Below are 56,501 nucleotides of genomic sequence, written 5' to 3' on the forward strand. Positions count from 1 at the left end.
TCCCGAAGCCGCCCACGATGGTTCCGGTGTCGGCGTTGTAGTCGTTGAAGAAGTTGCCGAGCGCGTTCGGCGAGGTGTGCAGGATGTTTTCCAGATCCATGTGGTGATCGACCAGGTTCTGCGTCACGTCGGCCAGCCGGGCGATCTGCTCGCTGGTCTGGTTGCGCGTCCCGGCGATGAAGCGCTGCACCTCGCCGACCGCCGTCGACAGATCGGTCAGCGCCGCGTCCAGGTCGGATCGGCTGTCGTCGACCACGCTGGTGAGGGTGGCCAGGCGGTCGTTGAACTGGACGATCTGCACGTTGCTGTCGCGCAACGCGCCGACGAAGGTCTGCAGGTTCTTGATGATGTCGACGATGTTGCCGCTGCCGTTGGCGAGGATGCGGCCCACGCCGGACAGTTGGCCGAGGGTTTGCCGCAGCTTGTCGCCGTTGCCGTCGAGCGCGTTGGCGGCGCTGTCGATGAACCGGCCCACCGACGTGCCTGATACACCGCTTTTTGGTCCCAAATCCGTTGCCAGACGCATCAATTGGGTTTTGACCTCGTCCCATTCGACCGGCACCGCGGTTCGTTCCACCGGGATGATCGCGCCATCGCGCATCACCGGTCCGCTGTCGCGATACGCCGGCGAGAGCTGAACGTAGCGGGCGGACACCAGGTTCGAGGCGACGATGACCGCCTTCGCATCCGCCGGAATCGGCACATCGCGGTCGACCTCGAGCGTCATCTTGGCCTGTGTGCCCTGCGGCTGAATGGATTTGATGCTGCCGACCTTGACACCTGAGACCCGCACCTCGTCATGAGGGTAGATCGCGGTGGCGGTGGTGAAGTAGGCGGTGATGGTCTTCGGGCCGAACACCGTATTGCGGACGAGCACGGCAGCGCCTGCAGCGATCAGCCCGACCAGGACAACCGCCGCCACGGCCATCAACCTGTTTCGGGGAATCCGCGAGGTCATTGTGATCCTCCGACCCTGCCGCCCAACGTGCAGCCTGGGCACACCGGAATACCGTTGTACGGCCAGGGAGTCAGCGACCGCGGCAACGGTGACGGGTGGCCGGGGCCCTTCGAAGTATCGAAGGTGCGGAATCCCCAGAGGTAGTCGAAGATCGGTTGGAAGAGTTGTGGGACAAGGAAGTTCGGGACGAAAGCCGAGTAGGCGTACATGCTTGAGATGCCCTCACCGACGGTGACCTCGAATTTCTTGAGCCCTTGCAGCGCTTTTCCGATATTGTCGCGGTTCTTCTCCAGCATCGCGGTCACCGAGTTCAGCTTCTCGAGCGTCGGGGCCAATTTGGCTTCGTTGTCGTGCACCAACCCCGTCAGCTGCTTAGACACCGCCGAGGTGTTCGCCAGCAGGTCGACGATCTCCTGCCGGCGTGCCACCAGCACCTGGAGCAGAGTGTCGGAGTTGAGGATGAGCTTGTTGACCTGCTGGCTACGCTCGGAGAGAATCCCGGTGACGTCGCCGGCGCTCTTGAACAGCTCGCCCAGGTTCTTGTTGCGGCTGTTGAGCGTGCGCGATAACCGGGTGAGTGCATCGAAGGCCGGGCCCATTTGGGGGGCGATCTGGTCGAGCGTCGCCGAAAGCGTGTCCAACGACTGGTTCAGCGCCGCGGTATTGGTTCCGGCAGTATCGGTCGTCAGGTCGCTGACCGCTTCCGTGAGCGAGTACGGCGACGACGTGCGCGAGACGGGAATGAGTGCCATCGGGTGCATCGTGCCGCTGCCGGCGGACTCCAACGCCAGCATCCGCTCGCCGAGCAGCGTGCCGGTACGGATGTGCGCGGACGTCTCCGACCCCAACAGGACGTTGCCCTTCATCGCGAATGTGACCAGCGCATCGCCGTGGCGCAGCCTCACATCCGACACCGTGCCGACCTTCACGCCCGAGACGATCACGGGGTTGCCGGTCGCAAGGCCGCCGGCTTCCGTGAACAGCGCCTGGTACCTGACCATCGTCGCCCACGAGATGAACCGGTCGGGCGACAGGCCCACCAGGATCACCATCACCGCCAAAACGACGCCGATAAGGCCGGCCTTGACGAGCCCAGCTCCGCGATACTTGAGCATCAGGGTTCCGTGCACCTTCCCGCTTCTGACCTGAAAATCGGGGCCTTCACCGTCCTGCCCTGAAGATCCGTACCGCGCAGTTCCAACATGCAGAGGTAGTACGGGATGGTGGCGCCGTTCACGCCGAGTCGGACCAGCTTGCGGTAGTTCTTCGGCGCCTTCTCAATCGCCGCGTCGAGGCGGTCCTTGTCGCCATCGAGAATCGGCGCCAGCCGGCTCAGCTGATCAATGGTGCCCGCGAGCGGGGGGCGCGCGCTGGTCAGCAGATCCGCCAGCGAGGCGGTTCCCCGGTCCAGGGCGTCGATCGCCGAGCCGATGGTGTTGCGGTCGTCCGACAACCCGCTGACGAGCCGCTCGAGACGATCGATCGCACCCGAGAACTTGGTGCCGTCCTTGGAGATCGTGCCGATCACGATGTTGAGGTTGTCGATCAGTTGCTGCACGGTTTGGTCGTTGTCGGCCAACGCGTTTGAGAACGACGTCGTCTTGGAGAAGAGTGATTCGAGCGTTCCGCCCTGCCCCTGGAAGACCTGCAGCAAGCCTGCAGTCAAGGCGTTGACGTCTTGCGCATTCAGCCCCTGGGTCACGGGTTTCAGCCCGCCGAGCAGCAGATCGAGGTCGAGTGCCGGTGCTGTGCGGTCAACCGGAATCTGACCGCCGACGGGCAGCCGCTTGGGTGAGCCCGGACCGTCGACGAGTTCGAGGTAGCGATCCCCCACCAGGTTGAGGTAGCGGACCGCCGCCCTGGTGCCCTCGGTGAGGACGACGTTGCGGTCGGCGTCGAAGTGCACCACGACTTTCTTGTCCGGCTGCAGCGAAACACCGTTGACGGTGCCTACCCGGATGCCGGCGACCCGCACCGACTGCCCGGGCTTAAGACGCGACACGTCGGAGAACACGGCCGAATACCCGTTCGTGGCACCGGTGCGGTACTGGCCGAAGATGAAGAACAGGAAGGCGGTCAGCATCGCCATCACGACCGCGAAGATCGTGAACTTGATCAGAGTGGCGCGGGTTCTCATCCGGGCATTCCCACCATGGCGGAGTTGCGTGGCGGGCCTGCGATCGGCCCGTACAACAGCTGTTTGAGCAGATCGGAGTTGATCAGCAGCTGCGGGTTCCCGTACCCCACAGGGTTGGCGCCGATATCGGTGATGAATTGCGGCGGAGCCGAGTTGAACGGAATTGCCGGCAGTCCCAGGCACTGCGGTCCACCCGTCGCGGCAACCTTGGGCAGGTTTGTCGGATACCGGTAACGCTCGCCGCCCCACGTGAGGCTCGCCGAGATGTTGATGCTCGGTTCCGACAACGGGGGACTGTGGGCTATCGTTACCAACCCGCCGAGACTGCAGGTGAGCGCCTCATGATACTCGTTGGTCAGGTCGGTGGTCGGCACCAGCAGGTGCATCACGTTCGTCAGCGGTTGGCGGTTCGTCGACAAGACGTCGTTGCCGATGTCGGCCAAGCCGATCGCGCTGATCAGCAACGCATCCAGGTTGCGCTGCTCCTCGACGAGCGTCTTGCTGATTCGCGTCGCGTTGGCCGCGGTTTTCACCAGATTCGGTGCCGCGTCGGCGTAGGCGTTGGACACCACCGGCAAGACCGAGAGGTCGTGCCGGAATGCCGGAAGGCTCGGCTCCAGCCTGGCCAAGAACGAATCCAGATCGCTCAGCGACTGGCCAAGCTGTGGACCCCGCCCACTGAACGCCTGGGCGAGCGCACCCAGCGACTCGTTGAGCTTTGGTGGGTCGATGTGCTCGAGGACCGAAACCAACTGCTGGAACACCGTATTGACTTCGACCATGACGTGCTGGCCCTGCAGCGTCTGGCCCGCGTGTAGCCGCTGAGCCGACGGTTGCGCCGGTTCCACCAACAGGACCGACTTCGCGCCGAATACCGTCGATGACGCGATGTCGACAAGCACGTTGCCGGGAATGAAGCGCAATTGCGAGGGGTCCATCGCCAAGTGGATGGCCGCCTTGCCGTCGGGCAGCGAGTCGATCGAGGCGACCTTGCCAACCTGCACGCCGCGCAGCTTGACCTTGGCGTCCGGGTTCATGACCAGACCGGCGCGTTGCGAGATCACGGTCACCGGCACGGATTCGGTGAAGGAGCCCTGAAACAGGCCCACTGCCACGGCGAAAATCACGCCAATGATGACGACAGTCGCCAACCCCAGCAGGGGCGCCAGATAGCTGCGCCCGGCGGGCCGGGCATGGCCGGCGCGCGGAGGTCGCCCGGCGGCCGCGCGACCGGCTGGCACACTCTGCGTCACTGCCGTTCCACCTCCTTCGCTAACCGGACAGGTTGAAGTTGCCGTTCGTACCGTAGATAGACAGCGAGACCAACAGCGTTACGGACACCACGACGATGAGCGAGGTGCGCACCGCGTTACCGGTCGCGTTGCCGACACCGGCAGGCCCCCCCGAAGCGAAATAGCCGTAGTAGGTGTGGATCAGCAGGATCGTGAGCGCCATCAGGATGGCCTGCAGGAACGACCACAACAGGTCGATCGGGTTCAGGAAGGTGTTGAAGTAGTGCTGGTACAAGCCCTGCGACTGTCCGAGCAGGAAAGTCGTGGTGAACTGGCTGGCCACGAACGACAGGATGACGGCGATCGCGTACAAGGGTGTGATGGCCATCATTCCGGCCAGGATCCTGGTGCTCACCAAGTAGGCAACCGGCCGAATCGCCATGCTCTCCAACGCATCGACTTCTTCGTTGATCCGCATGGCACCCAGCTGGGCGGTCACCCCGGCGCCGAAGGTGGCCGCCAGACCGATCCCGGCGACCACCGGTGCCGCGATGCGCACGTTGATGAACGCGGACAAGAAGCCCGTCAGCGCCTCGATGCCGATGTTGCCCAGCGAGGTGTAGCCCTGAATGGCCAGGGTGCCGCCCGCCGCCAGCGTCAGGAAGCCGACGATCACAACGGTTCCGCCGATCATCGCCAAAGTGCCTGCGCCCATGCTTATCTCGGCGACCAGCCGAACGACTTCGCGCGTGTAGCGGGTAGCGGCGAACGGCACTCCGGCGAGCGCCTTGCCGTAGAACAGGGTGTGGTCGCCGATCCGCCCCAACGAGGCGACCGGCCTCTCGAATTGGCGGATTAATCGCGGATATGTGGCCCTCAGCGCCATTGGCAGCCCCTACTTCGCCGTCATCTTGATGCCGATCGCGGTCACGACCACGTTGACGACGAACAGGGACATGAAGGCGTAGACCACGGTCTCGTTCACCGCGTTGCCAACGGCCTTGGCGCCCCCGCCGGTGATCGAGAGGCCCCGATAGCAGGCCACCAAGCCGGCGATGAGGCCGAAAAGGGCTGCCTTGACACACGAAATGATGACCTCTGGCACGCCCGTGAGCAGCGTGATACCCGCGGCGAACGCGCCGGGATTGACGTCTTGCACAAAGACCGAAAAGACGTAACCGCCAAGGACGCCGATGATCACCACGAGGCTGTTGAGCAAGAAGGCGACCAGTCCGGAAGCCAGCATCCGCGGGGTGACCAAACGTTGCACCGGGTTGATGCCCAGCACCTCCATCGCGTCGATCTCTTCACGAATTGTTCGTGCTCCCAAGTCCGCACACATTGCCGTGGCACCCGCGCCCGCCACGATCAAAACCGTGACCAGCGGTCCGAGCTGGGTGACCGCACCGAACGCGGCGCCCGCACCGGATAGGTCCGCCGCGCCCAGTTCGCGCAAGAGGATGTTGAGCGTGAAGCTGACGAGGACGGTAAACGGGATGGCTACCAGCAGGGTGGGAGCCAGCGATACCCGCGCGACGAACCAGGACTGCTCCAAGAACTCACGCCACTGGAAGGGCCGGCGGAACACGAATTTGACCGCATCGGCCGACATTGCGAACAACGCTCCGACGGCCTGCATGGGCCCCGACATGTCCCATTTCAGTTTCAGCTGGGGCAATCCCGCTGACCAGTGGTCGGCTCCCTTAGTTGCCATCGGCCTCAGACTCTTTCCTGAGTTACGAGACCGACAGTCTTGTTGTCGCGTACTGACTGCTGTAGATTTGGCCGAAGCGAGGGCCACCGGGGCGTGCAGGCGACGGCGAAACGCCCTGTGGGCGGCCGGAATCCGGCAGATGCCTCGGGCATGACAGCGCTGTCCATCCTCACGCCAGGACCTCCGTTCTGTTGCGTGAGTAGACGCTTCAAAACGTGGGGCCCCGTGTCTTGAAGCGTCCGGCGATTATGACTCATGCCGAGTCCAGGCGGAACGGAAAATGCATAACCGTTATCCGACAATCCATCAGCACACCGCTTAGCCAGGGCGACTGACGCACAACGGACGCGACGGTCGGCACAAACATCAAGGGCTCCTCCGGCTCTAGGTGACGGCGCCGGCCGTCTTGAGTTCGATGATGCGGTCCCAGTCGAGCCCGAGTTCCACCAAGATGTCGTCGGTCTGCTCGGCGAAGCCGGGCGCCGGGCCGGTCTGTGGGGCCGCGACGTCGAACTGGACCGGATTCGCGACCAACTCGAGTTCGCCTGCCTGCACGATGTACTCGTTGGACCGGATCTGTGCGTCTTTGGCGGCTTGCAGGGTGTCCTGCACGGGCGCCCAGGGACCGGCCAGCGTGGCGAAGCGTTCGCTCCACTCTTCCAGCGTGCGGGTGGCGACGACCTTGGTCAGGATCTCCACCGCCTCCGCTGTGTTGGCGGCGATCTTCTCCACCGTTTCGAAGCGCGGGTCCTCGGCCAGCTCCGGCAGGTCGACGTGCCGGCAGACGTCGGCCCAAAACTTGGTGGGCTGCATCATCACGAAGGAGATATAGCGACCGTCGGACGTGGTGTAGAGCCCGACCAAAGGATTGTTGGGGGCGCCGTGCACGCCGGGCGGCGGCGCTTCAAGCCGCTGGCCCAGATAATTTGTCAGCGCGACCGTGTGTCCCATCGACCAAAGCCCACTGCCGAGGAGCGACACGTCGACGACGGACGGCTCGCCGGTGCGCTCCCGTTTGAGCAGCGCCGCTGCGATGCCACCGGCGAGGTTGGTGCCGGAGATGGTGTCGCCGTACGCCGGGCCGGGCGGCCCGATCATTCCCGGCATGCCGGCGGGCGTGATGGTCGCTGCGGTTCCGGCCCGGCACCAGAACGCGGTCATGTCATAGCCGCCCTTGACCGACTCTTCGCCCCGCGGGCCGAGCGCGCTTCCCCGCGCGTAGATGATCTTCGGGTTCACCGCCCTGATGTCGTCGATGTCGATCCCGAACTTCTGGCGGGCGCCGGGCAGGAAGCTGGTGAGGAACACATCCGATCGGCGGGCCAGCTCGTAGAGCACCTCCTTGCCCCCGGGCACCGACATGTCCAGCCCGATGCTGCGCTTGCCGCGGTTCGCGTGTTCGATGTTCGGGTTAGGGTCACCCTCGACGCGCAGCATGCCGGTCTGTCGCAGCCCTCGCTGCGGATCGCCGGTGACCGCGTGCTCGACTTTGACCACGTCGGCGCCCCACTCGGCGAGCACCGCGCCCGCCGACGGGACGAACCCGTACATGGCGACTTCCAGGACGCGGATGCCCTCGAGCGGCCTCACGCCGTGGCCCCGTTCGCCGCCGGAACCGCATACGTTTTGCGTTCCAAGAATTCCTCCAGCCCGGCCACACCCATCTCGCGGCCCACCCCCGACTGCTTGAAGCCACCGAACGGGCTGTCCGCGCCGAAGTAGTTGCCGCCGTTGATCGAGAAGGAACCGGTCCGGATCCGGCGCGCCACCGCAAGCGCCCGGTCCTGGTCGCCGCTGAAGACCGCGCCGGCCAGGCCGTAGATCGAGTTGTTGGCGATGCGCACCGCGTCGTCGTCATCGTCGAACGCGATGACGACGAGCACCGGTCCGAAGACCTCCTCCTGAGCGATCTCGCTGCCGGGATCGACGTTGGTCAGCAGCGTCGGCGCATAGAAGTAGCCCGGCTCCAACCGCTGGCCACCGGTGACCAGGGTCGCGCCCGCGGCGACGGCCCGCTGCACCATGCCGTCGACCTTGTCCCGCTGGCGCTCGTTGATCAGTGGGCCCATGTAGGTTTTCGGATCGGCCGGGTCGCCGTGGCGCACCTTGGCGAAGTTCTCTGCGACCAACGCGACGATCTCGTCGTGATGCGACCTGGGTACCAGCAGCCGAGACGTCAGCGCACATCCCTGCCCCGCGTGGGTCACCATGCTGAATGCCGCGAACATGGCCGCGCCGGCGAAGTCGGCATCGTCGAGCACGATGGCGGCCGATTTGCCACCCAGTTCCAGGAAGACGCGCTTGACCGTTTCACTCGCGGCGGCCATGATCTTGCGCCCCACCGCTGTTGATCCGGTGAAGGTGACGACGTCGACGTCGGGGCTGGTGGTCAGCACCTCGCCCGCCTCGGGGCCCGAGGAGCTGAGCACATTGACCACGCCGTCGGGTATGTCGGTGTGGTTGGCGATCAGCTCACCGAGCGCCAGGGTGATCAACGGTGTGTCCGGCGCGCCTTTGAGGACCACGGTGCACCCGGCGGCCAGCGCGGGGGCCAGCTTCGCCAGCGCCAGCTGGTTTGGGTAGTTGTAGGCGATGATCGCGGCGACCACCCCGGCGGCTTCCTTTTCCACCCAGCGGTGGTGGAGCATGCCGCGCGATTCTTTCTCGCCGAGATCTTCGGAGAACTCGTACCTGCGAAGCAGATCCGCGTAGAAGCGCACGATGGCGATCGGCTCGTCGAGCTGGGCGCCCTGGGTCAGCGCCCGGGTGGCGCCCACTTCGGCGATCGTCAGGTCACGCAACTCGTCGGCGTGTTCGATCAGCGCCCGATGCAGTTGGTCGAGGCAGCGGATCCGCAACTCGACGTCGGTGGGCCAACTGGTGGTGTCGAAGGCACGCCGGGCCGCGGCGATCGCCGCTTCGGCCTCCTCGACACCGGCGTCGGGGGCGTGCCCGACGACAGCGCCGGTGGCGGGATTGATCGACGCGAACGATTTGTCGGTGGTGACCAGCCGGCCGCCGATCAACAGTCGGCGGTCGGAGGCTGATCCAGGCGCGGCATCCGCGATGGTGGCTGCAGTCGCAGTGGCGGGCTCTGCCGTGTCCTGGGCAGGCATTCCGTACTCCCTAATGTGGTGACGGTCACGATAATTTGATTCTCTTCCCCGGCGAATCTTACATTCGAGTCTCGATAATTCAAGAAACCCTCAGGAATGAGGGCGGGCCACTGACCAGCAACGCAGAGGCCAACGGATCGCCACGCCGAGTAGTTTGACGCAGGCCGAACAGGGTTTCCGGAGTGTGTTGCGACAGACTCCCGCGTGAGAGTAGGGTTCTCATAATTGTAAGCGAGATTCTTTGTGACTGAGACGGTCACGTTTGGAGCAGAGGCCTGCACGTGAAGACTGCGGTGGTCACCGGTGGCGGATCCGGCATCGGCCTTGCCGTCGCGCACCGGTTGCGCGCCGACGGTCTCGACGTCGCCACGATCGACCTCCGACCGTCGGACGGCGATCAGTGCTTTACCGCGGACGTCACCGACCGATCGCAGGTGGACGCGGCCTTCGCGGCGATCCGCGCGAAGCTCGGGCCGGTCACCGTCCTCGTCAACGCGGCGGGCCTGGACGGATTCAAGCGCTTCAACAACATCACCTTCGAGGACTGGCAGCGGGTGATCGACGTCAACCTCAACGGCGTCTTCCACACCATTCAGGTGGTCTTGCCCGACATGCTCGAGGCGAAGTGGGGACGGATCGTCAATATCTCTTCGTCGAGCACGCATTCCGGCGCGCCCTATATGAGCCATTACGTGGCGGCCAAGTCCGCGGTGAACGGGCTCACCAAATCCCTGGCGCTCGAGTACGGGCCCAGCGGCATCACCGTCAACGCGGTGCCGCCGGGCTTCATCGACACCCCGATGCTGCGCGCCGCGGCGAAGAACGGATTCCTGGGGGACATCGACGAGACCATCGCGCGAACCCCGGTGCGCCGGATGGGGAAGCCGGAAGACATCGCGGCGGCATGCGCTTTCCTGGTGTCCGACGAAGCCGCCTACATCACCGGTCAGCTCTTGGGCGTCAACGGCGGTCGCAACACCTGAGTACCGATTCGTTCAGCGGTGCCCGGCAACCAGATCAGGTGGGAGGAGACAACCCGTGAAGGTTTGGGTGGATTCAGAACGATGCCAGGGTCACACCCTCTGCGCGATGATCGCGCCGGAGTCGTTTCAGCTCAGCGACATCGACGGCAGTTCTTCCGCGATCGACGAAGTGGTCCCCGTAGACCGGCAGGACCAGGTGCGTGAAGCCGCCCAGTCCTGCCCGGAGCAGGCGATCATCATCACCGACGACTGAGTCCTCATCCGGACACTGACCGACGAAATACCTAGGGAGACAGAGCTTTGAGTGTCGACGACGTCGTCAGCGACAGCGACCGCAAAAGGAACCGGTACCACTTCGATCGGCATTCCCCGGAGTACCGGTCGAAGTTCAAGTCAATCACCAAGGAGATGCACACCAAGTGCCCGATGGCGTGGAGTGAGACCTACGGCGGGCATTGGGTCGCGGCGGGCAGCCATGAGGTCTTCGAGCTGGCCCGCTGCCCGGCCGTCTCCAACGATCACGACATCAACGGCGAACGTCGTGGCTACAAAGGCATTTCGATCCCCACCGCGAGCCGGGTCAGCGTGGTGCGCGGCGGCATCCTGGAGATGGACGACCCCGAGCACCGCATTTACCGCACCGTGCTCAATCCCTACCTGTCGCCGGCGGCGGTCAAGCGCTGGGAGCCGTTCATCGACGACGTGACGCGCGCCTGCCTCGACGAAAAGATCGAGGGCGGAAGCATCGACTTCGTCGACGATCTGGCCAACATCGTTCCGGCCGTCCTGACTTTGGCGATGATGGGCATCCCGCTGAAGAAATGGAACATGTACAGCGAGCCGGTGCACGCCGCGGTGTACACGCCCGAGCACTCTCCCGACATCGAGCGCGTCACCGAAATGCACAAGCAGATGGGCCTCGACATGGTGAACAACATGCTCGAGATCCGCGAGAATCCGCGGCCGGGAATCGTGAATGCCCTGCTGCAGATGCGCATTGACGGGGAACCGGCGCCCGACCTGGAAATCCTCGGGAACCTCGGCTTGGTCATCGGCGGCGGCTTCGACACCACCACCGCCCTGACCGCCCACTCGTTGGAGTGGCTTTCCGAGCATCCCGAGCAGCGGGAACTGCTCAGCAACGAGCGCAAAACGCTGCTCGACCCCGCCACCGAGGAATTCCTGCGCTACTTCACTCCCGCGCCTGGCGACGGCCGGACATTCTCCGATGATGTCGAGCTCGACGGCACGCAGTTCAAGGAGGGCGAGCGGCTGTGGATCTCGTGGGCGATGGCCAACCGCGATCCATCGGTATTCCACGACCCGGACGACATCGTGCTCGACCGTAAAGGCAACCGCCACTTCAGCTTCGGGCTGGGAGTCCATCGGTGTGCCGGGTCGAACGTGGCGCGTACGGTGTTCAAATCGATGCTCACCGCCGTGCTCGATCGGATGCCCGATTATCGATGCGACCCGGAAGGCACCGTCCACTACGAGACCATTGGCGTCATCCAGGGCATGCGCAAGTTGCCGGCCACCTTCAGCCCCGGCCGAAGGCTCGGCGCCGGCCTGGACGAGACGCTGGAGAAGCTGCAGCGCATTTGTGACGAGCAAGAACTCGCCAGACCGATCACCGAACGCAAGGAAGCCGCCGTCATCGACTGAGCCGCTCGCGGTCCAGCGTCGCCATGCAGGAGAAAGCCGCCATTGACCGCTCCAGTTTTTCCGAGTACGCCTGTTCAGCGGGCCCGCGCTCTATATTCAGGCCAGGCGCGTGCGCAGAGATGGGAGACGCATCGGTGAAGACTTTCGCAGCGAGCCTCGCGCTCGCGACGGCCGCGCTGACTCTTACGCCCACCGCTCACGCGGACATGCAGATCGGCAACTACCGGCTGGACACCCCGCGGGATCCCGGCCACAGCTGGATCTTTGCGATTCGGCCGTGCAGATACGATCAGGGACCGGAATGCCTGACGGTACAAGCGATTGCGCAACCCAACGGGCAAGCGGCCTTCTGGAAGTCAGATGCTCACCTTTCCAACGGCCGCTACACCATGGCGGTTGATGTGCCCGACGGGGTGCGCTGCGTGGTCCAGTTCTTTCCCTCGCACGACGTTTACTCGTGGGATGCGGTGACGCTGGCGGGTCAGGTCGATTCGACGTACGACACCGGTTGCGGTGGCGGACCGGGGGGCACCAACAGTTGGCCGTTCTCGCTCGTGCGATGGTAGCCGCGTGAGAGTCAGTAAGCACGATGGCTGAGGCGAAGGAACCGCCCCAAGATTCGGCAAAATCGAAGGCCGACGCAATGGCGTTGCTAGAGGAAGCCGAGGCCGAAGCGGCCGAGGCTGAAGCGCTGGCCGCCGCGGCGCGCGCCCGTGCTCGTGCCGCCCGACTCCGCCGCGAAGCGCAGGCACAAGCTGAGAAAGAGGCCGAGTCAAAGGCCGCCGAGGAAGCCTCGGACGCCCACGAGGACACCACCGACACCGCCGAGGCGGAGACCAAAGACGACACCACCGACACCGTCGCAGCGGAGACCGAGGAGGAAGTCCCCGCCGAGCCCGCCGATACGGCGGAGCCGGAATCCGAGTCGGCCCGCTCCCGGCGTCGCGTGCGACTGCCACCGTGGTCCGTGGCGTGGAAGGCGGCCGTCATCATCCTCATCTGCGCCTTCGTCGCCGCCAGCGGATACATGATGTGGGAACGCCACGAAACCACCGAGCGCAACCAGCGCACCGCCAACTTCATCGCGGGGGCCAGGCAAGGCGTCGTCAACATGTTTTCGATGGACTTCAACAGGGCCAAGGAGGACGTCCAGCGGGTGATCGACAGCTCCACGGGCCAGTTCCGGGACGACTTCCAGCAGCGCGCAAAGGATTTCACGACCGTGGTCGAGCAGTCCAAAGTCGTCACGCAGGGGACCGTGAATGCGGCGGCCGTACAGTCCATCGACGGGAATTCCGCGTTGGTACTCGTAGCGGCGTCATCGCGCATCAGCAATGCCGCGGGCGCCAAAGACGAGCCACGAAATTGGCGGCTCAAGGTGACCGTCACCGACGACGGCGGGCAATACAAGATGTCCAAACTGGAGTTCGTCCCGTGAGCGAAGACAACCGCGGCATCGACACCGCCGACGACCGTTCCGAACGGGCCGGGGGCAGCGGGCGTCCATGGCGCAAGGTGAAAGTCGTTCCCGCCGTTCTGATTTTGCTTCTGCTGATCTCCGGCGCCACGGCGACGTGGCTGTACTTCAAGGAGTACCGGCCGGACAAGCAGACCGACCCCAGCGTCGCGAACGCGGTCGTCAGCTCGGCGTCCGACGGAACGGTCGCGTTGCTGTCCTACTCGCCCGACTCGCTCGACAAAGACTTCGCCGCGGCAAAGTCGCACCTGTCCGGGGATTTCCTGTCGTACTACAACCAGTTCACCGAGCAGATCGTCGCTCCGGCGGCCAAACAGAAGTCGCTGAAAACTAACGCTCGGGTAATCGGGGCCGCGGTCTCGGAGTTACATCCGAATTCGGCCGTCGTGCTGGTGTTGGTCGACCAGAGCACCACGAGCAAGGACAATCCCGAACCCGCGATGGCTTCCAGCAGCGTGCTGGTGAGTTTGACCCGCGTCAACGGCAATTGGCTGATCACCAAGTTCGACCCGGTCTAGCCGGGCCGCCTCGCCGAATGTGAAGCTAGCCGCACACTGGGGTTCGAGTGTGAAGACAGCTTCACACTCGTGGAGGCAAGTCATCCCCGCGGCAGGCCGAGCACCCGCTGGGCGATGATGTTGCGCTGGATTTCCGAGGTGCCCCCGGCGATCGTCCCGGAAAAGCTGCGGGCGTAGCGCTCGAACCAGCTGGCGAAATAGTGGTCGAGGTTCATGTGCGCGTACGGCCCGGTCAGGCCCGGGTGAACGAGCCCTTCGGAGCCCGCCGACGTCAGCGCAAGCTCCATGCCACGCAACTCGGCCTCGGACCCGAGCAGCTTGAGCACCGAGATCGCCGCCACGTCGTCTTCGCCGCGCGACGCGCGGGCCAGGGCCACCGAACCCAGCAGGCGCAACGCCTGCTTGTCCATGATCGTGCTGGCGTACTGATCGCGTTCGACCTCGGTGCTGGGATGGAAGTCGTCGATCATGTTGTCGAGTCGATCGGCGAAGCCCAGCCACATCATCGTGCGTTCGTGCCCCAGCGATCCGTTGGCGACCCGCCAGCCCTGGTCGAGCTCACCGACCAAGTTCTCGGCAGGCACGCGGACATCGGTGAAAAACACCTCGTTGAAATCCAGATCATCGGCACCGCAGATCGACGGGAACGGCCGGCGCACGAGGCCCGGGGTGTCGGTGGGGATGATCAGCGCGCTGATTCCCTTGTGCTTCGGGGCATCTGGATTGGTGCGCACAAATGTCAGCAAGACGTCGGCGTCGTGGGCGCCCGAGGTCCACACCTTCTGGCCGTTGACCACGAAGTGATCGCCGTCCAGCACCGCGCGGGTCCGCAACGACGCCAGGTCGGAACCCGCGCTGGGCTCGCTCATCCCGAGTGACGCGGTGATCTCGGCCCGCAGGATCGGCACCGCCCAGCGCCGCTTCTGTTCGTCGCTGCCGAACGACAACAGCGAAGCGCCAACGATGTTCACGCCCTGCGGGTTGAAGCTGTGGTAGATCCGCCGGCGGCTGAGCTCTTCAAGATAGACGAACTGCTGAATGACCGTCGCGTTGCGGCCACCGAATTCCGGTGGCTGGCTCGGCAGTAGCCAGCCGTTGTCGAACAGCAGCCGCTGCCAGTCGCGTGCCCACTGCGGCATGTGGGAGACCGACCGGGGTCGCTCGAGCGTTTCGCTTGCGGGAGGCAGGTTCTCGTCGAGGAAGGCCGCGAACTCCGCCCGGAACTCCTCGACGTCGGAATCAAAAGTCAGCTGCACGGTATTCCTCCGCGATCCGCGCCCGGTGCTCGGCGGCGCCGCCGAGCATCAGCTCACCGGCCTTGGCTCGCTTCAGCGCGAACTGCAGATCGTTCTCCCACGTGAATCCCATTGCGCCGTGGAGCTGTAACCCGTGCCGGAACACCAGCGACTGGCACTCCCCCGCCGACGCCTTGGCCATCGCCGCCGCGAGCCGGCGGCGGGGATCGTCGGCCGCGATGGTCAGCGCCGCGAAGTACGCGAGGGCACGGGCGCGTTCCACGGCGACGTGCATGTCCGCGGCCTTGTGCTGGACGGCCTGGAACGAGCCGATCGGCACACCGAATTGCTGACGGCTGCGGACGTGTTCGAGCACCAGGTCGAGAATGCGTTGGCAGGCACCGACCATGGTGATCGCCATGCCGGTCAGCGCCATGTGGTGCGCGCGTTCGGAATCGACCGTGAGCCGGGCGCTGTCGGGCACCCGAACTTCGCAGAACGACAGGTCGGCGACGTGCAAGACGGGGTCGAAGACGGCGGCGCGACGCACCGACACCTGGTTCGCCGCGGTGAGGAATACCCCGGCGTCGGTCACCACCGCCAGGCGGTCGACGCGATCGCCGTCGAGGACATGGCGGGCCGTACCGTCCAGCAGCCAACCCTCGGCGTCCCGATGTGCGGCGACCCCGGTGTATACGGCGGTGCCCGATTCGTGGGGATCGAAGTGCTCGGCCGCCAACGGGGCGAACTGGGTCATTGTCGCCAGGAACGGGGTGGGGTCGGTCGCGCGCCCCAACTCCTCGAGGACGATGGCCAGTTCGACGGCGCTAATCGGATCGTTCAGCTCGGTCCAGCCCTGATCGACGTACGACTTCCACAACGGGCTGGGATCGACGCCGTCCTCGGCCACGCCGCGCACCAGCGAGGGCGGGCACTGCTTGGCCACGGCGTCGCGAACGGTCTTCTGCCACAGCCGCTGATCGGCATCGAACTCCAACAGCATGAAGGCCGCCTCCTGTCATCACCGACGCCGCGAGAATATCATTCTCGCACGCGGAAGTAATAATCTCGGAAACCGGTTACGGGGTCCCGCGGGGAACGAGGGGTTGCCGGCCAAGCTGGTCAGGCACGCGCCCAGGCCCTGGGCCGGCTCGGCCAGCAGAAAGTTCTGCATGGCGGGAAAGATCGATCCGCCGAGCAGAAAGTTCGGATGCGGTCGGATAGTGCTGCTGGGCGAACAGGACGGAGGGGAACTCGCGTAGACCGCGCGGCGGAGTCGCGATGCGAGACTGCGCTTAGGGCGATTGCAATCGCCAACGCCGCCACCACCACCAAGGAGAAGACCATTGGATCGCGAGACCTATCAGCGGGGCCTACACATCCGCTCCGACGTTCTCGGCGAGGAGTACGTCAACCGGGCCCTCGCCGACGCGGACGACTTCACCCAGCCCCTGCAGGATCTCGTCACCGAATACTGCTGGGGCGCGATCTGGGGTCGCGACGAGCTGCCCCGGAAGACGCGCAGCATGCTCAACCTAGCGATGATCTCGGTACTGAACCGGCCCAACGAATTACGCACGCACGTCAAGGCGGCGCTGACCAACGGCGTCAGCCGCGAGGAGATCCGCGAGGTCTTTCTGCAGGTGGCCATTTACGCGGGCGTGCCGGCCGCGGTCGACAGCTTCCGCATCGCGCGCGAGGCCTTCGCCGAACTGGATGAGGACTAGGTCGGCCAGGGCCCCCACTCGGACTTCACGACGGTGATCAAACCGCTCGAGACGGCAACCGGTGTGATCGGGGGCCGGTCGCCGGCCCAGCCAGGCTCCGCTGGATAGAGGCGGATGGCACTGATCCAGGACCGGGAGAATGGTATTATCGCAATTTAAGAACGACACTTGCACCAGGACCGCGAAAGCACTCGCTACCAGGAACGTTGACTAAACGAAACGCTTACCGGAAACCCGTTGATTGGCTCCCGAGAAGAATGTTAGGTTATCTATCATATGACCCGACTGGGTTCGCTTTGAGCGCCCGAGTCGAAGGATGGCTTTCGTGATCGAACACGCTGACGGAACCAGCACCCCGCTCATCGATGCGAGCGTGCACATCTTCTTCCCTTCCAACAAGGCGCTCCGCAAGACCCTGCGTGAGCCGTTCAAGAGCCGGGGCTTCCCTGATTACGAGATGGACTGGTACGGCGCCCCGGGCGGAGAGTACGCGCCCGATACCGAGGGCCCGGACCGTCAGTACCCCGGTTCGGATCCGGATTTCGTTGCCAATGAGCTCTTTTCGAAACGCGGGGTCGATGTCGCGGTCCTGCACCCGATGGCCCGCGGCATCATGCCGGACCGCCACCTGGGCAGCGCGCTGCACGCCGCGCACAACGAAATGATGGTGTCGGACTGGCTGGAGTCCAGCAAGTTCGGCGAGCGGTTCCGCGGCACCATCCGGGTGAACCCCGACGACATCGCAGGCGCACTGCGGGAGATCGAGAGGTGGCGTGGCCACCCGCGGGTGGTCCAGATCGGCGTTCCGCTGCAGTCCCGCGAGCTCTACGGCAAGCCACAGTTCTGGCCGCTGTGGGAAGCCGCGGTCGACGCCGGCCTTCCCGTTGCCGCGCACATCGAAGTCGGGTCGGGCATCGCCTTTCCGCCAACGCCCAACGGGAACACCCGCACCTACGAGCAGTACGTCAGCTTCATGGCGCTGAACTACATCTATCACCTGATGAACATGATCGCCGAGGGCGTGTTTGAGCGCTTCGACGGCCTCAAATTCGTCTGGGGCGACGGCGCGGCGGACTTCGTGACGCCGTTCATCTGGCGGATGGACACATTCGGCCGGCCGCACCTCGAGCAGACACCGTGGGCACCGCGGATTCCCAGCGATTACCTGCCCGGTCACGTGTATTTCGTTCAGGGCAGTCTCGACGGTCCCGGTGACACCGAGTTCGCCGGCGAATGGTTCGGCTTCACCGGCAAGGACGACATGGTGATGTTCGGCTCCAGCTACCCGCACTGGCAGTGCGGCGATATCAAAAAGCTTCCCCGCGCCCTCTCCGCCGAACCACGCGAGAAGTTGTGCTGGCGCAACGCGGCGCAGCTCTACAACATAGACATTCCCGCCGGGGTGGGCGCACAGTAGAAGTACGACGTGATACCGAGGAGTTTCAGATGACGTTGACCCATTCGCAGGAGCGGGTTCCCGCTGCCGAGCGCATAGCCGTCCGGTGCGTCGACTCAGATGTCCACCCGGCTCCCAAGCGCGGGGAACTCGTGCCGTACATCCCCGAGCCATGGCGCAGCAAATACTTCCTCACTCGCACCGTGGGTGAGCAGATTTACTACGACGCCCCGGACTACGCCCACTCGTACGCGATGCGGGTGGACTCTTTCCCCGCCAACGGCGAATTCCCTTGCAGCGACCCGGATATGGCGTTTCGCCAGCTGATCATGGAAGCCGGCTCCGACATCGCGATTCTCGAACCGGCCGCGTACCCGGCCCGGCTGCCCGAAGCACAGCACGCGATGTCGAGCGCGTTGAACGACTGGCAGGCCAATCACTGGCTGGACAGCCACAACAACTGGCACCAGCGCTGGCGCGGTTCGATTTGTTGTGCCATCGAGGAACCGCAAGAGTCCGTGCGCGAGATCGAGAAGTGGGCCGGGCATCCCTACATGGCCCAGATTCTGATCAAGGCCGAGCCGCGGCCGTCCTGGGGAAACCCGAAATACGACCCGATCTGGGCGGCCGCCACCAAGCACGACATCACCGTGAGCTGTCACCTGTCACGCAGCCAGTTCGACGAGCTACCGATCCCGCCGGTCGGATTCCCCAGCTACAACCACGACTTCATGGTGACCTACTCGCTGCTGGCCGCCAACCAGGTGATGAGCCTGATCTTCGACGGCGTGTTCGACCGGTTCCCGACGCTGCGGATCGTGTTCGTCGAGCACGCGTTCACTTGGATCCTGCCGCTGATGTGGCGGATGGATGCGATCTACGAAGCACGCAAGTCGTGGGTCGACATCAAACGCAAGCCGTCGGAGTACGTCAAGGACCACATCAAGTTCACCACCCAGCCGCTGGACTATCCCGAGGACAAGACCGAGTTGACCCGCGCGCTGGAATGGATGGAGTGCGAGAAGATCTTGCTCTTCTCCTCGGACTACCCGCACTGGACGTTCGATGACCCGCGCTGGTTGGTGAAGCACCTGCCAAAGCACGCCCGCGACGCGGTGATGTACAAGAACGGCATCGCGACCTACCACCTGCCCGAGACCGTTCCGGTCCTCGAGGGTCAGACCCGGGTGCTCTGAGTTGACCCGCGAAGAACAGGGGGCAGCCAAGCTGCCCGAGCCCCGTCTCGCCCAGGGCCGTGAGCATGTTGTTGCGACCGTGGACGAGATCCCGCCGGGCAAGCACAAGCTGGTGCCCATCGGGCGGCACGGCGTCGGCGTGTACAACGTCAACGGCAGCTTCTACGCGATCGCGAATTACTGCCCGCACCAAGGCGGTCCGCTCTGTTCGGGCCGCGCAAGGGGACGCACGATCGTGGACGAAACCGCGCCGGGCGACTCGGTCATGGTGCGCGACCTGGAGTACATCTATTGCCCTTGGCACCAATGGGGTTTCGAGCTGGCGACCGGCACAACCGCCGTCAAGCCCGAATGGAGTATCCGTACCTATCCGGTGCGTGTCGTCGGTAACGACGTTGTGGTGCAGGCCTAACTACAGGAGAATCGGGTGCCTTCAATCGAGATCAACGGGGGAAATGTCGTCTACGAAATCCTCGGCGAATCGGGCGATCTCATTGCCCTGACGCCAGGCGGCCGATTCAGCAAGGAGATCGAGGGTTTGCGTCCGCTTGCCGACGCGCTCGCCGCCGGCGGCTATCGCGTGCTGCTGTGGGACCGGCCGAACTGCGGTGCTTCCGATGTGCAGTTCTACGGTCAGAGCGAATCGCACATGCGCGCCGAGACGCTGCACAAGCTGGTGACCGGGCTGGGCTTCGAGCGCTGCATTCTGGCCGGCGGCTCCGGTGGCGCAAGGGATTCCATGCTGACCACGATGCTCTACCCCGAGATGGTCACCAAGCTTGTCGTGTGGAACATTGTCGGTGGCATCTACGGCACCTTCGTGCTCGGCTCCTTCTACATCATCCCGAGCATTCTCGCTGTGCGCGGCACCGGAATGGACGGCGTGGTGAAGGTACAGGAGTGGCGCGATCGCATCGAGGAGAACCCGAACAACAAGCAGCGCTTCCTCGACTTCGACAAAGACGAATTTCTGAAGGTGATGCTGCGCTGGCTCAACGCGTTCGTTTCCAAACCGGGACAGACCATCCCGGGCGTTGAGGACGAAATGTTCGACCGAATCAAGGTGCCCACCTTGATCATTCGCGGCGGCGAGAACGACATGGATCACCCGAAGCGGACGTCGCTGGAGGTCAGCTGCTTGATCAAGGGATCGAAGCTCATCGATCCCCCGTGGCCGGAGGACGCGTGGGAACGGGCCTCCGAGGACCGCGCGGCGGGGCGGGTGCAGCACTTCAACATGTTCGACACCTGGGTGCAGGCGGCGCCCGCGATCCTCGAGTTCCTGGGTTCGTGATGTCCCTACACGGTACGAATGTGGACCTCGCAGTTGAGCGACGCCTCGAGGGCCGTGTGAACCCGGCTCTCCGGTATGCGTTCGAGGTCCCTCTCACGCAGCGTCACGTACACGATGTCGAAACCGTCGTCCCCGGGCGTCCGCTCGATGTCACCGGTGAGCCCGAAGCCGGACAACACACCGTGGGCGTCGTCGTCAGTCCCCCGGCTGATGAAGGTGACGACTCCTGGAACCGGTTCGGCGGCGAACACGCTGCCGCACAGGCGGATCGCCAAATCTCGCGCCTCGTCTACGGCTTCGGCCGCGATCAGCAATTCGACTTCGCGGCGCGCCGCGGGCATCGCCGCGAGATCGTTCTCGACGACGTCTGCACCCGCATCACGCGCGAGCCCGAGGAGCGCCGCCATGCCGTCGCGTAGCTGCGAGACCGTGCAAACGCTCTCCGGGTCGACATTGACGCGCACCACCGCAGTTCGCATGTGCGCAAGCCTAACTAAGACGATGACGGGCCAGCCGTGAACACCGCCCAATCCACCACGATCTCCACCGTGACGTTCCCCGGTGTGGAACCCCGGCTGCTCTTCGAACGAGCCGGCCAAACCCGCGAGGACTTCACGGCGTATCGAAGGGTCGGGGGGTATCGTCCCCTTGCCGACGCCGATGCATTGCTGAGCGAGGTCGAGGCCAGCGGGCTGGTCGGCCGCGGTGGTGCGGCCTTCCCGCTCGCGATCAAATTGCGCACGGTGCGCGACAACGGGCGCATTGCCGGCGGCGCCGTCGTCGTCGCCAATGGCGAAGAGGGCGAACCGGCTTCGATCAAGGACCGCTGGCTGCTGCGCAACCGCCCCCACCTCATCCTGGACGGGCTGAGGCTGGCCGCCGCGATCGTGAGCACCGACCGCGCATACGTCTACGTGTCCGACCAGGAATCGGCCCACAGCGTCGAAACCGCGCTCGGCGAACTAGATTCCGACGCACTCGGCGGCATCACGGTCGGCATGCTGACGGTGCGGCCCGGATACGTGGCCGGGGAGGAAACCGCCGCCGTCCGCGCGATCAACGGCGGCCCGGCCAAGCCGACGGACAAGCCGCCACGCCCATTCGAATCCGGCGTCGATGATCGCCCGACACTGGTGAGCAATGTCGAGACCCTGGCCAACCTGCCTTTCCTGCAATGCCACGGCTCGGCGGCGTTCCGCTCGCAGGGCACGTCGCTGTCCCCGGGCACCTTCCTGGCCACCATTACCGGGGCGGACCGTCCGGCCGTGCTCTACGAACTTCCGCAGGGCTTGCCGTTCACCGAAATGCTTGCCCTGCACGGCGTTTCACCTGACCAGGTCCGCGGGGCGTTGATGGGCGGCTATTTCGCCGGCCTGCTCAACCGTGCCGTGCTCGAAACAACTTTGGACCACGAGACGATGCGGCGGCTCGGTAGCGGGTTGGGGGCCGGCGCCATCGCGGTGCTCACCGACGATTGCCCGGTCGCGGTCGCCGCGTCGGTGCTGGCCTACTTCGACCGCGAAAACGCCGGGCAGTGTGGCTCGTGCTTCAACGGGACGGCGGCGATGGCCGCCGCTGCCGGGGCGCTGCGCGATGGAGCGGCGACGACCGAAGACGTCAACCGGTTGCGTCGCTGGTCGGTGCTGCTGCGCGGGCGCGGCGCGTGCGCAACGCTGGACGCCGCCACCAACATGGCCGCCAGCCTGCTCAGTCAGTTCCCGGACGAAGTCAGCGCACATCTCGAGGGCACGTGCCAGGGCTGCGCCCGCGGGCCTTTCCGCGCAGACCGTCCCTACGAGGCGGAAGCTATGAGGCTCGCATGAAAATCCGCTTGGACCGCACCGTCTGCGACGGCTTCGGCATCTGCGCCAAATACGCGCCCGGATACTTCTCGCTCGATGACTGGGGCTACGCGTCCCTGATCGGTGATGGCACCGTGGCGGAGGCGGACCGTGACGCCGTCATGCGCGCCCTGATGGACTGCCCGGTGCACGCCATCGCCGAGATCGGTGAGCGCACCTCGCCTTCCGCACACCCCCCCATCGCCGATGCGGACGATCCGGCCGAGCGCCTCAAAACCGAAGAGAACGAGGCGGAGTGGGGCTTCACCCGTTGACCCCGTCGCGCTTTTCACAGAGCCGGACGTCACGAGGGTAAATTCGGTATCGCGTTGCTTGCCTGGTCATGGCGGTTTCAAGGGAATAAGCTGAGACCCGCCAAGGTCAGGACGGCCCCACTGGAGGCCCACCATGAGATGGTTTGTCCTTCGTCTGACCGCCGTCGTCGCGGTCGGCTTCATGGCGATGGCGGTCGCGGCGATAGCGACTCCGGGAATCAGCTCGGCGCAGTGCGATCACAACATGTCGTTCAATCCGGCGACCTTCGAGTGCAAACCGCCACCGGCGGCGCCGGCGTGGTACGTGTCCCCGCCGGCATACGCGCCGTCATTCGCCGGGCAGGATGTGCCGCCGCCTCCCCCGCAGCCATGGTGGACGTCGGAGGCCCCGATGTGGAGTGTCGGCTTTCACCAGTGGGGCATTTACGTGGGCGGCGTCTGGGTGCCGCTCTGACGGGTCAGGCAGGCGCGCTCGACGGTCACCATCTCGATCGACCTTGCCCGCGGGTGATAACGTAATTCTCCGATTCGTATAACGGGCCTACCAGACTGCATCCGGGGACCGTTCGACTCGCGGAGGTGACGTGTCTGCACCGGGACGCCCGCTGCCCCTGATCACTCAAGACAACGAGTTCTTCTGGACCTCGGGCGCCGACGGGAACCTGCGCCTGCAGAACTGCAATGGTTGCCAGTCGCTGATCCATCCGCCCGCACCGGTGTGCCGGTATTGCCGATCCCGCGACATGGGCGTGCGGGTGGTCTCCGGCAAGGGGACGCTGGCCGGCTTCACCATCAATGAGAGGTTCAGTCTGCCCGGCCTGCCGGCGCCCTACGTGGTCGCCCAGGTCGCAATTGCCGAGGACCCCCGCCTGCGACTGACCACCAACATCGTGGAGTGCGAACCCGATCAGCTCGAGCTCGGCCAACAGGTGGAGGTCGTCTTCGAGCAGGCCGAGGATGTGTGGTTTCCGCTGTTTCGACCGGCCGCGAACTCTCAACGCGCCTCCCTGCCGGACGACGAAATCGCGCCCGAACGGTTCGGCGAACACGTCCGGCCGATGCTGACCGCCGAGAAGTTCGAAGACAAGGTCGCGCTCACCGGGATCGGCATGTCGCCGATCGGACGCCGATTGATGCAGCTGCCGCTGGCGCTGACGGTGCAAGCCTGCGAAGCGGCGATCGCCGACGCCGGGCTGACGTACGCGGACATCGACGGACTGTCCACCTACCCCGGCGCGATCAATGTCGGCGGATTCGGGGAGGGCGGCGTCACCGCTCTCGAAGCGGCACTCGGCATTCGGCCGACATGGCACAACGGCGCCATGGAGACGTTCGGCCCAGGCGGATCGTTGATCGCGGCGATGCTTGCGGTCGCCGGCGGTCTGGCGCGTCACGTGCTGTGCTTCCGCACACTTTGGGAGGCCACCAACGGCGAACTGATGAAGCAGGGCAAGATCCGCCCGTCGGGTGGCCGGATGTCGGGCTGGCAGATGCCGTTCGGCGCCACGTCGGCGGCCCACACGCTGGCCATGAACGCGCAGCGGCACTTTCACCGTTACGGCACCACCAAGGAGACCCTTGGCTGGATCGCGTTGAACCAGCGGGCCAACGCCGAGCTGAACCCGACCGCCATCTACCGGTCGCCGATGACGATGGACGACTATCTGAACGCCCGACCGATCACCACGCCCTTCGGTCTCTACGACTGCGACGTACCGTGTGACGGCGCGATAGCGGTGATCGTCTCCGCCATCGACGCCGCCCGCGACCTCGCCAAGCGACCGGTGCTGGTGGAGGCGGTGGGTACGCAGATCGTCGAGCGAATCGACTGGGACCAAAGCACTTTGACCCATGAGCCGCAGGTGCTGGGACAGGCCGCGCACGTATGGACCCGCACCGCACTGCGGCCGGCCGACGTCGACGTCGCCGAGCTCTACGACGGCTTCACCATGAACTGCCTGTCTTGGATCGAGGCGTTGGGGTTCTGCGGGATCGGCGAGGCCAAAGACTTCCTCGACGGCGGCAAGAACATCGCCCGCGACGGCCAGCTGCCGCTCAACACGCACGGCGGCCAGCTTTCGCACGGCCGCACCCATGGCATGGGCCTGGTCCACGAGGCCGTCAGCCAACTGCGAGGGGAGGCCGGCGACCGCCAGGTCACCGGCGCCCGGGTTGGCGTGGTCAGCAGCGGTGGCCTCACACCCAGCGGTGTGCTGCTGTTGCGGGCGGACTCATGAACCTGCCCGCGCCCAAGCCGAGGCTGGTGATCGTCGACGGGGTGCCGATGTCGGCGCTGACCGCCGAATCCCCCGATCCCAAGGCCGTCATCGTGGCCATCCACGGCGGGGGCACCACCGCGATCTATTTCGATTGCCCGGGCCATCCGTCGTATTCGCTGTTACGGACCGGTGCGGCAGCGGGATTCACCGTGGTGGCCCTGGACCGGCCGGGCTACGGTAGCTCGGCACCGTATCCCGAGGCGATGGAGCAGGGAGAGCAGCGCGTCAACCTCGCTTACGGTGCGGTCGATCGGATTCTCGGCGAACGACCCCGTGGCGCAGGCTTGTTCGTGCTGGGGCATTCGGGCGGGTGTGAGTTGACGATGCGGATGGCGGCCGACGAGCGCGGCGCCGATTTGCTCGGCATCGAATTGGCGGGCACGGGCCGGCGCTATCACCCGGCGGCCCGGGAAATACTCAAAACGGCGACCCGCGAACGCCGTCCCGCGGGCATGCGCGACCTGCTGTGGAGCCCCGAAGAGCTGTACCCGCCCGAGGTCCTCGGCGGCGCGACGGTTTCCCCGTCGGCGCCCGCCTATGAGGATCAAATGGTGTCGGACTGGGCGCGACAAACCTTCCCCGCGCTCGCGCCGGCCGTGCGCGTCCCGGTGCATTTCAGCATCGCCGAACACGAAAAGGTTTGGCAGGCTGATGATTCAGCGGTCACGGAGATTACCGGCCTGTTTTCCGCCGCGCCGCGATTCGCCGTGCATCGACAATCCGGCGCCGGGCACAACATCAGTCTCGGCCACACTGCGCCCGACTACCACGCGACGGTCGTGGAGTTCGTCCATGAGTGCGTGGCCGGGCGTTCAACGGAGACGGAATCCGATTTGGAGGCCGGTTGATGAGAGTCGGATTCATCGGGCTGGGCAGTCAGGGCGGCCCCATGGCGCGGCGGATCGTCGAGGGCGGCTGCGAGACCACGCTGTGGGCGCGCCGACCCGCAACCCTCGAGCCGTTCGCCGACACCCCGGCCAAGGTCGCCGGGTCACCGGCCGAGCTCGCCGCGGCCAGTGACCTGGTCTGCCTTTGCGTCGTGGGCGACGCCGACATCGACGAGATCACCCGCGGCGAGGGCGGGCTGTTGGCGGCGATGGAGCCGGGTGGCGTGATCGCCGTGCACAGTACCGTGCATCCCAACACTTGCCGCGAGCTCGCGAATGCCGCTGCTGCCAAGGGTATTTCGGTGATAGATGCGCCGGTGAGCGGTGGCGGCCCGGCGGCCGCCGAAGGACGGCTGCTGGTGATGGCCGGCGGTGACGCCGACGTGGTCGAGCGTTGCCGTCCCGTCTTCGCGACGTACGCCGACCCCATCGTCCACCTCGGTGAGCTGGGTTCGGGTCAGACCACCAAGCTGCTCAACAATCTGCTTTTCACCGCCCACCTGGCCACCGCGGCCACCGCGCTGTCACTGGCCCGCGCCCTCGGGGTCGACCCGGACCGCCTCACCGAGGTCGTGTCCCGCAGCAGCGGAAACAGCTTTGCGCTCAACGCCCTTGGCGGCATCGGCGGCCTGGACCGGCTCGCCGGCGTCGCGGGCACGCTGCTGCAAAAGGATGTCCGCCTGGTGGTCGACTTGGCCGGCCGGGCCGGGGCAGACGGCGGTGCCGTGCTCGATGCGGCCGACGCCGCCTTGATCCTCATGGGCCATCCGCGGTGAGAGTCGGTTTCATCGGCGCGGGGCGGATGGGCCGCCCTATGGTGACCCGCCTGATAGCCGCGGGGCACGACGTCTGGGCCGTGGGCCGGACCGCGGACAAGCGGAGCGATCTCGAGCAGCTCGGCGCCCGCGCGGTCCACGACGCGGCCGGGGCAGGGGCGCGCGCCGATGTCGTGGTGCTCAGCGTGTTCAGTGACGAACAGGTGCGGGAGGTATGCCTGGACGGCGGGTTGCTCTCCGCCATGCAGCCGGGTGCGGCGCTGGTGGTGCACACCACCGCCAGTCCGAAGACAATCGACGCCGTGGCCGCTCGCGCCGACGGCGTCGATGTCATCGATGCGGCGGTCAGCGGGGGTCCGCACGACATCGCCGCCGGCCGGCTCACCCTCTTCGTCGGTGGCACCGACGAAGCGGTGACGCGGGTGCGGCCACTGCTGAGCTGCTACGGCGACCCCGTCTTGCACGTCGGGCCCACCGGAACCGGGCAAAAGGTGAAGCTGGTCAACAACGCCTTGTTCGCGGGGCATATCGGGCTGCTCGCGGAATCGATCGGGCTGGGCGAGCGGCTTGGCGTGCCGGAGTCGACGCTGCTGGCCGCGCTCGCGCACGGCAGCGCGGGCAGCCGCGTCCTGAGCCTGGTGGCGGCGAGCGGTTCCGTCGCGTCGTTCATGGAGATTGCCGGCGAATTCGTCGACAAAGACGTTTCCCTGGTCCGTGGCATCAGCGAAGAGCTCGGCGCCGATCTGGGTGCCCTGGACGCCGTCATCAAAGCCCCCAAATCTGAGACTGCACCCGCCAGGAGGGTTTGAGATGCCCGCGTTTCGGTCTTCCCGGTTCGTCACGAAGGTATTACCGTTACCGTTACAGTGAACGACTCCGCTGTAACGGGTTCAGCCCGCCCTCGCCGCTGAGGAGGATTCAGTGACAAAACCGAAGGTCGTCTTCGATCCGTACTCCGAGGACTACTTCAAAAACCCGTTCGACACTTATCGACGGATGCGCGAGGAAGCGCCGCTGTACTACGACGAAAAAGAGGACTTCTACGCGCTGACCCGGCACGAGGACGTCGCGGCCGCGTTCAAGGACTTCGAAACCTATTCCTCGGCGCGCGGTTGTGACCTGGCGATGGTGCGCAAGGGCGTACCCGCCGAGAACAAATCGATCATCTTCATGGACCCGCCCGAGCACCGGCACATGCGCAGCCTGCTCAACAAGGCGTTCACCCCGCGGGCGATCCAGTCGCAGCGCGAGACGATCATCGAAGTGATCGACAAGTATCTGGGCGCCGCCGACCCCGACAACTTCGACGTCGTGCAGGACTTCTCCGGGCCGTTCCCGGTGGAAGTCATCACCCGAATGGCCGGGGTGCCGGAGGAATACCGCCAGCAGGTGCGCCACTGGATCGACACCAGCCTGTCCCACGAACCGGGCCAGATCGAGGTCAGCGAAGCGGGCATGCAGGCCAACATCGATGCGGCGATGTACTACTTCAGCCTGGTTCAGGAGCGGCGCCAGGAACCACAGGACGACATGATCAGCCGGCTGATCGCGGCCGAGATCCCGGGCCCCGACGGCCAGCTGCGCAAGCTCGACGACATCGAGATCTGCGGGTTCGCAACCCTTCTGGGCGGCGCGGGCGCCGAGACCGTCACCAAACTGATGGGCAACGCGGCGGTGATCTTCGCCCGTCATCCCGACCAATGGCAAAAGCTGCAGGACGACCGCGACAAGATCCCGGGGGCGGTGGAAGAACTACTGCGCTACGAGGGTCCGGTGCAATACAACGTCCGCTACACCCTTAAAGAGGCGCACGTCAGCGGTGGCGTGATTCCCGCGGGCAAGCCGGTGTTCCTCTGCGGCGCAGCGGCGAACCGCGATCCGGAGGCCTTCACCGACGCCGACACGTTCGACATCGAGCGTGACCAGACCGAGGCGCAGCATCTCGGTCTCGGGTACGGAATCCACAGCTGCCTCGGCGCCGCGCTGGCCCGCCTGGAAAGCAGGATCGCGCTGGAGCGGCTCCTCGACTTCATGCCCCGCTATGAGGTGGACTGGGCGGGGTGCAAACGGGTGAACATGCAAAACGTCGCGGGCTGGAAGAACGTGCCCGTCAAGGTGCTTCGGTAAGGGGGTTGTTGCCGTGACGAAGAAGATTGAAGTCGATTGGGGGCTCTGCGAGAGCAACGGTGTCTGCATGGGCATCAATCCGGAGATCTTTCTCCTCGGCGACGACGACATGTTGACCGTCTTAAAGGAGGAGGTCACCCCGGAGAACGAGGCGGACGTGCGCGAGGCCGTGCGTCAGTGCCCCCGGCAGGCCATCTCGATCGTGGGCGAGTAGCGATCAGAAACCGGCGATGATGACGGCGTTGCAGTCGGCCGCGGCCTGCCGCAGTTTCGCCGCCTTCTGATAAGCCTCGGACTCGTACCACGCGCGGGCCGCATCGACCGATTCGAATTCCAGCACAACGGTCTGGTCGCCGTGCCAGTCGCCTTCGATCACTTTGGGGGCGGTGTCCACCGCGAGAATGGTGGCACCCGCCATCGCCGAACCTGCCGCCTGGGCATAGGCCTTCATGCCCTCGGGATCCTTGATGGCCTCCGTGAGGATGACGTACCCTTTCGCCACTGAATCTCCTTAGATCTTGCTGATGGCCTGTTCGGGACAGCACTCGATGGCCTCTTGCGTGGCGGCCTCGAATTCCGTTGGGACGTCGGACGGTATCGCCTCCGCGTATCCGTCGTCAGTGAGGCTGAATACCTGCGGGCACAGCGTCGTGCAGACGCCGTGGCCGCGACAGCGCTGGTCGTCGACTGTGACTTTCATGCCGGTGTGAACTCCAGGTGCAGCTCTGTCAGGCCGCGCAGGATGTACGTCGGAACGTATTGGTAGCGCCGGGCATTCGCCGGGCCGTGCACGTCCTCGTTGATCCTGATGTCCGACGTCCGGTCGAGCAGGCGCTCGATCGCCACCCGGGTCTCGGCGCGCGCCAGCGGCGCGCCGGGGCAGCTGTGGATACCGCGCCCGAACGAGATGTGCTGGCGGGCGTTCTTGCGGGCCGGGTCGAAAGTGGCGGGGTCGTCGAACCGGCGGGGGTCACGGTTGGCGGCCGCTTGGACAACCATGACGGTGGTTCCCGCGGGCAGGTCGACGCCACCGACGTTGGCGGGCACCCGATTCAATCGGAAGTCGCCCTTGACCGGGCTCTCGTGGCGCAACGACTCTTCGATGAAGTTGGGGATCAGGCTGCGGTCCTTGCGCAACTGCGCCTGGATGTCGGGCCGCTCCCCCAGCGTCTGCAACGCCGCACCCAGCAGCCGCACGGTGGTCTCCTGGCCCGCCGAAAAGACATTGCTGGCCACCCGCGCCACGTCTTCCACGTCAGGGGTCGAGCCGTCCGGGTAGGTGGCAGTGGCCAGGCCGGTCAGCACATCGTCGCGGGGCTCGCGCCGACGGTCGATGACGTAATCGGAGAAAAGACCGTAGAGGAATTCCAGCGGGCTGTGCGCCAGCGAGCCCTTGGTGCCCCCGACGCCGCCACCCGAGTGGTCGCGGATGCCCTTGACGAACTTGTCGCGATCCTCCTCGGGCACGCCGAGCAGATCGGCGATGACCAGCAAGGTGAACGGGCCGGCGAAGCCCTTGATCCAGTCGCCGCGGCCGGGCGCCAGGAACGTGTCGAGTACCTGGTCGGCGAGCACCCACATGGCGTCCTCGTTCTCCTTGAGGCGCTTCGGGGTGATCAACCGCATGAGCAGCGAGCGGTGGTTGGTGTGGGTCGGAGGGTCGAGGGTCGGCAGCTGATCGCTGAACGGCAATTCGTCGCGGTGTTTCTCGATCAGGTCGGTGATGTCGTCGCCTTCCAGCGGTACCGGAAAACCAGGAAACGGACCGGTGACGGAGATGCATGAGGACCACGTCTCGGCGTCGTTGAGCACCGCGCACGCCTCGTCCCAACCGGTGATCATGGTGACGTTGTGATGGGTCTCCCGCGTGACGGGGCACTGCCGGCGCAGCGCCTCGTAATAGGGGTACGGGTCTTCGATGAGCTCGCTGCCGCGAAAGAAGTCCAACTCGGAGAATTCGTTCGCCATCTCCCGCTCCTTTAATCTCGGCTAGTGAGAATGTGCCTCTCGCAGATGAGCATTACATTTCCACACGGCGTGGTTGGCCGTCAACGAGGGGTCGGCCGTCGCCGACGGTGTGAGGGCGCGGCGTTAGCTGGCGGGGACCAGATCGGCGGCGACGGATGGCCAGGCCAGCAGCCCGCTGCGGAAGGTCTCCACCTGGCCGATCGAGCCGTGCGGCACCGCGGCCGCGGCCAGGGCCTGGGCTTTGAAGGTGTGGGCGGCCATGCTCAGCCGGTGCTGCACCAGGCCGACGCTGTCGTCGAGCTCCGCCGGCCAGCTCTCGCCCCACAGGGTGACCTCGGTGACGCCGTGATCAAGGGCCTGCAACACCCCTTGCCGCACCCGAGGGTCGCAGCCGAACAAGTCCGCCGCCGCCGCCAGGGCCTGCGGACGAGGACGAGATTGCACCGACGCCAACGCGCCTTCGAGGTCGACCACCCGGGCGCCAAGGATCTGCAGGGGCCGGTCGTCGGCGTTATCGGCCAAGTCCGCCAGGAGCACGGTGACGTCCCACCCGGCCATCGCCCGATCGAAAAGCCAGCCGCCGGCGAACCGCACCACGTCGACGACGGTGGCGGCGACCACGTCGAGCCGGTATCTCATGTCTTCGCGCCGCTCTTCTAAGGGGCGAAGTCCCGCGCCAGGGTCTCGGCGTACTGCTTGAACACCTCGGTTAGCGGTATCGATGGATCGAGCAACCATGTGGTTTCCATTCCGTGGACGAAGGCGAGTATTTCCACTGCCTTGACGGCAGGGTCTATGTCCGTGCGGTACCGGCCATCCGCCTGCCCGCGGCGGATCAGGTCGGCGACGATGTCGGTCGCGGCGCGATGCCTGGCCAGCATCCGGTCGTGCAGCGGAGCGTCGGGAAGGATGTTTTCGACCAGCAGCACGGTGAACGTTCCGACGAGTTCGGGGGCCCGGTTGAACCGGTCGGCGACCTGGGCGATCTGGGCGAAGAGGTCCCCGGTCCGGTCGGCATGGAGGTCGTCGTCGAGATCACGCGCGTCGAGGACGGCGTGCAGCAGTTGCTCTTTGGACTCGAAGTGATGCAGCAACCCTGCGGGGGTGACCCCGGCCTCGCCGGCGATCTGGGCGAGGGTGGTGCTGCGCCAGCCATTGTGGGTGAGCAGCCGTTGCGCGACGTCGAGTATCCGCTGCTTGCGGTCCTCGCCTTTGGCGAGCAACGTGTCGTATCGCCGTGCGTCGGGCACCGGACTCCTTTGGCCGATCGGCGGGCATGAACCAACCTAGTGAACACACAGTAGGTTAGTTTGGCCGCTGTGACAAGCGTCACGCGGGGGTGCCTGTTTCGCCCGCGGCCGTGCCGCGGACTACCGCACGAGCTCGACCAGGGTGGCGTTGGCGGTGCCGCCGCCCTCGCACATGGTCTGCAGCCCGTACCGAATCCCGTTGTCGCGCATGTGGTGGGCCATTCGCGTCATCAACACCGCACCGGAAGCGCCCAGCGGGTGGCCCAGGGCGATGGCACCGCCGAGCGGGTTGACCCGCTCGGGGTCCGCCCCCGTTTCGGTGAGCCATGCCAGCGGCACCGGCGCGAAGGCCTCGTTCACCTCGAACGCGCCCACCTCCGGGAGGGGTATGCCGGCCTTCTTCAGCACCTTCTCGGTCGCCGGGATGGGCCCGGTGAGCATCAGGACAGGGTCCGCCCCGGTCACCGCCCCGGCCAGGTAGCGAACCAGCGGGGTCAGCCCCAACTCGACCGCCATCTCCGCCGTCGTCACCAGCAGCGCGGCCGCGCCGTCGGAAATCTGCGAGGAATTGCCGGCGTGGATCACCCCGTCTTCGGTGAAGGCCGGTTTGAGTCCGCTGAGTTTCTCGACCGTGGTCCCCCGCCGGATCCCTTCGTCGGCGGCGACCGTTTCGTCCTCGGTGAACACCGGCACGATCTGGTCGGTGAACGCGCCGGCGTCCTGGGCCGCGGCGGCCCGTTCGTGGGACTGGGCGGAGTATTCGTCGAGCCGGGTGCGGGAGAATCCCCACTTCTTGGCGATCATCTCCGCCGACAGGCCCTGGTTGAAGGAAAAGCCGTCGTAGCGGGCGAGGACCTTTGGGCCGTACGGCATGCCGGTCGCCCTGGCCGAACCGAGCGGAACGCGGCTCATCACCTCGACACCGCCGGCTACGACGACATCCTGCTGGCCGGACATCACGGCCTGCACGGCGAAATCGAGCGCCTGCTGACTGGAACCGCACGCCCGGTTGACGGTCGTCCCGGGGATGGTCTCGGGCCATCCGGCGGCCAGCACGGCGTAGCGGCCGATGTTGCTGGACTGATCCCCCACCTGGGACACACATCCCCAGACCACGTCATCGACGATCTCCGGGTCGACACCCGTGCGTTCCAGCAGCTCGTTGAGGACGACGGCGGACAGGTCGGCGGCGTGCATCCCGGACAGGCCGCCGTTGCGCTTTCCCACCGCTGTACGTACGGCTTCGACGATGACTGTTTCCCGCATATCCCTACTCCGCTTCCTTCTCCGATTTCGACAGCGTCCACCGGCCAGTAAACGACGGCTCCCGCCGCTCCGCGAAAGCGGCATACGCGGCGGCCGCGTCCGCCGTCGCGAAATTGCCCACCTGGGCGCGGGCCTCGTTGGCCAGCGCATCGCGCAAGGTGCTGTCGGCGAGCACGGGTTCGCCGAGCGCGGTCAATAGCTCCTCGGCAACTTCAGGACGTTGGCTCCCAGGAAGTTGAGAATCATCTCCTGGCTCACGGGCGCGATCTTCATCAGCCGGGCCTCCCGGAAGTAGCGCGTGATGTGGTACTCCTCGGCGTATCCCATGCCGCCGTGCGTTTGCAACGCCCGGTCCGCGGCGGTGAAGCCGGCATCGGCACACAGATATTTTGCCGTATTCGCCTCGCGCCCACAGGGTTTGCCGTTGTCGTATAACCAGGTTGCCTTGCGCAACATCAGCTCGGCGGCGTCAAGGCGTGCCAGCGAGTCGGCAAGCGGGAACTGCAGTCCCTGGTTCATGCCGATGGGCCGGCCGAACACCTCACGTTCGTTGCCGTATTTCACCGCCTTTTCCAGCGCCACCCGGCCGATGCCGAGCGCCTCGGCGGCGATCAGCATCCGCTCCGGATTCAGACCGTCCAGGATGTACTGAAAACCCTTGCCTTCCTCGCCGATTCGGTCCTCGACCGGTACCTCGAGATTGTCGATGAACAACTCGTTGGAGCTGACGGCGTTGCGGCCCATCTTGCGGATGGGGCGGACGTCGACGCGGCTGCGGTCGAGATCGGTGATGAACAACGTCATCCCGTCGGTCTTCTTAGTCACTTCCTCATATGACTGGGTACGCGTCAGCAGCAGGATCTTGTCGGACTCCATGGCTTTGGAGATCCACACCTTCCGACCGTTGACGATGTAGCGATCACCGTCGCGCTTGGCGAAGGTGGTGATGCGCGAGGTGTCCAGTCCGGCACCGGGTTCGGTCACGCCGAAGCAGACGTGCACTTCGCCGGTCGCGACCTTGGGCAGTGTGCGCGCCTTGAGTTCGTCGGAGCCGTGCACCACCACCGGTTGCATGCCGAAGATGGACAAGTGGATCGAACTGGCGGCGTTCATGGCGCCGCCGGATTTGGCGACCTCCTCGAGCAGGATGGTGGCTTCGGTGATTCCGAGGCCATGGCCGCCGTACTCCGGGGGAATCGTCATACCCAGCCAGCCACCCTGTGCGATGGCGTCGTAGAACTCGGTCGGAAACTCGTGCGCCTGGTCCTTCTCCATCCAGTACTGGTCGTCGAACTTGCGCGCCAAGTCGGCGACCGACCGGCGGATCAGCTGCTGGTCGTCGGTCAGCTCAAAGTTCATTCCGGCGCCGGGCACTGCGGGGTCTCCTCATTCGTTGCGGACGGCGAGATTGCCGTAGTGGTCGTGGATTGTCGAAACTCGCGACCCCCACCGCAATCTCGACGCAGCGCACCCAGCCCGAGCCGGTGGCCTCAGTCCGTGTTGCCGGTTAGGGCCTTCGCGTTGGCCGCGAAGTCCGCGAAGGACGAGCCGCCCCGGCTGTCCTTGTCGTGGCCCTTCGCCTTGATCGACACGTCGTGGCCCTCGGCGGCCTTGCGCAGCGCGCCGACCGTCGCCTGTTCGCGCGAGATGTGGGTGAACGGGTCGAACGAGTACCAGCGCATGGCGTTCTCGTGCGTCATCTTGTTGATCTCGTCGTCGGGAACATTGTTGAGGGACAACACATCCCAGAGCTCTTCGGGCGCCCCCGGCCACATCGAGTCGCTGTGTGGGTAGTCGGCCTCCCAGCAGATGTTGTCGATGCCGATCATGTTGCGCAGCGCCACGCCGACCTTGTCGCTGATGAAGCAGGTCAGGAAGTGGTCGCGGAAGACCTCGCTGGGCAGCTTGCCCTGGAAGTTCTGGTGCGTCCACGCGGAGTGCATCTCATAGGTCCGGTCCGCGCGCTCCAGGAAGTAGGGAATCCAGCCTGTTCCACCCTCGGAGAGCGCGATTTTCAGGTCCGGGTACTCCTTGATCGGCCGCGACCACAGCAAGTCGGCGGCGGCCTGCACGATGTTCATCGGCTGCAGCGTGATCATCACGTCCATCGGCGCATCCGGGGCGGTGATGGCCAGCCGGCCCGAGGAGCCGATGTGCACGTTCATCACGGTGTCGGTTTCCACCAACGCTTTCCACAGCGGGTTCCAGTACTCGTCGTGGAAGCTGGGATAGCCCATCGCGGCGGGGTTTTCGGTAAAGGTCAGCGCGTGCACGCCCTTCTTCGACACTCGACGCACCTCGGCGGCACACGCCTCGGCATCCCATATCACCGGGATCGCCATCGGAATGAAGCGCGCGGGGTAGGCGCCGCACCACTCGTCGATGTGCCAGTCGTTGTAGGCCTGCACCAGCGCAATCGAGAAGTCGTTGTCGTCGGTGGCGAACAGCCGCCCGGCGAAGCCCGGGAAAGACGGGAAGCAGATCGAGGCCAGGATGCCGCCGGCGTTCATGTCCTTGACGCGCTCGTCGACGTTGTAACAACCCGGCCGGATCTCGTCGAGCCCCGTCGGCTCGATGCCGTACTCCTCCTTGGGCCGGCCGGCGACCGCGTTGAGCGCGACGTTGGGGATCACGGTGTCGCGGAACTTCCACATGTCCGAGCCGTCGGCGTTGTGCACCAGCCGCGGCGCGTCGTCCTGGTACTTCTTCGGCAGGTGGTTCTTGAACATGTCCGGTGGCTCGACGGTGTGGTCGTCAACGCTGATCAGGATCATGTCTTCTTTGTTCATGGCCGTTGCCCTTCCATCGAATCCGTCTGTTCGATTCCGCTCCCACGCAGCCTCGGCGAATAGCTGTCCCGTGCCAAGATCACTAAATTGAAAACTATCTTCTCGCCAAGCGAGAATCAACATCCAGCGGAGGCCACGGCCGGTGGTGGCCGCCTGACCAGGGGCGGAGCGCGGCCGCTAAATTGCCGGGTTCCCGGCGACCATGCGCTGAGGTAAATGCCTGCGCCGCCCCGCAGCCCGTCCGCCGCCCCATGTCCGCTCGAAGTCGGGCATCCCGGCGGACCGGATCGGCGATCGTGCCCTGCCCATGCCCCGCCGCCGGCATTGACCGGCCGCTCGATCCGTGCAAGTCTATTGGTTGGAAATGAGAATATGATTCTCCTAGGCTGAGAGGTGGTCGGGAGGACGGCGAGAGGAGAGCACGGATGCGGTTGCCGCCGCTGCCGGCTGATCAGTGGGACGAGGCGACCCACAAGGCACTCTCGGCAATGCGTGACCCCGCCGCCAACAACGCGCTCAGCACCCTCGCCCACCACCCGGCCCTGGCCAAGGCGTTTCTGCGGTTCAACGTCCACCTATTGACCTCGTCGACGCTGCCGGCGCGCGTCCGCGAGTTGGCCATCCTGCGCGTCGCACATCGTCGCGAATGCGCCTACGAGTGGTCTCACCACGTCAGGATGGCCAAGGCCGAGGGAATCACCGACGACCAGATCGCCGCTGTGCTGGGCGGTGCCGGCGAGGACGTCGGCCACCTAGACACGTTCGACCAAACGGTGCTCACCGCCGTCGACGAACTCGAAGACAAATCCGAGTTGTCCGACGAGACGTGGGCCGCGCTCGGCGAGCACCTCAACGACCAGCAGCGCATGGATTTCGTCTTCACGGTCGGCTGCTACGCCCTGCTGGCCATGGCCTTCAAGACTTTTGGCATACAGCCCGAACACGCCGATCAGCACTGACAGAGGAGTAAGAAAGTTGCCGCACTTCCCGAAGCCAGCCGCCGGCAGCTGGACAGAAAACTATCCCGAACTGGGGACCGCGCCGGTCGATTACACGGACTCGATCGATCCGGCGTTCTTCGAAGCCGAGCGCGAGGCGGTCTTCAGGAGGACCTGGCTCAACGTCGGCCGGGTCAACCGCCTGCCGCGCACCGGCAGCTACTTCACCAGGGAACTGCCGTCGGCGGGCAAGGGCACCTCGGTGATCATCGTCAAGACCAAGGACGGATCGGTCAAGGCCTATCACAACGTCTGCCGCCACCGCGGAAACAAGTTGGTGTGGAACGATTTTCCCAACGAGGAGACCTCCGGCACCTGTCGGCAGTTCACCTGCAAGTATCACGCCTGGCGCTACAGCCTCGACGGTGACCTGACCTTTGTCCAGCAGGAAGAAGAGTTCTTCGACCTCGACAAAAGCAGATTCGGGCTGGCGCCGGTCCGCTGCGAGGTGTGGGAAGGCTTCATCTTCATCAACTTCGACGACAACGCGGCGCCCCTGATCGACTATCTCGGGCCGCTGGCCAAGAGCATCGAGGGCTACCCCTTCGGCGAGATGACGGAGACCTACTCCTACCGGGCCGAGGTCGGGAGCAACTGGAAACTGTTCATCGACGCGTTCGTCGAGTTCTACCACGCGCCGATCCTGCACCAGGGGCAGTACACCAAGGAAGAAGCCGCCAAGATCCAGAAGTACGGCTACGAGGCGCTGCACTACGAGCTCTCCGGACCGCACAACCTGCAGTCGACCTGGGGCGGTCAGGCGCCGCCCCCGGACATGTCCATGGTCAAGCCGATGGACCAGGTGTTGCGCAGCGGTCTGTTCGGTCCTTGGGACAAGCCCGAGATCATCGAGAAGCTGGAGCTGCCGCCGGGTGTCAACGTGAAGCGGGTGCCGCAGTGGGGCATTGACTCGTGGCTCTTTTACCCCAACTTCATGCTGTTGATCTGGGAGCCGGGCTGGTTCCTGACCTACCACTACTGGCCCACCGCCGTGGACAAGCACATCTTCGAGTGCACCCTGTATTTCGTCCCGCCGCGCAATGCGCGGGAACGCCTGGCCCAGGAGTTGGCCGCCGTAACCTTCAAGGAGTACGCGCTACAAGACGCCAACACGCTGGAGGCGACCCAGACCATGATCGGCACCCGGGCCGTCAAAGAATTCCTGCTCTGCGATCAGGAAGTCTTGATCCGCCATCTGCACAAGACGACCGGCGACTACGTGAAGGAGTATCAGAACAATGGCCACGTCGTTGCTGCCCGCTGAATTCGCCGACCTGGAACCGTTTTTGGGCTGGGACCTGGCGACCGAACCCGAGCGCTACGCCAAGCGGCTGGCCTCGACGATGGCCGAGATGCAGGCGTTCTACGACGCCGCGTTCCCGCGCCTCAACGACGTGATCGCCTACTGTGACAAATACCCGCTGGACGATCTCCCCGAGGACGCAAAGGCTCTCATGCACATGATGCAGTCGCTCGTCATGGTGTCGTTCCCCATCGAGGCGTGGAAACAACCAAGGGTGCCTGACAGCGGCGCGGCCTGGGTCGAGTGCATCAGGGAACCGGTGATTTAACCGGTGTTGACGCTCAAGGCCGCCGGGCTGCTCGACATCGACGCCGGCGAGATCGTCTCCCCCGGCGTCATCCGGATCGACGGCGACCGGATCGCGAGTGTCGGCGGCTCAGGCCCGGAGGGCCCGGAAGACTCGGTCATCGACCTCGGCGAGGCGATCCTGCTGCCCGGGCTGATGGACATGGAGGTCAACCTGCTGATGGGCGGCCGCGGGGAGAAACCCGGCCTGTCCCAGGTTCAGGACGATCCGCCGACGCGGGTGCTGCGCGCGGTTGGCAATGCGCGGCGCACGTTGCGCGCCGGATTCACCACCGTGCGCAACCTCGGCTTGTTCGTCAAGACAGGCGGCTACCTATTGGACGTCGCGCTGGGCAAGGCCATTGACGCCGGCTGGATCGACGGTCCGCGGGTGGTGCCGGCGGGCCATGCCATCACGCCGACCGGCGGCCACTTGGACCCGACCATGTTCGCGGCATTCGCGCCGCACGCCCTGGAACTGACCGTCGAAGAAGGGATCGCCAACGGCATCGACGAGATCCGCAAGGCGGTGCGCTACCAGATCAAACACGGCGCCGAGCTGATCAAGGTCTGCTGTTCGGGCGGAGTGATGTCGCTGACCGGTCCGCCCGGCGCGCAACACTATTCGGATGAGGAGTTGTGCGCGATCGTCGACGAGGCCCACCGGCGTGGGCTGCGCGTCGCGGCGCACACGCACGGCGCCGAAGCGGTCAAGCACGCCGTTGCGGCCGGCATCGACTGCATCGAGCATGGCTTTCTGATCGACGACGAGGCGATCGCGTCGCTGGTCGAGCATGGCACGTTCCTGGTGAGCACCCGGCGCCTGGCCGACGGCGATGCGATGGACGTCTCGCACGCTCCCCCAGAGCTGCAGGCCAAGGCGGCCGAGATGTTCCCGAAGGCGAGGACCTCCATCCTGGCCGCCTACCAGGCCGGCGTGAAGATCGCGGTCGGCACCGACGCGCCCGCGATCCCACACGGCCGCAACGCCGATGAGTTGGTCACCCTCGTGAATTGGGGGCTGCCGCCGTTGGCGGTCCTGCGGGCGGCGACGGTGACCGCGGCCGAGCTGATCAACTCGACGGACCGGGGGCGGCTCGCGGCCGGGCAACTCGCCGACATCATCGCGGTGCCGGGAAACCCCTTGGAAGACATCACCGTTACCCAGCAGGTGAGCTTCGTCATGAAAGGCGGCAAGGTCTATGTCGACAAATCGGCCAACCCGAACTGACGACCTGGTCGAGATCCAGCAACTGCTCGCCCGCTACGCAGTGACCATCACCCAGGAAGACATCGACGGGCTGATCGGCGTCTTCACCCCGGACGGCACCTACAGCGCGTTCGGCTCCACCTATAAGTTGGACCGGTTTCCCGAGCTGGTGGCCGCCGCGCCAAAGGGGTTGTTCCTCACCGGAACTGCCTTGATCGACAACCTTGACGGCGATGCCGCGAGCGGCACCCAGCCGCTGTGCTTCATCGACCATGCCACCCACGACATGCGGATCGGCTACTACCGCGACACCTACTCCCGCACCGCCGACGGGTGGCGGCTGAAAACCCGTGCCATGACGTTCATCCGCCGCAGCGGCGTGCACGACTCCGGGCGCCCGCACGCGGTCGGCCGTCCCACGCCGTGAATGTCGAGGAGTTCCGCGCGGGACTGCGCGGGTGGCTCGACGACAACGATCTGACGCCCGGGACCGATCACTCGCTGCAGGGCCAGATGCGTCAGTTCGCCCGGGTCAGCCGAGCGCTCTACGACGCCGATTGGATGCGCTATGGCTGGCCCACCGAGGTCGGCGGGTTGGATGGTCCCGCGGTGCTGCGCGCGATCGTCGGCGAGGAAGTGGTCGGTCGCCGCCTCGCGGAACCCGGACCCTATTCGATGCTCGAGGTGCTCGCGCCGACGATGATCGATTACGCCCCGGCCGGGCTGGCCGCGGAGATGGTGCCGCGGCTGCTGAGCGGCGAAGAGCAGTGGTGCCAAGGCTTTTCCGAGCCGGGGTCGGGCAGCGACCTGGCCTCGTTGACCACCCGGGCGACGCAGCAAGGCGATGACTGGATCGTCAACGGGCAGAAGGTCTGGACCAGCTTCGCGCAGTTCTCGACGCGCTGCGTCCTGCTCACCCGCACCGCGCCCGGACACGACGGGATCACCGCGTTCTTCGTCGACCTCGACACCCCGGGCATCACCATCCGGCCGCTGCGGACGATGCATGGCGTCGACGAATTCTGCGAGGTCTATTACGACGACGTGGTGATCCCGGGGAGCCGGATGCTCGGGCGGCCGGGCGACGGCTGGCGACTCGCCATGGACCTGCTGCCCTATGAGCGGTCCACCTGCTTCTGGCAGCGCATCGCGTATCTGTACTCCCGCTTCGACGAACTCATCGCGCAGACGTCCGGTGCCGGTGAGTCGAACGAATCCTCGCTCGGTGCGGCGTATCTGGCGCTGCACACACTGCGCTGCCGATCCCGGGACACCCAGCACAGGCTCCGCGACGGAGCCCGCCTGGGACCCGACACGTCCATCGACAAGGTGCTGCTCGCCGGCGCAGAGCAGCGACTCTACGACACCGTCCGTGACCTGCTGCCCGGGGCGCTCGAGCTGGACGACACGCCGTGGCGCGCGGAATACCTGTACTCGCGCGCGGCGACCATTTACGGCGGCACCGCCGAAATCCAGCGCAACATCATCGCCCGCCGGCTACTGGGCCTCGGGAAGGAGTGAAGCGTGGAGCCGACGGATCCTGAGTCGCTGCGACTGCTCGAAGGTTCGCTGCGGACCACGATGACGGCCGCATCGGGGGTCAAGCTCGATGCGGCACTGGCCGACCTGGGCTGGCGCGACATGCTGGACGAAATGCCAGACATTGCCACACCTTTGGTGTTCCGCCTGCTCGGCGAGACGGGTACGCACGCGCCGGTGCTCAACGACGTGGTGTTACGCGAGAGCGGCGCACCGCCGGGCGACACGGTGCCGCTACCGTTTGCCGGTAGCTCCTGGGTGAGATGGGAACGGGGCGACGCGGGCGCGAACTCGGCGATTGACGAGTCGCTGCCGATACACCGTGTGCCACAAGGGGATCCTTTGCCGCCGGCCGCGCTACACGCGGGACGGCGGGCACTGGGTTGGTGGTTGGTCGGCGCCAGCCGGGCCATGCTCGCGCTGGCGCGCCAGCATGCCCTCGACCGCGTCCAGTTCGGGCGGCACATAAGCTCGTTCCAGGCGATCCGACACCGGCTGGCCGAAACGCTCGTTGCGATCGAGGGCGCCGAGGCGACGCTGCACGTCGCGGCGCAAGCACACGATCACGACGGCCTGGCCGCCCTGCTGGCGAAGGCCGCCGCTGGCCAGGCCGCGCTCACCGCCGCCCGCCACTGCCAGCAGGTGCTCGGCGGGATCGGCTTCACAGCCGAGCATCCGCTGCATCACCACGTCAAACGGTCGCTGATCCTGGATGGGCTGCTGGGCAACGCGCGGGAACTTACCCGGGAAGCCGGAAAAGCTCTGGTGGATAAGCGGTTTGCGCCGCGGCTTGCTGAGCTCTAGCCCGCCCGCGCCGCGTTCGCATGAGCCGCCGGAGGACCGGCAAATTGCGCGTAGACTCCGTCTGGCCACCAAGACGATGGGATGCGATGAGTCAACCCGAGCAACCACGGAACGAGATGGGCGTGGCTTCGCTGCTCGTGGGCCTGGTCGCGCTCCTGACATGCTGGATGCTGATCGGGGTGCCTTTCGGCGTCGCGGCGGTGATCACGGGTGACATCGCGCGCAGACGCGTGCAGCGAGGCGAAGCGAACAATCTCCGAATCGCCGTGGCCGGCATGGCGTTAGGGGGCTTGTCGATCGCGGCCGGGCTCGTCGTGATCGGGTACTACGCCTGGCTGGACGCCCGCTAGTTGCGGGGCAGCCCCAACACGCGCTCGGCAATGATGTTCCGCTGAATTTCCGACGTACCGCCCGCAATCGTCGCGGCGAAACTGCGCGCGTAGCGGTCGAACCAGCTGCGGTAATGGCTGTCGAGGTTCAGCGGGGCGAACGGGGCGGTCACCGCGCGGTACACCAGTCCGTCCGTTCGCGCGGCGTCCAGCGCGTCCTCGGACGCCCGTTGCAGGCCTTCGGATCCCAACAGCTTGAGCACCGATTGGGCCGGTACGTCCTCTTCACCGCGAGCGGCCCGCGACAACGCCGCGGATCCCAGGAGCCGCAGCGCGTGGGCGTCCATCACCAGGGTGGCGTAGCGATCTCGCTCCAGCGCGCTCGAGGGGCGGAAATCGATGCTCAATTCGTGCAACAGGTCGACGTATCCCATCCAGAGCATGACGCGTTCGTGCCCCAGCGAGCCGGTGGCCACCCGCCAGCCCCCGTTGAGCTCGCCCACCAGATTCTCGGCAGGCACCCGCGCGTCGGTGAAAAACACCTCGTTAAAGTCGACCTCGTCGCTGTCACACATCGAGGCGAACGGGCGGCGCACCACACCCGGTGTATCGGTCGGGATCAGTAACACGCTAATGCCCTTGTGTTTCGGCGCCTTTGGATCGGTGCGCACGAAGGTAAGCAGCACGTCGGCATCGTGGGCGCCCGAAGTCCACACCTTTTGCCCGTTGACGACGAAGTGATCGCCGTCGAGCACCGCACGCGTTTTCAGGGACGCGAGGTCGGAGCCCGCCCCGGGTTCACTCATCCCCAGCGCCGCGGTGATCTCGGCCCGAAGAATCGGCACCGCCCATTTCCGCTTGTGTTCGGGTGTGCCGAAGGTCAGCAGCGAGGCCGCGATGATGCCGACGCCTTGCGGATTGAAACTTTGATAGATGCGCCGCCGCCCCAATTCCTCCAAGTAGACGTATTGCTGCAACAGCGTGGCGTTGCGTCCGCCGAACTCGGGCGGATTGCCGGGAATCAGCCAGCCGTTGTCGAACAGCAGCCGTTGCCAGCGTCGCGCCCAGTCCGGCACGTGCGAGCTGGAGCGGGGCCGCTCGAATGCCTCGGCCTCGGTTGGGAGGTGCGCGTCGAGGAAGGCGATGAATTCGGAACGGAACGCCTCGACGTCGGCGTCAAAGGTGAGCTGCACGCGACTCCCCGGAACGGTCGTGAGCACTGCCGGGTGTCGGTAGATGACGATTTCCGCCGACCGCGCGGGTCGCTCTTATACTTACGCTTCCATACACACGTCTAAGAGAATACTATTCTCGTGACGAGAAAGTTACAATCTCCGACACATGATCCGTGAGGGGGTCGAGCGCAGCGATGTCACGGCGTTCTCCGGTACAGTCCAATCATGTTCTCCCCTCGCGGCAATCGGCTGAGCCGGCCGTGACCAGCCCAAGCGAAGAGCCCGCCTGGAAGCAGCGCGCCGTCGAGAGGTCGATCAAGACAGCGAAATTGCGAGCGGCGCAACGTGTTCAGCGCTTCCTCGACGCGGCGCAGGCCATCATCATCGAGAAGGGCTCCACGGACTTTACCGTGCAGGAGGTCGTCGACCGCTCCCGCCAGTCGCTACGCAGCTTCTACCTGCAGTTCGACGGCAAGCACGAGTTGTTGTTGGCGTTGTTCGAAGACGCCTTGAGCCGGTCCGCCGACCAGATTCGCGCCGCAACCGAAAGCCAGACCGATCCGCTGGAGCGGTTGAAGGTCGCCGTGCAACTCCTGTACGAGGCCTCCCGCCCGGATCCGACTGCCAAGCGGCCGCTGTTCACCGACTTCGCGCCGCGGTTGCTGGTCACGCATCCCGCCGAGGTCAAGGTTGCGCACGCCCCCCTTTTGGCTTTGCTCACCGAATTGATGGAAGCGGCCTACGACGCCGGTGAATTGCGCACGGGCGTCAATGCGAAGCGGATGGCCGCGATGACCATGCAGACCGTGATGTTCATCGCACAATCCAGCGGCGGCTCGGATGACGCGACCGTCCATCCCATTACCAGCGAAGAGGTATGGGATTTCTGCTCACGCGGCTTCGTCGGCTAGCGCGAACCCCCGCGGCCGGCGCCATCCCTGACCTGATCAAATACCGCACGTCATTTGCTGATGAGAATCAGATTCTCTAATATTTAGAATGACAAATAGCGAAAATGGATTCGCCGTTGACACTCAAGAGTGGGTGGTGTCAGAGTGCAGAGGCGGCGACGTGCGCAGGCCGGGGACGCGGTAACGGACGTTTCGCGCTGAGGCAGGCGATCACTAGTCAGGAGTTGAGGTAGCCATGACCGGACGTGTTGAGGGCAAAGTCGCTTTCGTCACCGGGGCGGCGCGCGGTCAGGGCCGCAGCCATGCGGTGCGGTTGGCCCAAGAGGGTGCCGACATCATCGCCATCGACATCTGCAAGCCCATCCGCGAGGGCGTGACCGACACCGCGATCCCGGCCTCCACGCCCGAGGATCTCGCGGAGACGGCCGACCTGGTCAAGGGGCACAACCGCAGGATCGTCACCGCCGAGGTCGACGTGCGCGACTACGAGGCGCTGAAAGCCGCCCTGGACGGCGGCGTCGAGCAACTCGGCCGGCTCGACATCATCGTGGCGAATGCCGGGATCGGCAACGGCGGCGACACTCTGGACAAAACCAGCGAACAAGACTGGACCGAGATGATCGACATCAACCTGGCGGGCGTATGGAAAACCGTGAAAGCCGGTGTGCCGCACCTCCTGTCGGGCGGCCGCGGCGGTTCCATCATCCTGACCAGCTCGGTCGGCGGCCTGAAGGCCTACCCTCACACCGGTCACTATGTCGCCGCCAAACACGGTGTCGTCGGGTTGATGCGCGCCTTCGGGGTTGAGTTGGGGCAGCACATGATTCGGGTCAACTCGGTTCACCCGACCCATGTCAAGACGCCGATGCTGCACAACGAGGGCACTTTCAAGATGTTCCGCCCGGACCTGGAAAACCCCGGTCCCGACGACATGGCGCCGATCTGCCAGCTGTTCCACACCATGCCGATTCCGTGGGTGGAGCCGATCGACGTCAGCAATGCGGTGCTGTTCTTCGCCTCCGACGAATCCCGCTACATCACCGGCGTGACCCTGCCCATCGATGCGGGTAGCTGCCTTAAGTAGCATCCGGTCTGTGAACGGAATTGCCGGATTTGAAGGTCGTGGAGCGGTCGTCACGGGCGGTGCGAGTGGCATCGGCTTGGCCACGGCCACCGAATTCGCCCGCCGGGGCGCCCGCGTTGTGCTCTCCGACGTCGATCAGCCGGGCCTGGAGCAGGCGGTAAACCACCTGCGCGCAGAGGGATTCGACGCGCACGGCGTGGTATGCGACGTACGGCATCTCCACGAAATGGTTCACCTCGCGAAGGAGTCTTTCCGCCTGCTTGGCCGCGTCGACGTCGTCTTCAGCAACGCCGGCATAGTGGTCGCCGGCCCGATCGCACAGATGACGCACGAGGACTGGCGCTGGGTCATCGATATCGACCTGTGGGGCAACATCCACGCCGTCGAGGCGTTCCTGCCGAGGCTGCTCGAACAGGGCACGGGCGGACACCTCGCGTTCACGGCGTCCTTCGCCGGCCTCGTTCCCAACGCCGGCCTCGGTACCTACGGTGTCGCCAAATACGGTGTGGTCGGCCTGGCCGAGACGCTCGCCCGCGAGGTGAAAGACAACGGCATCGGCGTTTCGGTGCTGTGCCCGATGGTCGTTGAGACCAAGCTGGTCTCCAACTCGGAACGGATCCGCGGTGCGGACTACGGGCTGTCGTCTTCGCCGAAGGCGGCGGACGGAACGCTACCGACGCAGGACGAGGGCGTACGCGTGGCAGATGTCGCCCGGTTGACGGCGGACGCGATCCTGGCCAATCGCCTGTACGTGCTGCCGCACGAGGCCGCCCGCGCGTCGATCCGTCGCAGGTTCGAACGCATCGACCGCACCTTCTCAGACCAGGCCGCCGAGGGGTGGAGCCACTAGGCGGACGGGCCGAGGCGGTACTCGCCTGTTTTCGGGTCGTGATACCAACCGCTCGCCGCGTGGGTGCCCCCGTCGACGTGCAAAGTCTGCCCGGTCAGGTACGCCGACATGTTGGATGCGAGAAAGACCGCGACGCCGGCGATTTCGTCGACGTGACCCGGGCGCCCCAGCGGAACCACGTCTCCGACTCGGGTCAGCGCCGTCTCGCCGCCGAGCTGTGCCAGCCCCTCGGTGAGCGTGATATCGGGTGCGATCGCGTTGACCCGGATACCGTGCGGCGCGAGTTCCAGCGCGGCGGTCTGGGTGTAGTTGATGACGCCCGCCTTGGCCGCCGCGTACGCGGCGTAGCCCGGCGCGGCGCGCACCCCCTCGATCGATGTCACCGAGATGACGCTGCCCCCGATGCCGGCTGCGACCAGCTGCCTCGCGATGCGCTGGGTGCACAGCAGCACGTGACGCAGGTTGGCCCGGTAAAGGGCATCCCAACCGTTCTCACTGGTTTCCAACAGGGGCGACGAAAACACCCCTCCGGCGTTGTTGACCAGGATCGTCGGCGTGCCGAGTTCGGCATTCGTGCGCTGCAGCGCGTCGTCCACCTGGCCGCTGTCCCGGACATCGGTCACGATGCCCAGTGCGCCAATGGATTCCGCAGCCTGAGAACAGGTTTGCGGGTCACGCTCCCAGATCGCCACTGTCGCACCGAACGCGGTGAGACCGGCCGCGACACCACGACCGATGCCCGCTCCCCCGCCGGTGACCACCGCCACCCGGCCGGTGAGCATGATGTCCGAGGGATCGATTGCCATCGTCGGTCACATCGCCGGTGTGCAGCCGATAACGCCGTCGGCTTCCAGGGCGGCGATTTCCGAGCCGCTCAACCCCAGCTCGGCCAGCAATTCATGGTTGTGCTGCCCCAGCAGCGGCGCGTGCTGGGTGTGGAACTTCGACGGCCCTGCGGACAGCCTCATCGGCACGGTGCTGAGCCTAGCCGGGCCGTTCACCGGGTGGTCGACTTCCTCGAAGAAGCCGCGAAACGTCAGCTGCTCCAGTTCCGTTTGGCGGTGCGGTTGCATGACCTTGGCGACCGGGACCCCGGCGCCCCAAAGAGTGGCGACGATCTCGTCGCGACCGCGTCCCGCACACCACGCGGCCAACCGTTCGTCGATAGCGTCCTCATGCTCTTTCCGGCCCCGCGCGGTGGCCAGCTTGGGATCCCTTGCCCACGAGGGCGACCCGATCGCGGCGCACAAGCCCTTCCACTGCTGGTCGGTGCTCACCGCGATCGCGACCCAGCTGTCGAGCCGGCCGAACTCGTCGATGTCGTTGCTGCGGTAGAGGTTTTGCGGTACCGCCGTCGGTCCCCGGTTGCCCGCGCGTTCCAGCAACGCCCCGTACGCAGAGTATTCGATGACCTGCTCGGCGGCGATACTGAGCGCGGCATCCACCATTGCCGCCTCGACGAACACACCTTTGCCGCTGCGGCGCCGGTGTTCCAGCGCCAGCAACACCGCATTCACCGCATGCACGCCCGCGTTCGGGTCACCGATCGAGTACGGGTCATACGGTGTGCGGTCGGCGTATCCGGTCAGCCACGTCAATCCGGATGCGGCCTCGATGACATACGCGAATGCCGGGTTGTCGCGCCATGGGCCCTCAAGCCCGAAGCCTGGCATCCGCACCATGACGACGTCGGGCTTGATCGACTGGACCGCGGTGAAATCCAGGCCCATCTGGTCGAGCACCCGTGGCGTGAAATTTTCCACGACCACGTCGCAGGTCGCGATGAGCCGGCGCAGGAGATCCCGGCCGCGCGGGCTTTGCAGGTCCAGCGTGAGGCCCTTCTTGTTGGTGTTCAGCGCCGCGAATATCGGCGACTTCTCCCACCACTGGTTCTCGGTGACGGGCACGCCCGCGATCAGCCGGGTCCCGTCCGGACGGCGTGTTGATTCCACATGGATGACTTCCGCCCCCAGCATCGCCAGAAGGTGGGTGCAACAGGGGCCGGCCCAGAACGTCGTCATGTCCAGCACACGAATCCCACTCAGGGGCAGTTGGCTCCCATCCCCAGAGGGCAGGGGGCGGGGTGTCAGGTCAGCGGTCCGGTACTGCGCCGTGTGTTCGCCGAGCCGCGGCGCCGGTTGCGGCCGGCGAAGCAGCGCGGGCGTCATCCGGTAGGGATGGCTCGGCTGCTGGAACCGGCCGCCCGGGTTCTCAACGAACGATCCGCGCTCGCGGAACTGGTCGAGGGATGCGATGTTGGCACCGTTGGCAACCGGGGCGTTGGGGATCCGGAAGGCGGTTGCGAGTTCCCGTATCTCGTCGACGGTGTTGCTCTCGAACCAGGCATAGATTTCGTCGGCGTTGAGGGTGGCCTGCTCGGTGATCGTCAGCGCTGAGTCCTCGTCGATCCATTCGGGGTGACCGACCATCGCGCACAAGTCGAACCACTGCTGCGCGGTTCCGCAGCCTACGTCCACCAGTCCGTCCTTGGCGCACGCCACACCCGGTACGGTGACACGGCGCGCGTCCCGCCACGGCCGCCCGAGCATCTCGAAATAGGTGACGGGATAGTAAGTGAGGGAAAGGATCTGCGTTTCCAGCATCGACAGGTCGATAATTTCGCCCGGGCCATCACCGCTGCTGCCATGGCGTGATGCCAGCATGGCCGCGCTCGCGAAGGCCCCGGCCAGGTACTCGCCGACTTGCCCTCCCACAAACACCGGGGCGCGGTCCGCCTCGCCACGACCGAGGCCGACGATCCCGCCAGACCAAGCCTGCAACGTGAATTCGGTGGCGGCCCTATCGCGCCAGGGCCCCTCCAGTCCGAACGGCGTGATCGACATGACGGTGAGGTGCGGATGACGGCGGTGCATGGCCGCGGGTGCGAACTCGGGGCGCTGCGCGACTTCTGAGCCGGCGGACCACACCACCGCATCCGCGGCCGCCAGCAACCGGTCGACCAGTTCGACGTCGACGTCGAGCCGTGAATCCGCAACGATGCTGCGCTTCGACCCGGCCAGAAAGCTGAACAACGCCCCGTCGCCGCCGGGCGGTATGACGGCACCAGAGGCGGACCAGGAACGCAGTGGATCACCTCCGGGCGGCTCGACTTTGACGACGTCCGCTCCACCGTCTGCCAGCAACTTGGTGCAGTAGGCGCCCGCGATTCCGGTGGATAGCTCGACCACGGTATAGCCGGCCAGCGGTGGTTCGATGGTGGACTCCGCCACTACCGCTTCCGCTTTCGATTCGGCTCCTTGGCGCGCCCGCTCTTGCGTCCTTTTTTGCTGAGGCGCCATTCCTGGGGGAACTTGTCGTCGTTGTCTTTCACCGCCGCGCCCAAACCCCGATCGATGGCCTCGCCGAGCATGAAGTCGTCACCGTCGGGTCGGACCGCACCCCCCATCGACTCGAAGAATCCGCTGAGCATGCTGCCCATGTACTCGCCCTGAAACTGCTTCATGATCTCGAAGAACACCTTCTGCATGAACACCGTGTCGGTGGGGCGATTGCGCGCGCACGCCAGCGCGTACCTGTGCACCTCGCCTTCCAGCTCTTCCCTGGGAACCACGCTGTTGAGGAAGTTGCAGTCGTACATCTCCGCGGCGGTGAAAGCCCTTCCGGTGAAAACCATTTCCTGGAATTTCCGGATTCCCATCGTCTGCGCCCACCACCACATTCGCGGTCCCCAGCCGTAATACCGGAAGGACGGATGCCCGAAGAGCGCGTCGTCGCTGGAGATCACCAGGTCCGCGTCGGCCGCTTGGTAGAAATGCCAGCCGTAGCAGTAGCCCTTGGCCTCCAGGATGCTGATCTTCTTGAAGTCCTGCAGGCCCCTTATCCCCGAGTTCGGGTTCGCGTACCACTGGCCCAGGGTGGCGCCCCGCCGAAGCGAACCCTCAGGCGGAAAGCTGATTTCGTCGTCGCCGATCCGATACTCGGCCAGCCGGTCCTTCTGATCCGCGGAATTCTGTGCCGCCATTTCCTCGACCAGATCCGCGCCCGAGCCGAGATCGTCACCGGCCCCGCGGACAACCAGCACCTTGACCTCGTCGTCGACGGAGGCGCGGTGTAACAGGTCGGCGTAGCGCAGCCTGGCGGCGATCGTGGGCGCATTGAGTTGGCCCGGTCGGTCGAACGTGATGGTGGCGATGCGGGTCTCAGCGTCCTTGTGGTACCTGACGATCTCCTCCGCCGAAGGTTTAGACTTGCCGCCCATGGCTATTCGCGCCAAGCAGGACTGTTGGTCAGTACCTCGGAGCCCTCGGCGGTGATCAATACGGCTTCGCGCCCGAAGACCGCACCGATTCCCTGTTCCCAGACGTAGCCCGTCACGGCCAGCACCACGCCCGGCTCCAGCCGTTCCCCTGCCGCGGTCGCCGGCAGGTGCGTGGAGATCACCGGTGGGTCAAAGCCCATGCCCAGCCCGCGGGCCACCGGCATCGGCGGTGGCGCCTCCCCGGCAGCCTGGTAGGCGCCCAGCAATTCGCTCGCCGGGGCGCCCGGGCGGCATGCGGCCAGCAACCTGCCCCAGAGACCGTCCCAGCGTCGATACAAGGTGGCCGCGCCGCGGACGGCGCCCACCGGCCACGTGCGCCCCACCTCGCCGATGTATCCGCCGGCCAGCACACCGGCCGAAAACGCCACCAGATCGCCGTCATTGACCCGGCCGGCACCGTTTGCCCGCCGCCACGGATGATCGGGCGACGTCACCCACGCGACATCCTGGTTCGACGGAGTGCTCACCCCGCCGGCCGCGACCGCTTCCAGCAGGACACCGGCCAGCGCCTGCTCCGTCACCCCGGGCCGTAGTTCGGAAACGGCGGCGGCCAAACCCGATTCGGCGACCGAGATCGCCTCCCGCAACGCAACCACCTCTTCGGCCGTCTTGATGCGCCGGGCGGCCCGCATCGCGAGTTCGCCGTCCACGAGCTCCGCGTTGGGAAACGCCGTGGGCAGCAGTTGCGCGAAAGTCGGTGATATCGCGTCGGTTCCGACCCGCCGGGCGGTGGCTGCGCCGTCGATGCGCTGCAGCGCCGACATGGTGTTCATCGGGTTCCACGAGATGCCGTACAGGTTCTCGTGCGGAATGTCGTCGGGGATGCCCTCGTCCCAGGTGCTGAGGAGATGGATCGACCCCGTCGCACGCACCAGCACACACGCCGGGCCGAACGGCCGGGTCCCGGCGACCCACAACTGTGGCGCGCCGGTGACGTAGCGGACGTTGGCTTGGCGGCCGAGGACCAGGACGTCGAGGTCCTGCGCCGCCATCTGATCCAGCACACGCTGGCGGCGGCCCGAGCGCAGCGCGCGATCGTCGGCTAGGACTTCAGTTGCCATACGGGTCATAGGGGTAGTCGGTCAATCGGATCCAGCCCTCCTCGGTGATTACCAGGACCTCTTCGCTGCGATAGCCACCGGTGCCGTCTTCCCACACCACGGGCTCCAGGACCAGCACCATGCCCGGCTGCAGGACGAAATTCTCGTCGAATTCCTGCCCGAGATCCGTTCCGATCATCGGCATTTCGGCCGCGTTCACGCCGATGCCGTGGCCCAGGTAGAAGTGCGGGAGCCACGGCTTGCTACCGCCGTTGGCGCCGATGGCGGCCCGGCCCAGATCCGCCGCCGTGGCTCCGGCCTTGGCGACACCCAGGACGGCGGACATGATCTCGAACCATTTGTCGAACTGTGCCTGCTGGCGCGGCGACGGGTCCCGGCCGACGATCCACGTGCGCCCGAAGTCCGAGCAGTAACCGTGGTAGGTAATGCTGACGTCGGTCCACAGCACGTCGCCTTCGGCCAGTTCGCGCTCGGTGCTCAGCAGGGGCAGCGCCAGGTCGCCGTGTGTGGTCCATACGCCTTCGGCCTTGCTCGGCGGCATCACCTGCCAGATCGGTTCCAGCATGCTCGCCGTCGCACCCAATTCGAAGGCGCGCCGCAAAAAGCTTGCGGACAAGTCGATCTGGCGGATACCCGGGGCCAGCCGCTTCTGGACCTCGACCATCGCCTCGTCGGTGATCCGGATGGCGGTGCGCATGCAGGACAATTCGTCGGGCGTCTTCACCGCTTTGGCGGCGCTGACGATGGCCGCCGCATCGACGGGGGCGCCGCCGCGGAACAACGCCTTCGCTGCGCGCGACATGGCGCCGGTGCACTCATCGACCGCGATCACCGCCTGCGCCGGAATCAGGTCAGCCAGCACGCGCGCGAAATCCTGCACGCCCTCGTCGAATTCGAGATACAACGGGCCGTGCACATGGTCGGCGGGCAGGTCTGACTCCGATGCGACGCCCTCAGGGAAGGGCAGGAACAGGTGCGGCCATTCATCGCCGGCGAGCACAACGGCTACCGGCCGTTCCACATAGGACAAGCCCGCGTCACCGAGCGGCCAGCTCGTTCCGGTGGCATAGACAACCGCGCTGTTGCCCAGCAGGATCAGTGCGTCGACGCCGCGTTCGGCCATCGCCGAGCGCAGCCGCGCCCCGGTCTCGCGGCGCATGCGGTCCAGGTCGGGCGTCTCGGGGATCAGTAGGCTACCGGTGCGCGCACCCGCTTGCGCGAACGTCGTCATCGGCCCCGCCCCTACAAGCCCAGGAACTTGGTGACGTTGCCGCTCACGATTTTCGCCGCGTCCGCGGGCCCGACAGCATCGACCACGGCGGCCAGTGACTTCTCCGAATAGCCGTAGGTGCTTTCGTTGTGCGGGTAGTCGCTGGACCACATCACCTTGTCCACACCGATCTTGTCGATCAGCTGCAGTCCGAGCGGGTCGACCATGAACGACGCGCTCATGTGGTTGTCCCAGTAGTACCGCACGTCGTGCTGCAACGGGCGGTTGAACATGTGCTGGTATGAGGCCACCAGATGCTCGGCGTCCTGCAGGGCCCACGGAACCCAGGCGATGCCGCCCTCGAACCAACCGATCCGCAGGCCCGGGTGGTCATCGAGGATACCGCCAAAGATGTACTTGGAGAACGTCTCCCGGAAGCCATCGATGTTGATCATCATGCCGACGACGACGCTGTTGAACTCGGTCGGGCTTTTTGGCGGCGTTTCCCCGATGTGGTGCGTGATCGGAAGACCGGCGGCCTCGATCTCGTCCCAGACCGGCCTCATGGAAGTGCTGGAGTAGTCGATCGGGTTACCGTCATCGCCTTTGCCGGGATTCAGCGGCATCAGGAAGGTCTTGAGCCCCAGCGACTTCAGTTCTTCCAGGGTCTTGCGGGTGCCCTGGGGGTCCCACCAGTTGATCAGCCCGGCGCCGTAGAAGTGGCCGTTGGAGCGTTCCTGCAATTCGGCGATGTACTCGTTGTAGATGCGGAACGCGAGCTCACGCAGATTCTTGTCCGGGTAGTGGAAGAGCGCCAAGATCGCGTTGGGGAAGGCCAACTCCTTGTCGACTCCGTCGTCATGCAGCTCCTGGATGCGGGCCTCGATGTTGGTGCTCGCCGCCCCGGGCAGGTCGTCGTACTGCATCAGCACCGCACTGAAGTCACCGGGCAGGAACGACTGTCCCTTGCGGCCGACCTGGTAGGCGCCATCCTCGTACCAGATTCGCGGCGCCTTGTCCTTGAGGTCGTCCGGAAAGCGTTGGTAGAAAATGTCGTCCGCCAACGAGATGTGATTGTCCGCGGAGAACACCACGGTTCCCGCCGGCAGGCCGACATCCGCGCCCGAGGCGTGACCGCGCCGGTCCTTCGGGGCGCCGAAGCCTTCGGGTGGGTAAAGCGAAACGGTGCTTGTGTGAGTCGTCATCATTGACCCTCCATTCGGATCGGCATTGTCACAGTAGCGACCTGCGGGCTACCAGGTCACCGGAAGTTCGTAGACGCCGTAGGCGAGCCGGTCGTCCTTGAGGGGCACGTCCTCGACCGGGACAGCGAGTTGCAGCGTGGGTACGCGGCGGAACAGGGTGCGATAGACGATCTGCAGCTCGGCGCGGGCGAGCTGTTGCCCCACGCACTGATGCCGGCCATAACCGAAGGCGACGTTGCGGTCGGCCCCCGAGCGGTGCAGGTAGAGCCGGTCGGGTTCGGCGAAGGCGTGCGGATCCCAGTTGGCCGGGGCCAAGTCGATGATGATGCCTTCGCCGGCGCGGATCGTCTCCCCGGCGATATGGATGTCCTCGAGTGCGACGCGGCGCTGGCCGTTTTGAATGATGCTCAGGTAGCGCAACAATTCCTCGACCGCGCTGGCGACGACCTTGGGATCCTCGGCATCGCGGATGACTGCCAACTGGTCCGGGTTCACCAGGAGTGCGAGGACCCCGAGTCCGATCATGTTCGAGGTGGTCTCGTGCCCGGCAATCAGCAGACCGGTACCCAGCTGGGCGGCCTCTTTCACGCTGAGCTCGCCGGCCTTCACCCGCTCGGCAAGATCGGAAACCGCGTCCTCTGCGGGGTTCTCCATCTTGGCCTCGACCAGCTGGGCGAGATACTTGTTCAGGCTCATGGCGCCCTTGACGGTGTCTTCGCCCGTCGCATAACGCGCGAGCCCGACGTTGGCGTGGTGCTGGAACATGTCGGCGTCCTCGTACGGAACGCCGAGCAGCTGGCTGATCACCAGGGATGGGACGGGCAGCGCCAACGCAGTGACCAGGTCGGCGGGGCGGGAGCCGGCCAGCATCGTGTCGATGTGCTCGTCGGTGATCCGCTGGATGGTCGGACGCAATCCTTCAACGCGCTTGAACGTGAAGGGTTTCGACAACATGCGCCTAAATCGGGTGTGCTCTTCCCCGTCGGCGGTGAAGACCGATCGCGGACGCTTGTGCACGGTGGACAACATGCCCGCATTCCAGTGCGGGAACCCGGGCAGCCGGTCGTCGACGCTGACCCGCGAATCCGAGAACAGTTCCCGCACTTGCTCATAGCCGGTGACGAGCCACGGTGTGCTGCCGTCCCAGATCCGGACTCGAGACAGCGGTCCCTCTGCGGCCAGCGCCATGACGCCCGGCGGCGGGGCGAAGGGGCAGCCCGGTTGCCTCGGCATCGGATAATCGGGGATTTCGGGGGCCGCCTCGGCCGCGGAAGTGTTCGTCAGCGTCTCTGACATGTCATTCCTCGATGTGAATGGCCAGCGCGGGGCATGCCGCGGCCGCTCGCCGTGCGCCCTCGGCCTGGTCGGACGATGGATTGGGGTTGAGCAGAACGACCACGCCGTCGTCGTCGCGCTGGTCGAACACCTCCGGGGCGTTCAGCACGCAGTTTCCCGACGAAGCGCAAACGTCTTGGTCGACAGTCACTTTCATCTGCAGAACCTTCATTCGTACGGAGTCACGGGCGCCAGCCATAGGCCCACGATCGCGTCGATGAGACCGGATGCGGCGGCCCGCCAGGATCGGTGGGGCGGCGAGGCGCCCGCGGCAAGCGCCCGTTCCCGATCGGCGCAAGTGTGCATCAACAGGTTGCGGGCCATGATGTTTCGTTCAAAGTGCACTTCGGCCGGCAGGTCGGGCAGACAGCCGTTGATGCCCTCGACGACCTGAACCAGGGACGGCGAGCTGAGCGCACCCTTGACGATGATGTTGTAGTACGCGGGATCGGTCATGGCCTGCGCCGCGAAACGGGCGTACCAGGTGGGGTTGCCGAGCTCTTCGAGATGATCGGTGAGCGGGCGCACCAGGCACGCCACCCAGTCCCTCATCTCGGTCGAACCACCCGATTCGACCAGCTCGCTCACCATCCGCTCGCGCAGCTGTTCGACCGGACCGCGGTGCTTCTGTTCGATCGCGCGGACCAGGTCGGCCTTGGTGCCGAAGTGGTAGCCCACCGCGGCGTTATTGCCCTGACCGGCGGCCTCGCTCACCTGCCGATTCGACACCGCGAACATGCCGTGCTCGGCGTACAACCGCTCGGCCGCGACCAGGATCGCTTCCTGGGTTGAGCTGGCCCGCTCCGTGCGAACGGTC

60 protein-coding genes and 2 pseudogenes (1 of these 62 running past the window's edge) are annotated in these 56,501 nt (G+C 65.6%); 31 read left to right on the forward strand and 31 right to left on the reverse strand.

The features are described 5' to 3' along the window. The 8 genes from A5711_RS07995 to A5711_RS08030 form a co-directional block, all read right to left on the reverse strand. On the reverse strand, positions 1 to 958 hold a 958-nt coding region (locus tag A5711_RS07995), incomplete at its 3' end, for an MCE family protein (protein ID WP_156673227.1). Further along, positions 955 to 2,073 carry an MCE family protein gene (locus tag A5711_RS08000; protein ID WP_067945353.1) on the reverse strand — a complete coding sequence of 373 codons (1,119 nt, stop codon included), beginning with the start codon at positions 2,071 to 2,073 and terminating at the stop codon, positions 955 to 957. The genes A5711_RS08000 and A5711_RS07995, both read right to left, overlap by 4 nt. After that, positions 2,073 to 3,095: an MCE family protein gene (locus A5711_RS08005; RefSeq protein WP_067945237.1), complete on the reverse strand. Its 1,023-nt coding sequence runs from the start codon at positions 3,093 to 3,095 to the stop codon at positions 2,073 to 2,075. Before A5711_RS08005 ends, A5711_RS08000 begins: the two co-directional genes overlap by 1 nt. Further along, on the reverse strand, positions 3,092 to 4,348 hold the full coding sequence (locus A5711_RS08010) for an MCE family protein (protein WP_067945239.1): 1,257 nt from the start codon (positions 4,346 to 4,348) through the stop codon (positions 3,092 to 3,094). Before A5711_RS08010 ends, A5711_RS08005 begins: the two co-directional genes overlap by 4 nt. A gap of 19 nt (positions 4,349 to 4,367) precedes the next feature. Beyond that, the gene (locus A5711_RS08015; RefSeq protein WP_067945242.1) at positions 4,368 to 5,213 is read right to left on the reverse strand and encodes an ABC transporter permease; all 846 of its coding nucleotides are present in this window, start codon (positions 5,211 to 5,213) and stop codon (positions 4,368 to 4,370) included. 9 nt (positions 5,214 to 5,222) lie between these two features. Continuing rightward, positions 5,223 to 6,041, reverse strand: coding sequence for an ABC transporter permease (locus tag A5711_RS08020; protein WP_067945244.1), 819 nt, complete (start codon positions 6,039 to 6,041; stop codon positions 5,223 to 5,225). Between the two features lie 384 nt (positions 6,042 to 6,425). Then, complete coding sequence (locus A5711_RS08025; protein WP_067945246.1) at positions 6,426 to 7,631, reverse strand: CaiB/BaiF CoA-transferase family protein; 1,206 nt, start codon at positions 7,629 to 7,631, stop codon at positions 6,426 to 6,428. After that, positions 7,628 to 9,157: an aldehyde dehydrogenase family protein gene (locus A5711_RS08030; RefSeq protein ID WP_067945248.1), complete on the reverse strand. Its 1,530-nt coding sequence runs from the start codon at positions 9,155 to 9,157 to the stop codon at positions 7,628 to 7,630. Before A5711_RS08030 ends, A5711_RS08025 begins: the two co-directional genes overlap by 4 nt. A 281-nt stretch (positions 9,158 to 9,438) precedes the next feature. Here A5711_RS08030 and A5711_RS08035 point away from each other — a divergent pair, with 281 nt between their 5' ends. The 6 genes from A5711_RS08035 to A5711_RS08060 all read left to right on the forward strand — a co-directional run bounded on the left by A5711_RS08035 (position 9,439) and on the right by A5711_RS08060 (position 13,800). Further along, a complete protein-coding gene (locus A5711_RS08035; RefSeq protein WP_067945250.1) occupies positions 9,439 to 10,140 on the forward strand; it encodes an SDR family NAD(P)-dependent oxidoreductase in 702 nt (233 codons plus the stop codon). 55 nt (positions 10,141 to 10,195) lie between these two features. Then, positions 10,196 to 10,393: a ferredoxin gene (locus tag A5711_RS08040; protein ID WP_067945254.1), complete on the forward strand. Its 198-nt coding sequence runs from the start codon at positions 10,196 to 10,198 to the stop codon at positions 10,391 to 10,393. A gap of 47 nt (positions 10,394 to 10,440) precedes the next feature. Further along, positions 10,441 to 11,805 carry a cytochrome P450 gene (locus A5711_RS08045; RefSeq protein ID WP_067945256.1) on the forward strand — a complete coding sequence of 455 codons (1,365 nt, stop codon included), beginning with the start codon at positions 10,441 to 10,443 and terminating at the stop codon, positions 11,803 to 11,805. A 119-nt stretch (positions 11,806 to 11,924) separates the two neighbouring features. Next, a complete protein-coding gene (locus A5711_RS08050; RefSeq protein WP_067945258.1) occupies positions 11,925 to 12,371 on the forward strand; it encodes a hypothetical protein in 447 nt (148 codons plus the stop codon). A gap of 23 nt (positions 12,372 to 12,394) precedes the next feature. Then, positions 12,395 to 13,243, forward strand: a complete 849-nt coding sequence (locus tag A5711_RS08055) for a hypothetical protein (RefSeq protein ID WP_067945260.1) — start codon at positions 12,395 to 12,397, stop codon at positions 13,241 to 13,243. After that, positions 13,240 to 13,800 (forward strand): hypothetical protein, encoded by a 561-nt coding sequence (locus tag A5711_RS08060; RefSeq protein ID WP_067945262.1) that lies wholly within the window; start codon positions 13,240 to 13,242, stop codon positions 13,798 to 13,800. Before A5711_RS08055 ends, A5711_RS08060 begins: the two co-directional genes overlap by 4 nt. 80 nt (positions 13,801 to 13,880) lie before the next feature. Here the strand turns inward: A5711_RS08060 and A5711_RS08065 are convergent, their stop codons facing one another. The 3 genes and pseudogenes from A5711_RS08065 to A5711_RS26170 all read right to left on the reverse strand — a co-directional run. Continuing rightward, positions 13,881 to 15,056 carry an acyl-CoA dehydrogenase family protein gene (locus tag A5711_RS08065; protein ID WP_067945264.1) on the reverse strand — a complete coding sequence of 392 codons (1,176 nt, stop codon included), beginning with the start codon at positions 15,054 to 15,056 and terminating at the stop codon, positions 13,881 to 13,883. Next, on the reverse strand, positions 15,040 to 16,038 hold the full coding sequence (locus tag A5711_RS08070) for an acyl-CoA dehydrogenase family protein (RefSeq protein WP_067945266.1): 999 nt from the start codon (positions 16,036 to 16,038) through the stop codon (positions 15,040 to 15,042). Before A5711_RS08070 ends, A5711_RS08065 begins: the two co-directional genes overlap by 17 nt. A 108-nt stretch (positions 16,039 to 16,146) precedes the next feature. Next, positions 16,147 to 16,291, reverse strand: a pseudogene (locus tag A5711_RS26170) (nitroreductase); the annotation flags it as partial. A 90-nt stretch (positions 16,292 to 16,381) separates the two neighbouring features. Here A5711_RS26170 and A5711_RS08075 point away from each other — a divergent pair. The 5 genes from A5711_RS08075 to A5711_RS08095 all read left to right on the forward strand — a co-directional run bounded on the left by A5711_RS08075 (position 16,382) and on the right by A5711_RS08095 (position 20,648). Beyond that, positions 16,382 to 16,762 carry a carboxymuconolactone decarboxylase family protein gene (locus A5711_RS08075; RefSeq protein ID WP_067945268.1) on the forward strand — a complete coding sequence of 127 codons (381 nt, stop codon included), beginning with the start codon at positions 16,382 to 16,384 and terminating at the stop codon, positions 16,760 to 16,762. Positions 16,763 to 17,087: 325 nt separating this feature from the next. Further along, entirely contained in the window at positions 17,088 to 18,179 is a 1,092-nt protein-coding gene (locus A5711_RS08080; protein ID WP_067945355.1) for an amidohydrolase family protein, read from the forward strand. A gap of 29 nt (positions 18,180 to 18,208) precedes the next feature. Next, on the forward strand, positions 18,209 to 19,354 hold the full coding sequence (locus A5711_RS08085) for an amidohydrolase family protein (protein WP_067945270.1): 1,146 nt from the start codon (positions 18,209 to 18,211) through the stop codon (positions 19,352 to 19,354). 1 nt (position 19,355) lies between these two features. Beyond that, a complete protein-coding gene (locus A5711_RS08090) occupies positions 19,356 to 19,766 on the forward strand; it encodes a Rieske (2Fe-2S) protein (RefSeq protein ID WP_068119597.1) in 411 nt (136 codons plus the stop codon). 15 nt (positions 19,767 to 19,781) lie between these two features. Beyond that, positions 19,782 to 20,648: an alpha/beta fold hydrolase gene (locus tag A5711_RS08095; protein WP_067945272.1), complete on the forward strand. Its 867-nt coding sequence runs from the start codon at positions 19,782 to 19,784 to the stop codon at positions 20,646 to 20,648. Positions 20,649 to 20,653: 5 nt separating this feature from the next. On the opposite strand, the gene A5711_RS08100 is transcribed toward A5711_RS08095, so the two are convergent. After that, a complete protein-coding gene (locus A5711_RS08100; RefSeq protein ID WP_067945274.1) occupies positions 20,654 to 21,127 on the reverse strand; it encodes a hypothetical protein in 474 nt (157 codons plus the stop codon). A 36-nt stretch (positions 21,128 to 21,163) separates the two neighbouring features. Here A5711_RS08100 and A5711_RS08105 point away from each other — a divergent pair, with 36 nt between their 5' ends. The 9 genes from A5711_RS08105 (at position 21,164) to A5711_RS08145 (ending at position 29,047) form a co-directional block, all read left to right on the forward strand. Then, positions 21,164 to 22,471 carry an NADH-ubiquinone oxidoreductase-F iron-sulfur binding region domain-containing protein gene (locus tag A5711_RS08105; protein ID WP_067945276.1) on the forward strand — a complete coding sequence of 436 codons (1,308 nt, stop codon included), beginning with the start codon at positions 21,164 to 21,166 and terminating at the stop codon, positions 22,469 to 22,471. Continuing rightward, positions 22,468 to 22,764, forward strand: coding sequence for a ferredoxin (locus A5711_RS08110; RefSeq protein WP_067945279.1), 297 nt, complete (start codon positions 22,468 to 22,470; stop codon positions 22,762 to 22,764). Before A5711_RS08105 ends, A5711_RS08110 begins: the two co-directional genes overlap by 4 nt. A gap of 133 nt (positions 22,765 to 22,897) precedes the next feature. Further along, on the forward strand, positions 22,898 to 23,218 hold the full coding sequence (locus tag A5711_RS08115; protein ID WP_067945280.1) for a hypothetical protein: 321 nt from the start codon (positions 22,898 to 22,900) through the stop codon (positions 23,216 to 23,218). 130 nt (positions 23,219 to 23,348) lie between these two features. Then, positions 23,349 to 25,001, forward strand: a complete 1,653-nt coding sequence (locus A5711_RS08120) for an OB-fold domain-containing protein (RefSeq protein WP_067945282.1) — start codon at positions 23,349 to 23,351, stop codon at positions 24,999 to 25,001. Then, entirely contained in the window at positions 24,998 to 25,891 is an 894-nt protein-coding gene (locus A5711_RS08125) for an alpha/beta hydrolase (protein WP_067945284.1), read from the forward strand. Before A5711_RS08120 ends, A5711_RS08125 begins: the two co-directional genes overlap by 4 nt. Continuing rightward, positions 25,891 to 26,706: an NAD(P)-dependent oxidoreductase gene (locus A5711_RS08130; protein WP_067945286.1), complete on the forward strand. Its 816-nt coding sequence runs from the start codon at positions 25,891 to 25,893 to the stop codon at positions 26,704 to 26,706. The genes A5711_RS08125 and A5711_RS08130 overlap by 1 nt, the downstream gene beginning before the upstream one ends. Beyond that, complete coding sequence (locus A5711_RS08135; RefSeq protein ID WP_082975679.1) at positions 26,703 to 27,515, forward strand: NAD(P)-dependent oxidoreductase; 813 nt, start codon at positions 26,703 to 26,705, stop codon at positions 27,513 to 27,515. The genes A5711_RS08130 and A5711_RS08135 overlap by 4 nt, the downstream gene beginning before the upstream one ends. Positions 27,516 to 27,627: 112 nt before the next feature. Next, positions 27,628 to 28,833 carry a cytochrome P450 gene (locus A5711_RS08140; protein WP_067945290.1) on the forward strand — a complete coding sequence of 402 codons (1,206 nt, stop codon included), beginning with the start codon at positions 27,628 to 27,630 and terminating at the stop codon, positions 28,831 to 28,833. 13 nt (positions 28,834 to 28,846) lie between these two features. Further along, the gene (locus A5711_RS08145) at positions 28,847 to 29,047 is read left to right on the forward strand and encodes a ferredoxin (protein WP_067945292.1); all 201 of its coding nucleotides are present in this window, start codon (positions 28,847 to 28,849) and stop codon (positions 29,045 to 29,047) included. 3 nt (positions 29,048 to 29,050) lie between these two features. Here the strand turns inward: A5711_RS08145 and A5711_RS08150 are convergent, their stop codons facing one another. The 9 genes and pseudogenes from A5711_RS08150 to A5711_RS08190 all read right to left on the reverse strand — a co-directional run bounded on the left by A5711_RS08150 (position 29,051) and on the right by A5711_RS08190 (position 36,106). Continuing rightward, positions 29,051 to 29,284 carry a DUF1330 domain-containing protein gene (locus A5711_RS08150; RefSeq protein ID WP_231972029.1) on the reverse strand — a complete coding sequence of 78 codons (234 nt, stop codon included), beginning with the start codon at positions 29,282 to 29,284 and terminating at the stop codon, positions 29,051 to 29,053. Between the two features lie 60 nt (positions 29,285 to 29,344). After that, complete coding sequence (locus A5711_RS08155; RefSeq protein ID WP_067945296.1) at positions 29,345 to 29,533, reverse strand: ferredoxin; 189 nt, start codon at positions 29,531 to 29,533, stop codon at positions 29,345 to 29,347. Beyond that, positions 29,530 to 30,801, reverse strand: coding sequence for a cytochrome P450 (locus A5711_RS08160; protein WP_067945298.1), 1,272 nt, complete (start codon positions 30,799 to 30,801; stop codon positions 29,530 to 29,532). The genes A5711_RS08155 and A5711_RS08160 overlap by 4 nt, the downstream gene beginning before the upstream one ends. A 123-nt stretch (positions 30,802 to 30,924) precedes the next feature. Next, positions 30,925 to 31,440 (reverse strand): hypothetical protein, encoded by a 516-nt coding sequence (locus A5711_RS08165; RefSeq protein ID WP_067945300.1) that lies wholly within the window; start codon positions 31,438 to 31,440, stop codon positions 30,925 to 30,927. A 17-nt stretch (positions 31,441 to 31,457) separates the two neighbouring features. Further along, positions 31,458 to 32,051, reverse strand: a complete 594-nt coding sequence (locus tag A5711_RS08170) for a TetR/AcrR family transcriptional regulator (RefSeq protein ID WP_067945302.1) — start codon at positions 32,049 to 32,051, stop codon at positions 31,458 to 31,460. A 120-nt stretch (positions 32,052 to 32,171) separates the two neighbouring features. After that, a complete protein-coding gene (locus A5711_RS08175; protein ID WP_067945304.1) occupies positions 32,172 to 33,317 on the reverse strand; it encodes a thiolase family protein in 1,146 nt (381 codons plus the stop codon). A gap of 4 nt (positions 33,318 to 33,321) precedes the next feature. Next, positions 33,322 to 33,486: pseudogene (locus tag A5711_RS08180) on the reverse strand (enoyl-CoA hydratase); the annotation flags it as partial. Between the two features lie 23 nt (positions 33,487 to 33,509). Continuing rightward, complete coding sequence (locus A5711_RS08185) at positions 33,510 to 34,676, reverse strand: acyl-CoA dehydrogenase family protein (protein ID WP_067945308.1); 1,167 nt, start codon at positions 34,674 to 34,676, stop codon at positions 33,510 to 33,512. Positions 34,677 to 34,807: 131 nt separating this feature from the next. After that, a complete protein-coding gene (locus tag A5711_RS08190) occupies positions 34,808 to 36,106 on the reverse strand; it encodes an amidohydrolase family protein (RefSeq protein ID WP_067945310.1) in 1,299 nt (432 codons plus the stop codon). 425 nt (positions 36,107 to 36,531) lie between these two features. Between A5711_RS08190 and A5711_RS08195 the strand changes: the two genes are divergently transcribed. From A5711_RS08195 to A5711_RS08230, 8 genes are all read left to right on the forward strand, one after another. Then, the gene (locus A5711_RS08195) at positions 36,532 to 37,065 is read left to right on the forward strand and encodes a carboxymuconolactone decarboxylase family protein (protein WP_067945312.1); all 534 of its coding nucleotides are present in this window, start codon (positions 36,532 to 36,534) and stop codon (positions 37,063 to 37,065) included. Between the two features lie 16 nt (positions 37,066 to 37,081). Further along, positions 37,082 to 38,368, forward strand: coding sequence for an aromatic ring-hydroxylating dioxygenase subunit alpha (locus A5711_RS08200; RefSeq protein WP_067945314.1), 1,287 nt, complete (start codon positions 37,082 to 37,084; stop codon positions 38,366 to 38,368). Then, a complete protein-coding gene (locus tag A5711_RS08205; RefSeq protein WP_067945316.1) occupies positions 38,343 to 38,675 on the forward strand; it encodes a hypothetical protein in 333 nt (110 codons plus the stop codon). The genes A5711_RS08200 and A5711_RS08205 overlap by 26 nt, the downstream gene beginning before the upstream one ends. 3 nt (positions 38,676 to 38,678) lie before the next feature. Further along, the gene (locus tag A5711_RS08210; protein WP_067945318.1) at positions 38,679 to 39,923 is read left to right on the forward strand and encodes an amidohydrolase family protein; all 1,245 of its coding nucleotides are present in this window, start codon (positions 38,679 to 38,681) and stop codon (positions 39,921 to 39,923) included. Continuing rightward, positions 39,895 to 40,329, forward strand: a complete 435-nt coding sequence (locus A5711_RS08215) for a nuclear transport factor 2 family protein (RefSeq protein ID WP_067945320.1) — start codon at positions 39,895 to 39,897, stop codon at positions 40,327 to 40,329. The genes A5711_RS08210 and A5711_RS08215 overlap by 29 nt, the downstream gene beginning before the upstream one ends. Beyond that, positions 40,326 to 41,423, forward strand: a complete 1,098-nt coding sequence (locus tag A5711_RS08220) for an acyl-CoA dehydrogenase family protein (protein WP_067945322.1) — start codon at positions 40,326 to 40,328, stop codon at positions 41,421 to 41,423. Before A5711_RS08215 ends, A5711_RS08220 begins: the two co-directional genes overlap by 4 nt. Before the next feature lie 60 nt (positions 41,424 to 41,483). Continuing rightward, on the forward strand, positions 41,484 to 42,245 hold the full coding sequence (locus tag A5711_RS08225; protein ID WP_082975681.1) for an acyl-CoA dehydrogenase family protein: 762 nt from the start codon (positions 41,484 to 41,486) through the stop codon (positions 42,243 to 42,245). Between the two features lie 86 nt (positions 42,246 to 42,331). Next, entirely contained in the window at positions 42,332 to 42,595 is a 264-nt protein-coding gene (locus A5711_RS08230; RefSeq protein WP_067945326.1) for a DUF4190 domain-containing protein, read from the forward strand. Here the strand turns inward: A5711_RS08230 and A5711_RS08235 are convergent. Further along, positions 42,592 to 43,767: an acyl-CoA dehydrogenase family protein gene (locus A5711_RS08235; protein WP_067945328.1), complete on the reverse strand. Its 1,176-nt coding sequence runs from the start codon at positions 43,765 to 43,767 to the stop codon at positions 42,592 to 42,594. The two genes, A5711_RS08230 and A5711_RS08235, sit on opposite strands and share 4 nt — an antisense overlap. Positions 43,768 to 44,009: 242 nt before the next feature. On the opposite strand from A5711_RS08235, the gene A5711_RS08240 reads away from it, so the two are divergent. The 3 genes from A5711_RS08240 to A5711_RS08250 all read left to right on the forward strand — a co-directional run bounded on the left by A5711_RS08240 (position 44,010) and on the right by A5711_RS08250 (position 46,594). Further along, positions 44,010 to 44,660, forward strand: a complete 651-nt coding sequence (locus A5711_RS08240) for a TetR/AcrR family transcriptional regulator (RefSeq protein ID WP_067945330.1) — start codon at positions 44,010 to 44,012, stop codon at positions 44,658 to 44,660. A 235-nt stretch (positions 44,661 to 44,895) separates the two neighbouring features. Continuing rightward, a complete protein-coding gene (locus tag A5711_RS08245) occupies positions 44,896 to 45,744 on the forward strand; it encodes a mycofactocin-coupled SDR family oxidoreductase (protein WP_067945332.1) in 849 nt (282 codons plus the stop codon). A 19-nt stretch (positions 45,745 to 45,763) separates the two neighbouring features. After that, a complete protein-coding gene (locus A5711_RS08250) occupies positions 45,764 to 46,594 on the forward strand; it encodes an SDR family NAD(P)-dependent oxidoreductase (RefSeq protein WP_156744827.1) in 831 nt (276 codons plus the stop codon). Here A5711_RS08250 and A5711_RS08255 read toward each other — a convergent pair. The 9 genes from A5711_RS08255 to A5711_RS08295 all read right to left on the reverse strand — a co-directional run. Further along, complete coding sequence (locus A5711_RS08255) at positions 46,591 to 47,400, reverse strand: SDR family NAD(P)-dependent oxidoreductase (RefSeq protein WP_067945337.1); 810 nt, start codon at positions 47,398 to 47,400, stop codon at positions 46,591 to 46,593. The genes A5711_RS08250 and A5711_RS08255 overlap by 4 nt on opposite strands. Positions 47,401 to 47,406: 6 nt before the next feature. Then, the gene (locus A5711_RS08260) at positions 47,407 to 49,824 is read right to left on the reverse strand and encodes a CaiB/BaiF CoA-transferase family protein (RefSeq protein ID WP_231987441.1); all 2,418 of its coding nucleotides are present in this window, start codon (positions 49,822 to 49,824) and stop codon (positions 47,407 to 47,409) included. After that, on the reverse strand, positions 49,824 to 50,813 hold the full coding sequence (locus A5711_RS08265; RefSeq protein ID WP_067945339.1) for an enoyl-CoA hydratase/isomerase family protein: 990 nt from the start codon (positions 50,811 to 50,813) through the stop codon (positions 49,824 to 49,826). The genes A5711_RS08260 and A5711_RS08265 overlap by 1 nt, the downstream gene beginning before the upstream one ends. A gap of 2 nt (positions 50,814 to 50,815) precedes the next feature. After that, positions 50,816 to 51,934, reverse strand: a complete 1,119-nt coding sequence (locus A5711_RS08270) for a Xaa-Pro peptidase family protein (RefSeq protein ID WP_067945341.1) — start codon at positions 51,932 to 51,934, stop codon at positions 50,816 to 50,818. Continuing rightward, positions 51,924 to 53,165, reverse strand: a complete 1,242-nt coding sequence (locus tag A5711_RS08275) for a Xaa-Pro peptidase family protein (RefSeq protein ID WP_067945343.1) — start codon at positions 53,163 to 53,165, stop codon at positions 51,924 to 51,926. Before A5711_RS08275 ends, A5711_RS08270 begins: the two co-directional genes overlap by 11 nt. Positions 53,166 to 53,176: 11 nt before the next feature. Beyond that, complete coding sequence (locus tag A5711_RS08280; protein ID WP_197500964.1) at positions 53,177 to 54,238, reverse strand: amidohydrolase family protein; 1,062 nt, start codon at positions 54,236 to 54,238, stop codon at positions 53,177 to 53,179. A gap of 159 nt (positions 54,239 to 54,397) precedes the next feature. After that, positions 54,398 to 55,645 carry a cytochrome P450 gene (locus tag A5711_RS08285; RefSeq protein WP_067945345.1) on the reverse strand — a complete coding sequence of 416 codons (1,248 nt, stop codon included), beginning with the start codon at positions 55,643 to 55,645 and terminating at the stop codon, positions 54,398 to 54,400. Position 55,646: 1 nt separating this feature from the next. Further along, entirely contained in the window at positions 55,647 to 55,841 is a 195-nt protein-coding gene (locus tag A5711_RS08290; protein WP_067945364.1) for a ferredoxin, read from the reverse strand. An 11-nt stretch (positions 55,842 to 55,852) separates the two neighbouring features. Then, positions 55,853 to 56,501 carry the 3' portion of a TetR family transcriptional regulator gene (locus tag A5711_RS08295; RefSeq protein WP_067945347.1) on the reverse strand. Its footprint extends 17 nt past the window's final position, so the window shows 649 of its 666 coding nt (coding positions 18-666); its start codon lies off the right edge, out of view; it ends in the stop codon at positions 55,853 to 55,855.

Source organism: Mycobacterium sp. E2238, from assembly GCF_001672665.1.
Lineage (GTDB): Bacteria > Actinomycetota > Actinomycetes > Mycobacteriales > Mycobacteriaceae > Mycobacterium.

What these genes read in the sequence shown, in the direction of transcription:
- A5711_RS08225 (WP_082975681.1), top strand. Translation starts at nt 41,484, where the DNA reads ATGACGGCCGCATCGGGGGTCAAGCTCGATGCGGCACTGGCCGACCTG.
- A5711_RS08160 (WP_067945298.1), bottom strand. Translation starts at nt 30,801, where the DNA reads ATGGCGAACGAATTCTCCGAGTTGGACTTCTTTCGCGGCAGCGAGCTC.
- A5711_RS08050 (WP_067945258.1), top strand. Translation starts at nt 11,925, where the DNA reads ATGGGAGACGCATCGGTGAAGACTTTCGCAGCGAGCCTCGCGCTCGCG.
- A5711_RS08245 (WP_067945332.1), top strand. Translation starts at nt 44,896, where the DNA reads ATGACCGGACGTGTTGAGGGCAAAGTCGCTTTCGTCACCGGGGCGGCG.
- A5711_RS08055 (WP_067945260.1), top strand. Translation starts at nt 12,395, where the DNA reads ATGGCTGAGGCGAAGGAACCGCCCCAAGATTCGGCAAAATCGAAGGCC.
- A5711_RS08215 (WP_067945320.1), top strand. Translation starts at nt 39,895, where the DNA reads ATGTCGACAAATCGGCCAACCCGAACTGACGACCTGGTCGAGATCCAG.
- A5711_RS08165 (WP_067945300.1), bottom strand. Translation starts at nt 31,440, where the DNA reads ATGAGATACCGGCTCGACGTGGTCGCCGCCACCGTCGTCGACGTGGTG.
- A5711_RS08020 (WP_067945244.1), bottom strand. Translation starts at nt 6,041, where the DNA reads ATGGCAACTAAGGGAGCCGACCACTGGTCAGCGGGATTGCCCCAGCTG.
- A5711_RS08190 (WP_067945310.1), bottom strand. Translation starts at nt 36,106, where the DNA reads ATGAACAAAGAAGACATGATCCTGATCAGCGTTGACGACCACACCGTC.
- A5711_RS08000 (WP_067945353.1), bottom strand. Translation starts at nt 2,073, where the DNA reads ATGCTCAAGTATCGCGGAGCTGGGCTCGTCAAGGCCGGCCTTATCGGC.
- A5711_RS08230 (WP_067945326.1), top strand. Translation starts at nt 42,332, where the DNA reads ATGAGTCAACCCGAGCAACCACGGAACGAGATGGGCGTGGCTTCGCTG.
- A5711_RS08150 (WP_231972029.1), bottom strand. Translation starts at nt 29,284, where the DNA reads ATGAAGGCCTATGCCCAGGCGGCAGGTTCGGCGATGGCGGGTGCCACC.
- A5711_RS08070 (WP_067945266.1), bottom strand. Translation starts at nt 16,038, where the DNA reads ATGCTGTTGGAGTTCGATGCCGATCAGCGGCTGTGGCAGAAGACCGTT.
- A5711_RS08270 (WP_067945341.1), bottom strand. Translation starts at nt 51,934, where the DNA reads ATGGCAACTGAAGTCCTAGCCGACGATCGCGCGCTGCGCTCGGGCCGC.
- A5711_RS08030 (WP_067945248.1), bottom strand. Translation starts at nt 9,157, where the DNA reads ATGCCTGCCCAGGACACGGCAGAGCCCGCCACTGCGACTGCAGCCACC.
- A5711_RS08275 (WP_067945343.1), bottom strand. Translation starts at nt 53,165, where the DNA reads ATGACGACGTTCGCGCAAGCGGGTGCGCGCACCGGTAGCCTACTGATC.
- A5711_RS08195 (WP_067945312.1), top strand. Translation starts at nt 36,532, where the DNA reads ATGCGGTTGCCGCCGCTGCCGGCTGATCAGTGGGACGAGGCGACCCAC.
- A5711_RS08175 (WP_067945304.1), bottom strand. Translation starts at nt 33,317, where the DNA reads ATGCGGGAAACAGTCATCGTCGAAGCCGTACGTACAGCGGTGGGAAAG.
- A5711_RS08015 (WP_067945242.1), bottom strand. Translation starts at nt 5,213, where the DNA reads ATGGCGCTGAGGGCCACATATCCGCGATTAATCCGCCAATTCGAGAGG.
- A5711_RS08115 (WP_067945280.1), top strand. Translation starts at nt 22,898, where the DNA reads ATGAGATGGTTTGTCCTTCGTCTGACCGCCGTCGTCGCGGTCGGCTTC.
- A5711_RS08155 (WP_067945296.1), bottom strand. Translation starts at nt 29,533, where the DNA reads ATGAAAGTCACAGTCGACGACCAGCGCTGTCGCGGCCACGGCGTCTGC.
- A5711_RS08185 (WP_067945308.1), bottom strand. Translation starts at nt 34,676, where the DNA reads ATGAACTTTGAGCTGACCGACGACCAGCAGCTGATCCGCCGGTCGGTC.
- A5711_RS08255 (WP_067945337.1), bottom strand. Translation starts at nt 47,400, where the DNA reads ATGGCAATCGATCCCTCGGACATCATGCTCACCGGCCGGGTGGCGGTG.
- A5711_RS08285 (WP_067945345.1), bottom strand. Translation starts at nt 55,645, where the DNA reads ATGTCAGAGACGCTGACGAACACTTCCGCGGCCGAGGCGGCCCCCGAA.
- A5711_RS08130 (WP_067945286.1), top strand. Translation starts at nt 25,891, where the DNA reads ATGAGAGTCGGATTCATCGGGCTGGGCAGTCAGGGCGGCCCCATGGCG.
- A5711_RS08110 (WP_067945279.1), top strand. Translation starts at nt 22,468, where the DNA reads ATGAAAATCCGCTTGGACCGCACCGTCTGCGACGGCTTCGGCATCTGC.
- A5711_RS08005 (WP_067945237.1), bottom strand. Translation starts at nt 3,095, where the DNA reads ATGAGAACCCGCGCCACTCTGATCAAGTTCACGATCTTCGCGGTCGTG.
- A5711_RS08100 (WP_067945274.1), bottom strand. Translation starts at nt 21,127, where the DNA reads ATGCGAACTGCGGTGGTGCGCGTCAATGTCGACCCGGAGAGCGTTTGC.
- A5711_RS08125 (WP_067945284.1), top strand. Translation starts at nt 24,998, where the DNA reads ATGAACCTGCCCGCGCCCAAGCCGAGGCTGGTGATCGTCGACGGGGTG.
- A5711_RS08290 (WP_067945364.1), bottom strand. Translation starts at nt 55,841, where the DNA reads ATGAAAGTGACTGTCGACCAAGACGTTTGCGCTTCGTCGGGAAACTGC.
- A5711_RS08085 (WP_067945270.1), top strand. Translation starts at nt 18,209, where the DNA reads ATGACGTTGACCCATTCGCAGGAGCGGGTTCCCGCTGCCGAGCGCATA.
- A5711_RS08205 (WP_067945316.1), top strand. Translation starts at nt 38,343, where the DNA reads ATGGCCACGTCGTTGCTGCCCGCTGAATTCGCCGACCTGGAACCGTTT.
- A5711_RS08265 (WP_067945339.1), bottom strand. Translation starts at nt 50,813, where the DNA reads ATGGGCGGCAAGTCTAAACCTTCGGCGGAGGAGATCGTCAGGTACCAC.